This window comes from Candidatus Woesearchaeota archaeon (assembly GCA_018675335.1).
GTDB lineage: Archaea > Nanobdellota > Nanobdellia > Woesearchaeales > UBA11576 > JABJCP01.
On record JABGYH010000005.1, the window covers coordinates 57,672 to 115,342 of the forward strand.

A 57,671-nucleotide genomic window follows, 5' to 3' on the forward strand; every position below is an offset into this window, starting at 1 on the left:
CAACTTTTTTGTACCTAATATTGGTTCACTCATGGGTTCACTCATTAAAATCACCACCATTATTTGTTAAACATTTACTCAAATCAGCAACAGGAGTAGTAGTTAAATCATTTTCAGTCTCAGCATCATTTATGCTAGAATCAGCTCTTTTTTGTCGCGTGCCATAAATATCTACAGTTTCAGCACACAAGTATTTACTACAAATGAATACGTCTTTATAAAAATAATGATTCTCCACCACTTGTGTTTCATATCCATGTTCTTCTAAGAACGTTTGAACCCCACAATCATCAATTGTTTCCACCTGCATTTTATGATCTCCGAGTTCCAAACAAACATATTCTATTTGTCCAAGAACTTGAGTTCCAATTCCTTTTCCACGCACAGTACTTGATAAAAACAAATACATCGAAGAAACTCCCCCCAATCTATGCAGTTTCATAATTCCAACTGAATTTGTTTTTCCCCCACTAATTTGATTAATCGAATATGTTTCTCGATTACTTTGAATATGCAAATACACATCTTCCCAATCAACTCCAAATACTTTTTTAAGATGAGAAACGTATTCTTGTTCGACATCACAAAATTCACTCATAATCCCTGCACCACCCAAATCATCCAAATTACCCAAATTACCCAAATCACCTAACTCACCTATCTCATCCAAATCACAGTCCAACAAACCCTCTTCAATTAATTTTATTTCAATTGTCATATATTCTCACCCTAAAAATTTAATTTATTCTAGATTTTTCCCTGACTTTAATTTTTGATAATTGTTCATGGCAATATTCAAATCTTTACCAACAATTATTTGCCCATGATTTAACAAATTAACAACCACTCCCTCTCCCAAAAACTTTATTGCTTCAGTTGCAAGCTCCATTGTCCCACAAGGATACGCAACTTTTGTAGATGGAATATTTTGCATAGAAAGTAAATTTACATCATGAGTATGAATTATCGCACCCACATCAGGTCGTCCTAAATAAATCAAATAGTGCATTAAAGATTCTGATGATGGTTCTTTTTTTCCTTGATAAATTTCTAAGTTACAATTAACATCAACATCAGTTACATAAACTAAATCATTTTGTCCTAAATTTGTTTTATCTGCTTTTTTTGCAGTTATCAAAAATCCCCCCCCACAAGAAACACTAATATTTCCAAATGTTCCTCCATCCCATTTTGGCAATGCAGAATACATAGCAAGTTTACCCCCCACCCACCTAAATTTTTCTAAAAAACTCTTTAATTTCTGTTCATTCACATCAATTATTTTTTTGCTTGTTTTATAAATGCCAAATCGAGTTACATTTAGTCTATTTTCTAAATGATCTGCTAGCCCTTTTGCAATACTTAATTTATCGCCATACCAAGAATAACCTTGTTCAGGTGTAACAATTACTGCTCGGTGACTTTTGCAACTAACTTCTTCTAATAAATTTGCAACAACTAAATTTGAATGATTTTTTAATAATTCCAAATAAACTTTTTCTTTAAATTCTTCTTCACTCTTTCCAGTCTCTAATTTAAATGTTATTTGAAATGGTTTTTTATCCATTTGTTTTAATTCTTCACGCATCTTCCAAATAATTTTTTGTGTTGGAATAAACTTAACGTTTAAACCCGTGCCACTTCTAATTTTTTTATCAATAAATTCAGACGGAACATAATCAAGTACTGCAGCAGCATAAATTATTGCATCAAACTCTTCCTTCCTCACCAATGTTTTCATTTCTTCCAACATTTCAACAGGTGTTTCTACATTCAAAACTTTCAAATAACTTGGAGGCATGAATCTGCCAGGACCATAAACTAAAGTTACCTCTGCCCCCCTCAAATATAATTCATTAGCAATTTTTATTCCAAGTTCACCCGAAGATCGATTTTCAATATAACGCACTCTATCAATTTTTCCACGAGTAGGACCTGCATTAATCAAAAACTTTTTACCTTTTAAGTTAGATGAACTTTTCATTCGACAAAACTTAACTTTCATTTTTTCTACATTCATTTTTTCCTCCATAGCTATCACTAAGTAAAATATAATTTCAAAAACCAAAAAAAAACCTAAAAAAAACCAAAATTAAAAATCAATAATCCAAACATACTTTCCCCCTAACTCAAATATCTCACAAATGAATTATTGCAATCAACCAATATACAAGTTGGTTTTTTAACAAAATCCATTAATTCAAAACTCATAATAATTATTTCATCTCTTTTTTTTATTAAATGAGCAGCAGCACCATTCATACAAATTTGCCCACTTCCACGTGTTCCCGAAATTACATAAGTTTCAAGTCGAGAACCATTAGTATTATCTACAACTAAAACTTTTTCATATTCTAATAGTCCTGCAAGTTCCATTAACTGTTCATCAATTGTTATACTGCCAACATAACTCAAGTCAGCTTCCGTAACTATTGCTTTATGAATTTTTGATCTTAACATTTGTTTCATCATCAATCACCTCCTGTTCTTTTTAACAAACCTTTATTTTTTGATAAGCTCAACAGTGCTTCTAAACTTATTCTAGATATTTTTATTTTACTAGAATCATGATCACCAATTAATGAATTAACTTCACCCCAAACTAGATTATCAACCTCAGAACTTAATTGAGGAGTTTGAGAATAAGGCATTGGAGCAGCATACATGTCAACTCTGCATTCACGTTCGCCAAGAGTAGTAATTGAGGTAAATAGATATGTTAATTGAGATTGATCTATGCTAACACCTATCTCTTCTTCTACTTCTCGAACACCTGTTCGCTTAAGATCCCAATACTTTATTTCTTCAAAATCTTGTTTACCGCCTGGAAAAACATATTCGCCAGGATAATGTCTAAAGTTATCAGGCCGTTTTGTGAGTAATACTTCCAAGTTTGCATCCCGCTCAATATCAACATCAGAATTTAATGCTAATATGGGAGAATAATATTTAGAAGATTGCAAATGAGACGGCAATACTCTCCTATATAATATTACTTGTGCAGCCAAAATATATCCCGATTCAATGCCAACACTTTCACCATCTAAACTAACTCCATTTTTTTGTTGTTCATTCATGTTTATCACAAGAATAACTAGCCAACGCCAAAATTTAAAGATTATCCCTAAATCTTTAAAGAACCCTAAAGATTAGAAAAAAAATTTAAAAAAAACAAAAAGTTTAAATATAAATAAAAACATTCAATTAAATTATGAAGCTTCACGAACGTAAACTTCAAGAGATTTCTGGTTCTTTACTAGTTTCAATACCCAAAGCTTGGGCAAATCAATTCAAATTAAAAAAAGGAAGTAAAGTTGAGATTGGAGAAGCTGAGTTTTCACTCCAATTAGCACCAAAACTTGATAGAATCAAAACTAAAAGTCGAGAATTAATAGATTATGATGAACGTTTTGTTAGAAAATTTATGAGATTATACCTTAAAGGAACTGATGAAATTGTCATTGCTCATAAAAATTCTTTTTCAACACATGACAAAAAATCAATTCAAAAAAATCTTGAAGGTTTTATGAATGTCCAAATAATTGAAGAACATTCAGATAAAATTGTAATTCAAAATTTTGACATAACTGACTTAACAATAGAACAATGTCTCAAAAGAATGTATTTTCTCACGAAAAATATGATTGTTGGAGTAATAGAACAATCAGACGATATTCATTCTATTGATTCAAATTTGCATAAATTTTATTTTTTACTAGTCAGGTTAATTCGAAAAGATTTAGATGAAGGATTATACGCAGAAAAAAAAATGCACCTTATTCGCTATATGGATTATAGAATGGCGAGTGAAAAGATAGAACGTATCGGAGATTTATTAAAAGTTATTAATCACAAGAAAAAAGACAAAATACTCATTCAACAACTCAAATTTATCGAAAAAGAATATGAAGCTACATTTAATGCATTTGTGAAAGAAGATTTCAAAACAGCAATGGAGCTTTGGAAAAAACGAAATCAAATTAATAAAGATTTTAAGACACTTAGAACTGAAATTGCAGAAATTCACGAATTTATTGTACAAATATCAAAATTGATAAGATAATCCTAAAATCTAAAAAAAAATATTAATTCAAAAGAAAAGTATAAATATTAATCATAAAAAAATTAAAATCCACAAATAAACAAATTAAACTCATCAAATAAATTAAAATCAAAAAAGAGGATGAAAAGAAGTGTTAGAGCAATTTTTTAATTGGGCAAGCCAGTATTTTAGTTATACTGCAGGGCTATGGGCGATTTCTTTAATAGTTCCACTAATTATAATATACTTAATTAAACCAAGACCCAGAAAAAAGAAAATTCCAGCACTCATGTTTCTAATGAAAGAAAACAAAAAACTTAGTAAAAATTCATTATTTCAAAGACTTATTAAAAATCCAATTCTATTATTACAAATTTTAATAATACTAATTGCCGCAGCAGCAATTGCAAAACCATTTATTTTAGTTAGCGAATCAAGTTATGTTGAAAATACCATATTAGTTATTGATTCAAGTGCTAGTATGCAAGCAAAGTATTCTGGAGAATTTGGAGATTCGGATTCTAGATTTAAAAAAGCTATTGAATTAGCTCAAATTAACCTAGGTGAAAAAAACACAGTAATTATTGCAGCATCAACTCCTGAAATCGCATTAAAAAATGAAGAAAAAGAAACTACTAAAAGTTTTTTACAAAATCTAAAACCAAAAGATACACGTTCAGGATTATTTGATGCAATTTTATCTTCAACCAATTTTGCAAAAGAAGGAGATGTAGTAGTCGTTATTTCAGATTTTATTGAAACTGAATCCGATAAAGGAATAGATACTGCAAAAAAGATTTTAAAAAGTCGTGGCATTAAAACTCAATTTATTAGTTTAATTGACGAAACTTCAAAAATTATTAAAAATGTAGGAATAATTAGTGTTGAAGTAAGCGATAAATTTACTACAGTTCATATCAAAAACTTTAATGATGTTGAGGAAACTGTAGGCATTAGTGTTAATGGTAAATCAAATTCTAATATTTCAGCAAATCAATTAAATATTGATCCTAAAAGTCAAGAAATGTTTTCATTTTCTAATATGCCAGGAATTACCACAGTTAAGATTACGGTTCCAGGAGATGAATTTGAACTCGACAACACAGCATTTGTAAGCACTCCAACAACAAATAAAGTTGACTTATTATATATTAACAGCAAAAGATCAAAGTATTTAGGAACCGCGCTTGATGTGTTAGATAATATAAATCTTAAAGAAGCAGGTCCGCCTAAAATTTCTATAGGCTCAGAACCAATTATACTACTGGGAGAAATCACTCCAAATTTACTTCTTCCTCAAACATTTAGAAACATAGAGAAAAAAGTTAAGAATGGTGCAGCGTTAATTATTACAAGTCATGATGATATGTTCCAAATCGACTATAAGGGAATGTTACCTATTTTATTAAATGATGATGGATTTATGAACGATAGCACAGTATTTATCGATCAAGTAAATCCTTTAACTAAAGATATTAATTTTGGAAAAATTTCAAAACATTTTAATGTTAGTGCTCAAGAGGGAGTTAATGTGATTGCAAGCACAAATACTGGAGTTCCAATTCTAGCTTTCAAAAAACATGATGAAGGGACAGTAGTTTATTATGGAATTTTTGATGAAAATAGTGATTTTAAACGTGATATGTATTATCCTATTTTTTGGAAAAGACTTACTGATTTTTTAGTTAATAAAGTTAGCTTAAGAAATATTAATAAAAAAACAGGAGATTTATTGAGTTTTACTGAACCAACTTCAGTTTTAACTCCTACAGGAAATGTTAAAACAAATATTTTAAAGTTTACTAAACAAGGAGTTTATGAGTTAGAAGATAAAAAAATTGTTGCAAATCTTGCTAGTGTTAAAGAATCAAATATTAATTCAAATGGAGTTTTACAAAAAGCATTATCTGATCCAATTGAAAAAAAAGAGGAAATGGTTCCTGAAAATATTAGCAAATATGTAATTTATGGTTTGCTTGCATTTTTATTTTTAGAATTGCTTGCATTAAAAATTAGAGGAGACATTTAAGTATGACCTGCATTCAGACTCGAGAAAATTCAGACTCTAAATAAACACAAACAAATAAAATTTCAAAACAATCTTAAAAAATAGAGGAATTAACAAAAAAATGAATTACTCAACGTTATGGAATGATTTTTTAACTGAATTAAGTTCTGTTAATTGGTTAGATTTAAATTTCCAAAAACAAAATATGTTGTTCTTTTTAATTCCTTTAATTATAGTGTTAATCATATTTATTAAATTCAATTGGATTAAACTTGATCCTAGACTTAAAGAAAATAAAAAATATAGAATTCAAAGAGGACTTTATCGTTTTTTTGTTTTTTGTAGTAGATTAATTGTTTTTTCATTATTAATACTAGCATTAGCAGAACCTTTTGGAGAAGTTACTCGCGAGATTCCAGGAAATACTGAAGTACATATTTTAATTGATAATTCTTCTTCAATGGAATTATTTGATACAAGTTTTGTAACTGATCTTAAAAATAAAATTGAAGAACAACTTCCAGTTAATTCTAAAATAATTGCTAAAGGTGTTAATTCAAACATAGGAGATAACATTTTAACAAATCTTGAATCAGATAGAAATATTTTATTAATCAGCGACGGACAAGTCAGTTCAGGATTAAGTCTTGGCAGTGTTTCTTTAATGGCAACTAATCTTAATTCAACAATTAGTGCAATTAAACTTGAAGAATCCGAGTCAGATATTAGCATTAAATTAATTGGACCTAAAAAAACTATTGCAGATGTTGATAATACATATAAAATATTATTAAATCGTGTTGGCGAAAATATTAATAAAAAAACTAAAATTGCAGTTTATGTTGATGATGAAGAAATTTTAACAGAATCAACTACAGAAAATGAAATTACATTCAAAAGAAATTTTACTGAAGGAACACACACAATTCATGCAAAACTTAAAGGAATTAGTTTGAATCATTTTAAACAAAATGATAATTATTATAAAACTACTAGTGTAATTAAACGGCCTAAAGTTTTACTAATAACAAAAGAAGCAACTCCTCTTGAAACAATTTTAGGAGACTTATATGATTTAACAGTTATGCAAAACATTCCTTCAAAAGAAGTTCTTGATGAGTTTTATGCAACAGTTCTAAATGATTTACCAATTGAAACAATTAATCCAGAATTTAGTGCTCTTCAACAATATGTTATTGAAGGTAATGGACTTCTAGTAATTGGTGGTTATGATAGTTATGATAATGGCGGTTACAAAGATAGTTTATTTGAAACTTTACTTCCAATAAATATTGGTACTGCAACAAAACTTCCTGGAGGTGCAAATGTTGTTTTAGTTATTGATATTTCGGGAAGCACAGGTTATGGAATTGAAGGATCAGATGGTAAAGCAGTAGATATTGAAAAAGCTCTTGCAATTAGTGTTATTAATGATATTCATGAAAATAATAGAGTGGGAGCAGTTGCATTTAATGATCAAGCGTATAAAGTTAGTGATATTGAACCATTATTTGTTCATAAAGCTGAATTAAAAACGAAAATTGCTAGTTTAAAAGATGGCGGCCCAACAGTGTTACAATCTGGTTTGAGGGGAGCTTTTGAATTATTACATGGAAAATCTGGGTCTCGTAATGTTGTGTGGATTACGGATGGGCAAACAATGGATACTATTGATTTGTTAACTACTCAAGACATTATTGAAAGTATGAATGCGCAAGGTATTAGAGTATTTATTATTGGTGTTGGTGCTAATACTAATGAAGAATACCTTAGTAAAATGGGTAAACTTGCAGGTGGTTTTTATTTGAAAGCTACTGAATCAAACAAACTTAAGATTTTATTTGGTGAACCTGAAAAAGAAGATGTTGGTGAAGCATTTGGTTTATTTATTCTTGATCCTAGTCATTTCATTACTGATGATTTAATTCTTAATGCCGTAATGTATGGTTATAATCAAGTAGTTCCAAAAACTGCAGCAAACTTACTTGTAACAACTGATGGTGGTGAACCTGCACTTACTGTTTGGAGATATGGAATTGGTCGGGTTGGTGCATTAACTGTTTTTTCAGGAGGAAATAATCTAGGAGAGTTACTTAATGCGAAAAATAGTAGACTACTTACTCGAAATATGAATTGGTTAATTGGAGAGCCTGAAAGAAAAGAACCTTATTTTGTTGAAATTGTTGATAGTCGAGTTAACAAAAAATCAACGGTTATTGTTAAAAGTGAGAAATTTCCAAAAGCTGAAGGTCTTACATTTAATAAAATTGATGAAAATAAATACAAAGCAGAATTTGTTAGGACAAAAACTGGATTTGATACTCTTCTTAGTAAAGACTTCGGAGTAAATTATGATCCTGAATTTGAAAATATTGGCGTTTCACCAAATTTAAATACAGTTGTACACGCTACAGGTGGAAAAGTTTTTAAACCTGATCAAGTAGATAAAATAATAAAACATGTTAAGTCAGTATCAAAAAGAAGTATTACTGAACGTACATTATTAACATTACCATTTTTAGTTTTAGCATTACTTCTATTTTTATTAGAAGTTGTGTTAAGACGGATTTATGAAACTTGGATTTTAAGATAAAATATGCTCAAATAAGAATATAATAAAATAATATTACTAAAATTAAAAAAAACTCATATAAAAAAATTATTTATGAAAAAGAGGTTGGTTTGAATGGGATTCATGGAGAAAAACATTAATATTTTTTTACTCATTTTACTACTAGCAATGATTGTAGTACTCGGTGGAGCATCTGTTTATTATCAAGATATAATTAAAGAAACTACTTTAAAATTTAAAGAAAAAAATGCTGAATTTGATACTTGCACAACAAATCTCAATAATACAACCATCATTCTAAATAAAGCTAAAGAAAATCTTGATTTAACAAAACAGGATGTATCAACATATGGAGTATTATATGAAAATAAAACTGCAGAACTAACTGATACTAAAACAAATCTTGAATCGACAAAATCGAGTCTTGAAAATACTCAGTCAGAATTAAGTAATACTAAAGAGACACTTGATGAGTTTAAAGAAAAGTATGAAAAAGAAAAATCTCTTAGATTAGAGGTAGAAAGTGAAAATGCAGACTTAAGTGAAACTCTAAAAATTACCAAATCTGCAAAAGCTGCAGCAGATGCAACAATAGCTGATTTGAATGATCAAATTGATGCTTTAGATAATGAAGTAGCTCAATTAGAAGAAGAATGTGATGCATAAATAAAAAAGCATAACAAAATAATGGAATTAAACATAATCAAATAAATTAAAACTTAACAAAAAAAATGGATGAAGTAAGAAAGTTATTTAAGGAATTGTATTTTGAGATTTTTAAAATTGTTATTTTAAATTCTCTTTTGGATAGTCTTATTTTCTTTTTTATATTGCATCTTAATTTAAGTTTTTTTAATATTAGTTTTTATTATGCACTTATTGCAAGTCTTATTTTTTTCTCAATAAATATTCTTATTCGTATGAAAAAAGCTCAACTTAAGTATGTTGAAGACAAAAATCCGAGCATTAGAGAAATTTTGCGAACTGCAAGAGATAGTTTTGGCAGTGATAATTTTATGATTCGTGCTTGTTTTGAAGATTTAATTGAACGTATGAAAAAAGCTTCATCAGGAAATATGGTTAGCGGAGGAACAATTTTATTTAAATCTGCAATTATTACTGGTTTATGCTTTTTTATTGTTGTATTCGCACCTTACTCAGTTAATGTTGATGCCATAGTTAATGATTTTGAATTACCTGCGTTTTTAGGAGGGGGAAACGGCGGAAAAGGAGTTAGTGCATTTGATTTTTATGGAACTGAATTTAATAACTCAGGTGACATTTATGGTGATGAAAGTGTTGCTTTATTAGGTGATGATGAAATTGAGTTGATGATTAATCCAGAATTAAATGAACTAAATTTGGATCAAGTAAAACCTATTGAGGACAAAATCTTTCAACAAGGAAATTTCCCCGGTGAAGTTGTTGCAGTAAATGATGAACTCAGTGGTGAAAAAGTTCCTGAAGAAAGTAAAATTGCTATTGCTTATAATCTTAAAATTATGGAAGATGATAATTCAAAATAATATTAACCTCATAATCAAACTAATAATTAAACATACTAATCAAATAAAAAAACATGAAAACCAATTATTTAAAAAAAAAACATAAAACAAAATTAAAAAAAATACATATTTATGAGGTGAATTGTAATGGCTTCAAAAAGTTATATGGAATCTGTTAAAAAAATCCAAACAAAGTTTGAGAGCTTAAAAAAAGAGCTTGGAAAAGTAGTTGTAGGACAATCTGATGTTGTTGATGAAATTTTAGTGGCTATAATGTGTGGAGGAAATGCATTGCTAGAATCATATCCAGGTCTTGGTAAAACATTAACTATTAATACACTGTCACAACTTTTGGATATGAAGTTTAGTCGTATTCAAAGTACGCCTGACCTGATGCCCTCAGATATTACTGGAACTTATCTTATTGAAGAAGATAAAGGAAAGAAAAAATTTAAATTTCAACAAGGCCCACTATTTGCAAATATTGTTCTTGCAGATGAGATTAATCGTGCAACACCAAAAACTCAAGCGGCACTCCTTGAAGCCATGCAGGAAAAACAAGTAACAGTTGGTAATACTACATTCAAACTTGATGCTCCATTTTTTGTTTTAGCAACTCAAAACCCTATTGATCAAGAAGGAACGTATCCCTTACCCGAAGCGCAGGTTGACAGGTTTTTATTCAAAATTTTAGTAAATTATCCAACAAAAGAAGAAGAATTTGAAATTGTTGAACGTTTCACAAGTCATTCTGAACTTAGTGATGTAAAAAAAGTTTTGAGTAAAGAACAATTAATTACAATTCAAAAATTAGTAAAACAAATTCCAGTTGCAGATGATTTGAAAGAAAAGGTAGTAAAGTTAGTTAATTTTACTCGAACTGATAAAGAATTAATCGAGTATGGTGCATCACCTAGAGCATCACTAGGAATAGTTCTTGCAGCAAAAGCTCATGCATTAATGAATGGTCGAGCATATGTTAGCATGAAAGACATTGAAAAGGTCGCATATCCAGTTCTTAGACACAGAATAGTATTGAGTTTTAAATCAGAACGAGAAAGTAAAACTGCAGATAATGTAATTGGAGAACTTTTAAAAAAATTATAAAAAAATGATTGATTTAGAATTCATAAAAGATTTGAACCGATTTAGCATCATGCTAAAAAAACGTATCCATAGTAACTACTCAGGTGTTCGTCAAAGTAGAAGGTTTGGTTCAGGACTCGTTTTTTATGATTATCGACAATATGTACCCGGAGATGATTTTAGAGCTATTGATTGGAAAGTATATGCGAGAACTAATGATTTGTATATTAAACGTTTTGAAGAAGAAAGAAATATGAGTGTTCACGTAATAGTTGATGCGAGCGCAAGTATGGATTTTGGTGCTAAAATAAAAAAATTTGAATATGCTTCAATGGTAGCACTTGGATTTTGCCATATGGCTTTAAAAAATAATGAACGTTTTGAAATTTCTACATTTGCAGAAGACCTTAAAGTTTTCAAAGCACATAAAGGAATGAGCAAACTCATCAGTAGTTTTTATACATTACAAGATATTAAACCTGACGGTAAAAGTTTATTTGCAGAATCATTAAAAAAATATAAAGCAATTATTAAACATAAAGCATTTGTTGTTATTGTTTCAGATTTCTTATTTGATTTAAATCAACTTAAAGAAATATTACCCTTATTCAAAAAAAGTGATGTTCTTTGCGTACAAGTTTTAGATGAAGAAGAAATAAAACCATTGTTTAAAGGCGATGTGTTATTAGAAGATAGCGAGACTAAAGATCGTTTGAAAACATTTATTTCTAATAGATTTAAAGAAACATACAGTAAAGCATTAAGTGATCATTTAAGCGAAATTAGAAGTCTTTGTGGCGATTTAAATATTCGTTTTGCTACCGTTTCAACAGATACTCCAATTTTTGATGCGTTTTATGAAATGCTCGCAAAATAAATTCTCGAAAAATTTATATACTAAACCACCAATATTCAACCATATGGTTGAAGATATCACCAATACTAAAATTGGAATAATAGGTTTATTTAGAACAAATTACTTAAAACAAGTACACATACGAGGGATGGGACAAAAACTTAAAAAAAATCACACAACATTATTACCTCACTTAAAAGATTTAGTAAAAGACAAAATTCTCAATCACAAAACAATTGGAAAAAACAAATATTATTTTCTTAATCTTTATGAAATAAATACTCGTAATTGGTTAGTTTTAGCAGAAATTGCACAAACAACAAAACATTGTAAAAAATATTTTCAAATATATCAAATAAGTAATTGGTTTAGTGAATTAAAATTAAACAATCCTTTAATTCTTTTTGGCTCATATGCAGATGAAACATTTAACAAAGCAAGTGATATTGATATTTTAACAACTGATAAATTATCTAAAAAAAATTCAGAAAAAATGTTAGAATTTACGGATTTGTCCACTAAAGAAATAAATATTATGGATACAACTTTTGATAAGTTTAAAAAAGAACTTCATAATCGAGATCCTTTAATTACTGAGGTTGTAAAAAAACATGTTATTCTTCAAAATATTGAACCATTTGTGGATACCCTTTGGGATTATTTCAAAAAATACTCACAAGAAGATTGAAGAAAAAAAGATAATTTGGTGTTTGCGTCAACAAAAAGGAATTAAAATTGTAAAACCTAATAATTATTTGTCAAATATTTATTTAGAAAAATCAAATAACTCATTAAATGTAATGAATGCCGCATTAAAAATTAAAGAATATGATTGGGTTGCTACAACTGCTTATTATGCAAGATACTTTAGCATTATTCTTTATTTTGTAAAATAGGAGTAAAATCTGAAATTCATGATTGCACAATCAGTTTAACAAATTATTTATTTTTAAACAAGCGTAGTTCACTTGAGTTAATGAATGAATTTAAAGAATCTAAAAAATTAAGAATTAGTGCTCAATATTATAATGAAACAAAAAATTTGAACAAAATTAAAAAAATAGCAAGTACAACTCTAGATTTTATCGAAAAAATTAAACAAATTAATAGAAATATTAGTTCAGATGAAATAAAACAAATAAGACAGAAATTAAAAAAATAACTTAACTTTTTTTCTTAACTGATTTAATTCTTGCTCTCATTCTTGGTTTTTTATGTTTTGGAAAAACTAATTGTACTGTTTTAAATATTACAATTCTTGCAAACACAAGATAAGAAAAAACAAGTATCACACCTATAATAAAAAAGCCAGTAACACTTTGAACCAGAAGAGGTATTCTAAGTACTAATTCTATAACTAGCGCTAAAACACCTAAAAATATAATTGATGGAATTATCTGAGGGAATTTTTTTATTCCAATAATGAATGAATTAACAAAGTTTTTGAAAGATTTTCTTTTCAAAAAACAAAATGATATATTTCCAAAATACCAAATAATAATTAATCCTAAAACTAAAAAGTATTTCCATAATGGTGCAGGAAGTAATACTGCAGGACTAAGTTTTGAAAGTATGTATGATCTTAAACAAAAAAATGACCAACCAAATGTTAAAATTAAAAAAGGAAGGGACTGTAATGCAAAATTTTTCCAATACTGAAGTAATGTTAATTCATATTCAGGCTCAATTGGAGTAAGTTTATTATTCTTTGTTGCAGCCTTAATTGAAAATCTCCAAGCAAATACTTGAAATATAATAAAACATATCAAAAATGCTAGCATCATAATAAAAACATCTTTCATAATTGATCCAAATAATTCTACAAACTCAGGATTATTGGCAATTACAGATAATTTTGTTGCATCTTCAGGGGTTAATATATTAGTAAGCCCTCCTGTTTCAGTTCCGAGTAATTGAAATAAGCTTATGATTTTATTTAGTATAAACACTGCAATATAAGAATAAATCATAGCAAATATGAATACAAATAAGAAATCAAAAAGAATAGTTAAAAAGAAATATACTGGATTTTTAAGAATGGACATACCCGAATCTTGAATTATATTAACATAAAATTTCAACCGTTGTTCTAATATATTTCCACCCATTTTGTATATAACAAACAAATTTGTTTATTTAAAGATTATGGTGTCACAATATTATGATTTAAAAGGAGTTGTTTAAATGAGATGTTTAGTTTATTAGTTATTTATTGAGATCATACAGAACTCTTGGGAAATATACTCTGAATTTTCAGTTATCAAATCACAATGTTCACTAACTGAAGTTTTTATTGCAACTTTTTGATAACATTCATTTCTTGAATTAAAACCTGTTTCCCAAACAATATTTTCACAAAATTCAATATCATTTCGTTCTTCTGCAATATACATATAGCATGCGTCTTGAGAAAACGGACCTGACAATTCATAAATAAAATTACAATAAGAAGGATCTTGATAAACTCTCGCATACCATTGATAACAATAATCTTGAGAATATTCACCAGTTGGTACGGGAATTAAATCGCATAAACCAGGTATTTGTAATTCAATAGCAAGTTCTGATAAACAATGAGGATAAGAATAATCTCCATCTAAATCTGTTAAGGATTCACATAACTCAGCATCTTTCTTTACTTTTGCAACCATAAAAACACATTGATTAAAAGACCCTTCTCCTTCTTCTTTGCTTAAATGTTCACAAAGCTCTGCATTTTGTTCTTCAATTGCAGATTCAATTAAATTAACTGAATTTTGATCTAATTCTTCAGACTCATTAAGTGTTGTTTGAATAACTCCTTTTACAATTGGTGAATCTACGTCTGAAATATCTGGAACTACTTTAGTTGAAGATTGTTTTGAACCAACTAAAAAAATCACTAATCCTGCTAAAACAATAATTGTAATAATTATTGGAATTATTATTTTCAAATCTAAAAACTTATTTTTATCAAATCCAGAACTTAAAGAATCATCTGACTTGGAAGGTATATCAAATTCAAGTTCTTTTTTTGATTTAGTTTTTGTTGACATTTTTAATTTATTAACAATTTAAAGTAATTGTTGCGTAAGCAGGAGTTTTACCTGCAGTTACTTTCTTTGATTGAGCTGGACCATTAGTACACTCATTTTTAAAAACAGATGCAGTATACATTCCAGGTTTTAATTTTTTAAACGTTACAGATTTATTACTATTAGCACTTAACTGATTTACAGTTTTTGGTACTTCCTTATCAGCAGAATCTGTCAGAATTACTTTTACTCCCGAAGTAGCTTTTCCTTTATTTACGACTTTTACTTTAAGACTTCCAGTAGTCACTTCAACTTCTGCCGCAGGTGCTGCGCCTTTATTTTCACATTGAGCAGAATTTGTAGCATAAAAACAACTACTAATTCCTCTTTGAGCTAATTTACATACGTCATTATGACATTGAGTTTGTGAAAAAGTAACAGAGGATCCTCCTCCTGGAATTGTTACTCCAGCAGTATAACTATTGCAAGAGGTTACTTGATTACAAACAGCACAATGCTTGGATGAAACATAAAATTTACCAGAATTATCTTTACAATAATAACCATTTGAAACTTCCACTCCATTACCATTAATAGGTGCAAGACATTTTGGTTTATCAGCTAAAGATTCAGATAAAGGACAAGTAGAATAACACATTTTCTTATTCTTTATTGTTGTTTTAGTATTCGCAACAGGATCAACACAAGTGCATTTACCACCAGGAGATTCGCATTTAGTATTAGTATAAATTTCATCAGGAAGCCATTGAGCATGACTTGCAGTGGGAATGGTAAATGATATTTCACCTATATTACTTGCAGGACTCGGACCACTAATAATTTTGGTATTTGGATGTTTAATATTAAATGCTAAGTTACATTGACTTAAATCACCTTGATATGAATAAATTAATTGAGCAGTGTCTTTTGCTTTAATCCAATTATATCCATTAATGGCATAAGAGGTAAAACATTCTTTAGGCGCACTTTTTTTACACAGCCTTTTATCTGTTCCTCCAAATGTCCAAGAATTAGAAATACATGCAGGATTATTTGTAGGTCCACAAATCATTTTTGAAGTAATTTCTATTAATTTACAAGCAGGTTTAGTACAAACACCAACTTCAAGTCCGTTGATATATTTATTAGCATAACCTTTACTAAACGTATAATATTTTAATCCTGTTTCACCCACACCACAAGTTTCAGTAACATATGGTTTTGGACAAGAAGTATCAGAACCAGATGCACCATAAAGATTATTTATTTTATAAAAATCTACTTTTGGAATTGGTTTATTGGGTAAATTTTTTTCAGCATCATCAAATATGCTTTTTAATGCTGAAGGACATATAATTCTATTAACTTTTCCAACTCCTGCAGACTTTGATCCTCCAGATCCACTTCCCCCCGAACTTCCAACATAACAACCAGATTTTGCAGGTTTATATTGTTTTTCTAAAGAATGTTTTTCAGCTCCAACTTTTCCTGGACAACAATATAAATCACCAGGACATTTTCCTTTACAAGGTGTTTGGAAAACTCCTGCATCTTTAAGACAAGAATTCTCAGCTAAATCAATACATTGACCAGGAGTAGTAGTTGAACCCCCCACATCCCCGCAACCTTCATTAGCTTTAGAATCTTTAACTGCAAAATTATAAACATTGCCTTTACTTAATTTTAATTTAAGATATTTATAAGCCGATTTTGATTTACCTCCACTTCCACCCGTGTATGACGGCGCGCAAGAATCAGTAGGACTCAGTTTACATTTGCCATCAAAACAAAATTCAGAATCTTTTCCATAAGTAGCCAGGCTACAATCTTCTTTTTTTGCACAAGATGAACAACTTGAACTAAAACTAGTACAGTAATTATATTTAATAATTATATTTTTACCCGTAGGACCGTTGGGAAAATATTCGACAAATCCCGCATAAACCCCTCCACAATATGAATCAGACTCGCACTCAGAATCTTCAACACACCAATTTGAAGGTATGGGTGCTGCCCCTAAAGGACCAAAAAATTCTATTGCAGTAACCATAACTCCACTAAGCACAGCCAATAAAACAACTAATACAAATCCTAAAAATAAATGTTTTAGTTTCATACTGTGCCTCCTTCAATTTCCCAGCAGGGTGCAATTCCACCTGATGCAGCACAACTTTGTATTCCTTCTATTTTGGTACCTGGATCTATTGAATATCCCATTCTTGCCACAGGAATTAATAATTCAACATCTTCTGTTACTTGTCGGGTATCAACAGTCATACTAAATCCTTTTTGATAATTTCTTATAATAACTTGACCAGAAGGTATTGCCCCCCCATTAGCGCCAGTAATTTTCACCCCATAATCTTCAGGATTGTTTTGACTCAAATAAAGTTGACCTGTTTTCAAATAAGCAAGAGTTTTTAATAATTGAGCACCTTGTTTTTTTGCCATTCCACTCACATGAATTGTCCCTTTTGGTTCTTTATTAATAAAATATATTTTTATTTCCTTTGCAGTTGATATATAACAAGGTTCAATTCCTGAAGTTGGAGTTTTATTTTCGACACATCTATCCAAATCAGTTCCACCTAAGTTAATTTTTGCATTAGTCGGATCAAACAGTAATCCATAACCCGTATCTCCAAATTGTTTACCTAAGTTATACATTTTAACGTAGGTATACTTTGCCAGATTAGCTTGTGCTTTCATTTCTAACTCTAAATCAAATCCATCAGAATTTAATTTAAAATTACTAAATATAAATTGCAATGTTGTTTTATCAGTATCATCAACATTTCCTTTTTTACTAAAAATTTCAAGTCCATAATTTTTTTCATTAGTTTTCTTTGATTCTGAAATTAATACTGGACCTTTACCAATATTTGCTACAGTTCCATCGGCTCCGCCTACAAATAATTGTGTTACAAAATAAGATGCATCTCCAAAATTATCATTAGTAACTCTTATAGTAACATAATCTTCTTCAGGAATAAAACAATTATCATAACTTAAATCAGTTTTACATTCTTCTAACGCAACAAGTCCACTTTTTACTGATGCGGAAAGTCCTGAAAATTTCAAATTTTTAACTTTTATTTTAATTCCTGCATAAGGCGCTGTTGAATCAATTTTCATGTCTATTGCAAATCCATCGGGTTTTTTCACATAATTTTTAAGAGTTGCAATATCCATTAAATCAAGTTCTACACCATAATCTGCTTGGTTTGCTAAATTTACTTCAGCAGGTCCTGCACAAACATACCCTATAGTTTTTAATGTTCCACAAATTCCATTATTATTTGATTGATCACTCAATCCATGCATCATTAATGTTCCTGATTCGCTTAATTGAACTCCAATTATTACTCCACTATTTTTGATTTCAAAAATACAAGGAGTTCCTGATGAACATGATTCAGGTAATGGTTTTGCTTCATAACTTCCACCACCAACTGATACATTATAAAATAATTTTGAAATGCCAGTTAAGAATTTTAAATTTGCAGCACCTAAATTAATATACACAATTGGATTTTGATCAACAATTTTAAATGCTAATGTTTCAATTTTTTGACTGTCAATATTTGTATCATCATAAGGTCCAATTAATATTGAACTTCCTTCACCTAAATTATTCAACCATACACCATGTTTAGGTAATGATTCAGTATTATTTGAATAATAAGGGGTTGGAACTTGAATCAATTTAAAATTAGCTCCGTTAGGATCATAATCATTTCCAAAAGGTTTTTTACAAACTATTGGAATAGTAAATTCTTTTTTAATTTCTGCACCATTTGGATCTTTTGAAACTATTAGTGATGGTTGATAATATCCAGTACCTTCAATTTGTTGAGAGTCATAAACTTTCATACTTATTTTGAAAGGAATTGGGTCAGTAGTACATTCGGAAGATAACACAGTACTTGTTTGTTGTTCTTGTTCTGATTTTGGAGTATAACTAACAGTAAATGTTTTTTCTTTAATTTTTGATTCATCGCCTTTTTCTAAAATAGGTTTTATTACTTTCATTTCAAATTCTGCAGCATACTTAAAAGAAATATCCCCACATTTAACATCCCGTTCAGTTTTATCTAAAATACACTCTTTGTCAGTTTCAGTCGGATCAGGTGCAAAATTTTTACCACCTTTAGTAATTTCTACTGAACCTAAAGAATATAAAAATTTAAAATTCTTACCTTCTGGTTTAAACATAATTTTATACGCATAATTTGAATCACTACTTGCACAAACAACTGGAAGTTTATTAGGCATTAATGTCATCCAATTATTATGAAACATGTTTTTAACATTTTTGAATTTATCACCAAAAACACATTCTTGTTGTTCTGCAGCAGTCCCATATCCTGAACTAAAGAATTCTTTCTCAACTTTAAATGCAGGAACTCCTCCTAATTTGAATGTATCTCCATAAAATGTTATATCATGCACTTTGTTTGCATTCAATCTTATTTTTTCAGGTGCTTGTGAACCTGAAGGCCAAACAATTGAATTTGTTCGAGTATTATATACTTCATCAACTACTAAGTATTTTGTAAATTCACAATCTTCAACACAACTATCCATTTTTCCATCTGGAATTACTTGGCCGATTTGTGTTTTAAATAATGCTTCATCCCCCACATATACAGGATTTCCTTTTCCTCTTGCAGATTCTGGTTCAAGTAAAAATTTTATCATTCCAGTTTTTGATTTTCCAAAACTACAAGTAAATAAATTAACAACATCAAACCCACAATATGATGGTGTTCCACCCATTTCACTAATTTTTCTAGATTCTGATCCTTTGAGTGATGCAGGATTTGAATTAGTTGTTATTACACCTGAACTTACTTGACCAAGTGCAGAAGTTCCACCATTTGATCCTTGTGTTGGATTCCATTCAATTACTAATTTATCATATCTTACTGATTCTTGTATTTGAACTATTATTTCCTCATCACAAGAATCTCCTTGTTTAAGAGTTCCGGATTCAGGACAACTTCCACTAAAACCTGGTTTAACTAATTTTCTTCTATAAGATTCACTAACAGATCCGGAACAATCACACTTACCATCATTTGAATCTTCACAAAATTCATCATCCCCACTACATTCTAAATATAAACTATATTGTATATCAGATCCAGCACTTATAAAATAACTAAATCTATAATTAAATATTGCTCGACCATTAGCACCAACTCCATTAAATCTTCTTGTAGCTTGCACTAATAAAGCAGTACTATTAATTGGCATTGTTGTTGCTCCTTGCCACATAGTATCCCAATCAGTTGGCCATTCTCCTGTGAATGCAAAAATACATGCATCATGAATTAAATTTTGCGCAGTAAATTGTTGTGCAAAGAAATTATTATCACCATATCTTGATGATACTTCAGATGTCGCACTAGAACTTGCATCACCCATAGATGCAAATAATCCTCCAACTCCACCAATTCCTGATTCTCGCCCATGTCCACCCATAGTTTTTGTTAAACAACTAATTGCTTCATATAATAAATCACAAATATATTGACTTATAAGATTTTGACATACTCCCGCACTTCCATCTCCAGTTAAGAGAATTGTTTCAAAGCATTGTTTAAGCATCATCATCATATTTTTTAGATGTTTAATCCAACTAAGAATTGCCATAAAACATAATGAAACTAAACTTTGAAATAATGATGCTCGAGGATCAACCACATTTATGTCATCTACACTTCCAACATTTCCTACAACTTCTTCGTATAGTCTTTCAACTATTTTGTTTTGAGATCCCAAAGAAACTTTAGATATTGGAATAAGACCTTGATCTGCACCTGCAACTGTTGGAGTTACATCAGTTTTACTTGCGCCTTGATCAACACCCAGATTATTAATGAATGATGCAGTTTTATGATCTACAAAAACTTGGGGTGCAGGATTTTGCATATCTTGCCAAAATGCTAAATGTGCTTGATCTTCAGGTACTGCTTGTTCATTTTCAACATTACTTGGATCAATTCTATCAAATGCTTCCACAATATTTTGTCCAACAGGAATAAATTCTAAATTAGATGATAATTTTAATGTTTGATCTTTGGAAACTGTTCCATATAATGGATGAGTAGAATTTTGATCTACTAATTGAAGATACGAATCAGATACTCCATATCCTCTTTGAACACTAGTTAATTCTCCACTTGCAGAGTATTCAATCATATAATATACTTTCACATCAGGATTTACAATGCCTAAACTTTCCATATATGTTCTTTTATATCTTGCAAGATTTGGAGGCAAGAATGCTATAGTTGATGATTTTGTTTTTGGTTCACAAAGTCCAGTTGAACTTTCCACAATTTTACTTCCAATACTACATTCATCAGCATCATGATCAGTTAAACAATAACTTTGTTTAATTTCGTTTAAAAATATTGCACCCCATTCAAAATCATCCATGTATGTAAATGGACAACATGCTGCTTGGTACGGATGAGGTTCAGAACATGCTTCTTCAAGAGTTTTTCCACTTGGAAGAGTTCCTTTATCAAATCCTACTTTTGCACCTTTATCAGTGTCAGGACCATATTCATAAAGATAAAATAAATCTTTAATTGTTTGCCGGGTAGGTTTTGCAAATGAGCAATCAGATTCAACATCTTTAAACATTTTTGTTGCATCTTTAATATTTGCTTTATCGTCTTTACCTTGTATGAAATTTTCATAGGTTATGAATTTTTTATAATCATCTACTGATTGATCTTTTTTCTCAGTTGGATTTTCAGCTTCTGCCCGAACGTCTTTTACAGCTTGATGATTCTCAACACTCATAGGAACTTCATCAACTTCTTGTCCACCCTTATAATAAGTAGATCCATCTTCACTTATCGAATATCCAGTAGATCCAATGGGTTTACCAGATGAACTAAAAATTGATGTTTGAAATGAAGATTTTATTTTCATTCGTTGTTTAATATAATGTTGTAATGTTGGTACTGCAGGACAAAATATTCTATCACACACAAAATTAAATTTATTATCCCAACTTTTTTTGGTTTGAATTGCATCAGCACATTGATTACATGCATTTTCTGCACTAGAATCTTCTTTTGGTCCACCTTCACCAAATAATGGAGTACAACCACCAAATTTTGCTATATCTTCTATTGTTTGTCCTTTTCCTATAACTGATTTAACTATTCCACCAATAGAACTTTTTTCACTCATAACATTTGAAAATTTACAAGCATAAGATTTTCTAAAATTCATAAATAATTTTACAACAAATGCACCTAAACATAATGCAAATGTGATTTCTGTAATCATCTCAAGTGGTTTTTCTAAAAATTCAATTACTTTTATTGATGCATTTAAGAAACTCACTGATGCTTCTAAAAAACCAACTGGCAATATTGAAGGATCAACTCGCTCATCAATTAAAACATTATATTCAATACAAGTTTTTTGTATTGTAGGTTCAACATAAGTATTTGATTGTTCACCACCAATTCCGTATTGTTGTTGTGCAAGCATTGGTTGATTTCTTTGGAAATTAATTTCCATCATCATCTTAAATCTAAAACAACCAAATCCAGGTATACACTCATCTCGACGATGATCACTAATATTTTTCTCCATCTGATAAGTAGTATTACCATCAACTAATGGTTTTTTAAATGTAAGAAGTACTGAACCATACGACCAATTTTGCGGAGGATGATATGGTGGATTAACAATTGTTGCCCACTCATTTATGTTATCATATTTTTCATAATCAAGTTTATTTAATGTTGCAGGTTTTACAGTAATACTAGAAACACTTGCACCTTCTCCACCACCAATCCAAGTTAAATTATATTCAAATCCTGTTGCTGCAAGACCTTCAAGTATTTCCCTAGTATTAAGTGCAGCACTTGATTTTGCAGTTTGTATACTATAATAAAAGCCACTTCCACAACTAGTAAGAGTAATAGTTCCTTCTACAGGATCACTTTCTTGTCCTGATTCATCTATTGCTACAATTTTTACAACATTATCATATGCCCCGCCAGATCCTACTTGTCCATTAGTAACTGATGCCATCGAACTTAGTGCAGAATCAGAACTTGCAGTTTCTTTTTTTAATGTGATATCCGCGGAAAAAACTCCAGAACTATCAGTTGTTACTGTATAATCTGCAGATTCATTTTCTTTTGATGGATTAATCCAAATTTTTACGGTTGCATTAGAATCAACTTCTCCAGATAATGCAATGTCTGACGTGTATGATGGATTAAATCTTTCAATAAGTTCAACTGATGTTGGTGAAATTATTTTTGGAGGAGTTGTGTCATGAAATACTTTAAATTCTTCTTCAACAGTATTTCCTGCATCATCAACAAACTCAATTCGTAATGTATTTTGTCCTTCTACAAGTGGTGCGCTAACTGAAAATTTTCCTGAATTAGATATTTCTTGTTCATGTACTAAGTCAGTTGATATTTCTGTTCGAGGCATCTCAGTTACAAGTGATTTTATTTGAGTTCCATTTGTAGTAGTTGCAGTTTGTTTTAAAGATTTGTCACCTTCATTTCCAGCAGCATCAATAGCAGATATTTGATAATTATATTCTGCCCCTGAACTTACTTCAGAATCTGAATAACTATTAGTTCCTTTACTAACGGTTGCAATTGGTGCCAATCCTTCAGAATTATTAATATTATCTCGATAAATAATTATTTTTTCATAATCAGAATAATTATAATCCCATGAAAGTTTTACTGATTTATCATCAAAAGATTCTATAGAAAAATTATCAATAACATTTGGTGCTTCTTTATCTGTCGTGAGTAATCGATATACATAAACATTTACGGGAAGAGTATTTTCTGTTAAATTTCCAGATATAGTAAAACTTGGAGTTTGCGAAAATGTTGAATGATTATCAAATGTAATATCTGGAGCATAAAGATCAATTGATACAAATTCTGTTTGTTCAATTAAATTTACTTTATCTGTTGCTTCAACTTTTACTTCTGTTTGTTCCGCTTTTGGTGTAAGTCCTACTCCAGAAAATTTAAATTCTCCATTAGATCCAACTTTTACAAATCGTTTTAATTTGCCATCAACATAAACATTTACTTCAGCACCTGGTGCACTCTTACCAATTATGTCCATCTCATTTGAATTATGAAATAATTTTGTGTTAGGATCATTATCAAATACTTTATTTGTTACTTCCAAACTAAGTTCAATTTGTTGTTGTGTTGTAAATGAAGTATTTTGACTATTACAATTACCATAGGTATCACAACTAGTAATTTGCAAATCATATTGCATGTTCGGATTTAATTCAGCAAGTGTAAAATTATGTTCAAGTAAATAAACAGTATCTGTTTTTGTTTGCCAACTATTAGTTCCATTTTCGGCATATTTTAGTTCGAGTTTTGTTGCATTGTTTGTTTTCCAACTAACAAGAGTATTTACTCCAGTAACTTCGACAGTTACATCAGATAAAATTATTTCTTGAAAGAAACTATCAAGTGTTTTTGCTTCAAGTGTTGCTTTGGAACCTTCATTTCCTGATGTGTCAATTGAACTTACACTATAAGAATAAGCTGTTCCTTCTGTTAAATTTGTATCAACATAACTTTTTGCAAGAATTCCTTCAGCGATTAAATCTCCTGATTTGTAAACATTATATTTAGATATATCAGAATCAAGATCAGCATCAAATTCCCACATCAAAGCTATAGTAGTTTTAGTGATAGTATCAGTGCTAAATTCTATTGGTGCTTGTGGTGCAGTTGTATCAGGAGGAGGATTTGTTTTAAATTGATAATATTGCCCACTATTATCGTTAACTATTTTGTCTGTTTCACTTGCTGCTTGTATTAATATAAAGTAAGTTGTATCAGGCAGAAGTCCAGTTAAATTTATGTCATGATATAATTTTTTTACAGGATCATTAAATGCTTGATTTGGAGGGATTGCAGGACCATACATAAGTTCAGTTGTAGAATTATCACTTGTAGTCCATGCAATTCTTGCAGTATTGTGAGTTACTTGTACAGAACTTGGATTAAATGCAATACTTAGTGCACTAGTTGTTTGCATAGGTAGTAAAATCATTAACCAAATTATGATTAATGCGATTGAATTTACAATTAATTTAGAAGCTATCTGAATGTTTGTTACTTGATTCCCGTTTTTATTATTTAATTGTCGATTCATTTTTGATATTATAATTTTATTTCTTTATTTGAATATATACTTTTGTTAATGTATTAAATATTTAACCAAATACTGGCACTAAATTAGGATAGTTCTTTGTTTTGTTTGATAATACTTCCCACATTTCAATTAATTGTTCTGGCGATTTTGGATGAGGGAATTGTTCTACGACAGGGAATGTTACTTGAGTTGCATCTTTTACATCTGCAACACGAACTCCCCATTGTCCTTCCCAACCACCAATAATTTCGTCTTTATTTGAACTTGATCTAATTAAAAATATTGATAAGTCATAAACAACATCCGCATTAGGCAATTCAATAGATGGAACAATTGTTTTATTTGTTTCTTCACTAGTACAACCATCAAGAGTGCAAGTTGTTTTTTTATGAACTGGAGCAAATTTTTCAAATACTGAAAATTCAGGATCTGTTGATTGTAATTGTATTATTGCGTATTCATTTGGTGCCATGTTTGATCCACCACCATTTGATCCTAGTTTTATTGAAGTAGTAGAATGTTTTTTAACATCAAAAGATAAATTTACGAGCGGATACATATACATTTCAAGCTTATCAGTCATTATTTGTTGTCTTGATTCTAAATATCCTGGTTTATTTGCAACAACAATTCCTCGACTACATCCTTCTGGCAAATATCCTTTCCATTGATATTTTCCTCCTTGAGGTTTTGTTTTACCTAAGTCGCAATCCATAATAAAACATTCATAAGATAAATTTACTTTATTAACTTCATTAAAATATACTGCATCATTAACAGTCACTGCGACCTTTGTTTTACTATTCATATTGTCACAAATATCATCTAAATATAATTCTGGTTCTCTTACTTGAACTGGAAGCATACTTCGTTTAGGTTCATTATGATATATTTGAACAGGGAACGCAAATCTAAAAGTAAATCCTCTTTGATTAAATGCATTAGAATCTGATATTGAGATCATAACAGGATAAGTTACATCATAAACAAAATGATATGTTTGTAAACACATAAATTTTAGAAATTCTGATTTTAAACTTTGACTTCCACTTTTCATTATTCCATTTTGATTAGGAGTTGCAACAACTTTCATACCCCATGGTTGTTTGTATGTTGCACCAACAGTTAACTCTTTATAACTATTATCTGATACATTAAAAAATGCGTGAAAATACATAAACGCATCTGCAGGAGCTTTTCCTGGGAGAGCAATTCCTTTTTCAAAAATATCTTGTTGAGTTAATCCTTTGAATCCTTCGTATACTTTTTCATCTGCTTTGAATGGAGGATAATTTGTTTTTTGAAACCGTACTCCTGTAAGTAACACTGCAAGTTCATCTTGAAGTTGTTCTTTTATTTCAGGAAGAGTCCAAACAAGCCTATCACAATTAAAATTAATTCCAGTAAATGGTATTTCATCAGCAGGATGAAGCGCCATATAGTCTATTGTTAATTCTTCAAAGAAAGTGTCTTCATTTTCTGCATGCATAATTTGTGTTGCTAGTTCCCAAATTCTTTTGAGTTTTACAGGAATATCAACTTCAAATTTTTGGTAGTTAACATAATCAAATGATCCTGTTTCACGAACATCTAAATCCCAAAAAACTGTGATTGTCACATCACCTTCAGTAAGTAATGTTTGAACTATTGGAAGTCCTTTCTCAACAATTTCAAACTCATCTTTAAATCCTACAAAGTCATTTAAACAATTATAAATATTTGATTGAACAAAATTATTAATATCTTTTTGCATATCTCCAAGAGAGGGATATTGGGTTTTTGCTTCATAATACCAATATGGAACTTTCGGTGCTGAGTGAAGTCCAATTCCCGGAATTAAAGAAACAAAATGTGTTGGATTATAATAAATATCTTCTGGAAGTTCTATGTATCCCCCTTGACTTCCCATAACTGTAATTCCATCTGTTGCAGTTTTTACAACGCATGCTTTTACAAATTCTTCGACAGGTGTTGATTTATCAGGGTTTACTAAATCAATTGAAGGGATTCCACGCTCTTTAACATAAAATAATACTCCTGCTGAAAATAATAGAATTAGTCCGATGATTATGAATACTGTTACTTGGGCTTTTTTTGATAGAAAGACAGATGTTTCTCTGCGACCTCTTTTTTTCATTAAATAGTTCACCCTCTTTTAAAATTACTAATGCGTAATCAAATATTAAATTTTGTTAACATCATTTTGTAAACGTCATTGCTAGCTAACCACAAAATAACTAATAACAATAATAATAATTATTTTAAAATATTTCCCCATAAACAACTTATTTATATATTAAAAATATTTTTGATTTAAATACTTTACTATTTTTATTATAATAGAACTAGTTTTCTCGGCGAATTCATAAAAATTTAATTTGAATGTTTCAAATGTTTTTTCAAAACTGCAAAGTAGTATAAACGTAACCAATTAAAATATGCAACAAAAACAATTACAGATACGATTACAGAAACTGGCACTGGAAGTTGTAACGCAATTAAAAAGAAAAAATTCAAACAAACAAAAATAAGTAATGCAAAAAGTATTGGTTTGATAAACTTTTGAAAATCAAAAATAATTAATTTATAAAATTTTAAAAAACTTTTTTTCATTTGTTTATGTTTTGTTAAAAATAATAATAAACTAATAATTAAAAAATTAGAAACTAACAAATATGCTGTTTGAAAAATAAAAAATCCTATTTGCAAACTAGCTGAATGATCAAATTCAGGACCAACAAAACTAAAAAATAAATATTGCAATCCCAAATTTAAAAGAATAATTATTAAAATGCCGAATAAATTAAACAAACTAAATTTACTTAAAAGTTTCCATTCAAATTCTTGATCCAACATAGATTTATAAATTAAATATTTAATCGTAAAAAATGCCATAACTCCGACGAGAATTGCCAAAGTAGAATTAATAATTATCCTATAAAACCACGCTTGTGCAGATTGAGCAGATAATATTAATCTTTCAGTTTGATCAAATTTTCCTTCTTGTAATGGTTGCATTGCATCTTTTAACAATGGACCAAGTGATTTTATTGAAAGTACCCAAGATAATAAAATAATTAATAAAATAATATAAAGAGTACAATCTAACAAAAACGTATAAAAAAATTTTTTATTAAATTTAAATGAATTTAAAAAAATCTTAAAATCAGTTTGTTTCTTTATTCGCACATTATGTTTTTTTTTCATTTTCAAAAATCAGGAGATGGCGGTGCACTTGAACTGCTACTTGAACTACTAGAACTTGATGAAGTATAACCAGGCGCATCTTGACTGGATGCTTCTTCAAACTGAAGGTTTTTATGATCATCAGCAGCAATTATATCATTACAAATAGTAGTATCATCATCTTGCAACCAAACTTCTTGATTAACACAAGATCTAACCTTAACAGTTTCCCCATTTACATCTTTTGCATTTTCATTACTAAATACAATACATACAGTATCATACTCAGTAGAATAAGTATCATTTGAAATAAGAGAATTTGCCCCTCCAAAATCAGATGAATTTCCGGGCTCCACAGGATACCATTTTTTATAAACTTTTTTTGATAATAATCCTTTTCTTAATTCTATATTATAATCCATAGGACATTGTTGAGATACAACTCGTCCAGTAATTCTATAAGTATAATAAGTTCCTGATGAGGTTAAATTATATTTTGTTGAAACATTTTCAACACACTTAGTTTGAATAGTTCCAGTCAAACCTCTGCAAGGATCTATTTCATATCTTGTTCCTTGAACTGCAACAGAAGCACTACTTGATGAAGATCTTGATAGTCCAACTCCATCATTTGAAGGATCATCTCCAGCACTCAAACACCCAGTTGAAATCCATTGTTCAACATTAAGTGCATTTTTTATTGCAAGCATTGTTTCAACATCCCAAAGTCCTTCCTTACCGCCTAATGCCCATTTAGATATTGTTCTAGAAATTCCGGTTGCATGACTTCCACTTAAAAGATTAGTAACTGATGTCGGAGTCCAATAATAATAAACCGTTTCTCCTTTTTTATCATCATAACCTTCACCCATTTTACCTGCAAGAGTGCAAGATTTATCACCACATTTTGCAATATCATCCGCATGTTGACAATCTGCTCGTTTACAAATAAAAGTTTCTCCAGGTTTACATTCATTTGACTCACATATTGCTGCAGGTTGTAATTCAGTTCCGCCTGCTTCAGAATCACGCATTGTTGGTTTTCCCCCTGCCGCTATACTACACCCATCACCACAAGCAGCTTTAGCGTCAGAACATGAAAGATCACTTTGTTTACAATTATATTGATTTCCTTCTGAATCTAATACAAAATTACCCCCACAATTATAAACACAAGTTTGTCCTGGAAATTTATAACAAGTGCCAGTTCCAGATTCACAAGCTTGCACATTTCCCGCACCATCAGTTTTTATTTCCATAGGAGTACATTCTTTATCTGTTTTACATAACTTAGCCAATTCGTTCGGACTAGAAAAAGTATTAATCTTTGCTTGAGTTCTTCCTTTTTCTAAATCAGTTCCTATTTGAGCTAAAATACCTGCAGTTTTTGAACCCTCAGGAGCAGCACCTTGTTCTTTTAATGCTTTTTCAACTTCAGAACAAACTGCAGGATCAGCAGTAGTTTCACATGCTCGTGCTTTAGTCGCTAAATCTTGTAATCCTGCTGCTCGCTCTGCATCTTTTTGCGCAGTTAATGATGAATCAGCAGCTTGTTTTAACTCTGCACTCATCGCATCTTGTTGTGCTTTAGTTGGCAAAGTTGTTATTTTCATATTACCACTAATGCCTTCATGTTCATTATAATTAGGATGATTTGGATCAGAAGAACAACCTTCTCCTTTACAATAATCCCACTGTTTAGTTTTTTTATTAAAAAAAGGTTCGTGAACTGCACCATCAATACTTACAGGATTAGGCTTTTTATCATAATTAGATAAGTCACTCTTAGGAATAATTGTTGATGCAATAGTGCATTTACCAACAGGACATTTTGCAGGAGTACTAACACTTGTTGGACTAAATACACTTGAAGGTTTAGGTTCAACTCCAGAAGCAGTTGCTTTTGCCGCACTAATTGATTCATAATTTGTTGGATTTGATAAAAATGCAGTTGCTTTATCTAATGGAACTGCAACTCCTTTTTTATCATATAATAAACCATCATGACCTATTTGATATCCTTCACTAGAACCAGTAACGGGAGTTAAACTTGCACTTAATCTTGTATCACTAATTAATTTTGAATTTTTAGATCTGAAGTCATCAGCCTTAGCACCAGTCCACGCAACTCCACCTTTATACAAAGTACCATCCACGCCAACACTAACATCATCATAACCTGGAACTTGTTTTGCAGAACTAATGGATTTTGCAGTTAATTGCGCAGATTTTAAACTTGCAAAATCATTGCCCCAAACCAGCTCACTATCTGAATCATCAAGATTTCCAGCATAAACTCCCTTAGAAGTATAAAGATTACCTTCGGGATCAACATAAATCATATCCCCATCATATCGCACAGTTGACGGTTTTGCTAAACTAAATTCTTTTGCCATTTCGACATGCAACTCAAAAGAATCATCCGCATAGTCCCCTACCCCAACAGTTCCAATTCTTTTTCCGTCACCATCATATACTTGCCCATCAGATCCTATATTTACAACAACATCATCTGACTCCACTTTAATGGGCATTGGAGTAGTCACAACATCATCAGGTTTAGTTGTTGGTAACCCTGCTTGCGCATGTGCTGCTTGAACTTTTGATATATCTAATGGAGAACCTGCACTTTGAAGCGTAGCTAAAACTGCAGGAGTTAATGAATCAACAGTGCCAATAGCTCGACCTTCTTTGTAAACAGTTCCATCACTTCTAACTCTATATTCAGGATTTCCTTCAACTGGAGTTGCAGAAGAAGCATCCCTTAATTGATTTAAATCTATATCCCTCTCTGCAACCAAGCCATCAACATATTCCCTATCAACTGGTTGATTATGATAAAAAAATGTATCTTCATAAGCATCATATTCTAAATCATCCCCTAAATCAACTAAATTTGTATCCGCAGGAAGATCATCTCTTTTTTCTTCTAATCCCTCGACATGAGCTTTAAATTGGGCATAACCTAATTTAGATCTTGTTAATTCTGCTTGAGACCTTGCAGCAGTATAAGCCGCCCCACCATATAATCCAACTCCTGCAATCCCAATAATAGTTCCTTGATCATCATATAAATTTCCAAAAGAATCAACTTTATAACTAGACCCCGCAACAGGCGTTGCATCAGTAGGCATTATTGGATCGTCAACATCATCCTCACCACCTTTAAGTTGAGCTTCACCATCCTCTTCTTCAGGATCTGGGCTGTTTGGTTCCACAACAGTTGGTACAACATCAACAAACCCCCCACTCATAATATCACCAAAACCCGTATTCGTCACGCCACCCGCACCCTGATAATTAAATGTGCCTTCATCAGGATTAATATCCAAAACCTCAATCACATGACTTTTAGTAGCTTTTTTAGGAGTTTTATCACCCACTTGATAATACTGCCCCTTTTTAATATGCATAGTTTTGCCTGCTTCAAACTGATGCGCGCAATCTTTAGACCCAAGAACGCTGCCCCCAGGACAAGCACCAAATACACTACCAACTAGCACAACCATTACAAAAATCCAAATTAAAATTTTTAGTTTCATTCTACGAATAAGTCCATTGTTTTATTGATTGTTTGTTCGGATATAAAATCTTGAACAACTATTTTGAGTGTGTTATGCCCTTTTGGCATTAAATGAAATTTGTCTGAGTAATCAATATCAAATTCATAGTGATTAAAGTTTGAATTAAATACTCCTGTTATTCTTACAATTTCAAGGTCACTTAATTCATCAATTAACTGACCAGTTGGTGAATAAAACTCAACTCCGCAGACCATATTCATTAAATATCTTAGTCCTACTTGTTGTGTTTTAAATCCGGTAACGACTGTTTGTAATAATACGTCTTCTCCTTCTTTGAATGTTGTTCCTCGAGGAGTCATGAGTTCAAAATCTTCGACAAAGTTTGTTCCAACAAATGTTAGTTCTCCTTTAGTATAAAATACTTTTTGTACAACAGGTTTTTCTTGGACTGTTTCATTAACGACCTCTACTGGTTTTGGTTGTTGCAAAACCGGTTTTACTTCAACTGAATCAGTTCCTTGCATGAAATAAAATATTGATCCTCCTGCTAAAAAAATTACTACCAACACAATTAATATTACTGCGGGAAATTTGTGTGTTTCCGGCGGAGGAATTGGTTGTTGTGATTGAACAAGTTGTGGCTGTTGATACCCAGGACGTTGTTGAGGATATTGTTGAGTTTGTGGATATTGTCTTTGTTGTTGTGGATAAACCGGACGTTGTTGAGGATATTGTGAAACAGGTCTTGGTTGTTGTGGATATTGCGGTTGTCTTTGTGGATAATTTTGTGCAGGATTTTGAGGATAATTAGATCTAGGTTGTTGATTCCAATTTCCTTGATTTTGTTCTCCCACCATTTAATCATCTTTTAATGCTTGTTCACAAAGATCTTTTCCTAAAGCGTCCCATCTATCTCCAATTCCAACAAATGTATCTACTATTGATAATAATGTATTTGCATATTCGAGTCCAGAACATGCAGCACAAATACCTGATGTATCTCCCGCAGCACATTTTGCACTGCAAGCATAATCTATTATAAGTCCAATTCCATTAAATGGATTTAAAATTAAACTTTCTATTTGACCCATTAATTGATCGAGCATTTGTACATACGGAATTGTGTTTAGTGCTTGTCCCCACCAAAATGTACATGTTGCTGTTCTAAATTCTAAATCACATCCTGATACTGTTCCAACTCCATATGCAACGTCTTGTTTCATACAAATTATTTTTCGACACCTAATTTGTCTTAATTTTTCTAAATTGTAAAATATTCCAGGTAAGCATCCAGTCATTGCTGATGCGAACATACTTTTGTAGGGGTCAAATGTTGATGCATCGTAAAGAGTAAAATCTCTGTTTTCTTTTCCTGCAAGTCTTTCTCCCCATAATGGTCCAGAAGAAATTTGTACATTGAGTAAATCCACAACATATGTTCGCCAAGTTGCAAACGCTTTTTGTATTTTACACCAGGTTTCACAAGGAGTTTCATCTATACTTTTTTCATCAACCATTTTACAAGAAATAAATAATGCGCAGGCCATTATTACATCTTTTAGCATATTATTTTTTTCAACTTTTACTTTTTCTGTTTCTTTTGAGTTTTCTCCTGCAGCACTACAAAATGTTTGATATGTTGCACAAGCTGCACCTTCAACCATCCCTACTGCTGCTAAAACTCCCATAACAGTATTTAATGTATCAACCATATCGCATGCAAATCGTAAATAATCAGTTATTATTTTAATCCATTTTACTGCGTCCCACCAACCAGTTGTTACCCAATCAACATCATCTTGTATTTGCTTTTTTACATTTCCAAGATTGGATCCTATTGGATTGTTCATAGCTTTTATTTGAAAAGTTATGTTTTCTATTTCAGGAGCAGTTATTGCTCGATTGTTCACAATTGATACTATTGATGCTTGACAAGTAAAATTAAATCCTTCATATACTACTTCTCCCGTATCATTATCTCCTTCAATGAGTGATGGAGGAACGTGAGATGGATTAAATTCAGCTAAAAAAATATCAGTTATTCCATCTGAAATATCTGGATCATATCCCATTGGTAAAACTCTAAAATTACCATCTTCATCATACATTAAGTATTCTGATCCTTCTCCCTCACAAGAATTAGGATCAAATTCAAAAGTTGCCATCTTAACTGAAGAACCATAACGCGATGTTATTATTTTTTTATTAAAAGTTTGTGGTATTGATATACTCCAAGCAAACCGATCTAAATATTGGGGAGATACGCTGTCTTCATATGTTAATTCATCCATCATCCAATAATCAGGAGTTTCGTTATCTTCAACCCCTAAGACTACAACATCCAAATCTTCTTCTAAAACATGTTCTAATCCGTCTATGAATTTAACTCCTATTACAGTATCTAAAGGATCTACTGTTGCAGGTCTTTTCATTGTTGCATCTGATTCCCATTCACAACTAAACAGTCTCTGATTATTTTCAACACCCACTTCTTCACAATTTCCTTCAACTGAATGATGCGCCATATTTGTTTGGCCATCTTCCATTAAACTTGAAAAATTAGCATAAGCAATTACTGGAGTATGATCAGTTACATTAACAGTCAATAATACTTTATCTCCAGAAACAATTACTGAATGACCTTCATATCCAGGAAGAACTAAATCGGAATAACTTCCATAAAGTCCAATTCCTTCGATACTATGATTAATTATTTCCGATGAATCTTCATCAAATTTAAAAACTCGACTAACAGTTGTTGGAGTTTCTAAAAAATTTCCTGCATCGTCTCGTGAAGGATTAACAAAAGTTATAGTTATTGCATCCCCACTTTTAGCATTAGAATTTACTTGAATATTTTTCCAAGTACAAGTCCATCCAGATTCACAACTATGAGGAATTAATATATTTCCAGTTCCCCATTCTAATTCTTGTTGTCCAAATGTTGAAAAATCTGCGTATATATATTTATTATCTAGTCCACTTCCAGTTTCAGTAAAAACTGCACTAATATCATTTCCTGTTTTATTTATCCACGGAACTCCTTTTTCATCTTCATAAAAACCAATTATTTTTGCAAGTTGCGGAGGAGTATTATCAAATTCAATAGGATATGTTTTTGATTTATTCATTAAGTTCCCATTTATATCAGTTACAGAGAATTGAAGATTTAATCCTTTTTGTTCGGGGAGCATTTGAACAACTAATACTTGAGGAGTTCTACATTGATAAATTCCTTCTGTTGGTTGTATACAAATAAAATTAGTAAATTCTTTGTAAAATTGAGCATATGCTGGAGATGGATTAATTCCAGTTAAATCAGCAACCAATGTTCCGTTAAGTCCTTTATCTTCTGAAATATTAATAATTAGTGCAGCATTTTCAATGACTTGCCCATTTGAACTAGTTATAGTATTCCCATTTGAGTCAATAAAAATTAATTGTTCAACATTAGGGGGTGTTTTATCAAGTTCAATATCATGACAAATTGGTTTTGAAACAATCCCAATATTATCAGTAAGTTCCATACAAATATGTTTAGTTTCAGTCCCTTGTACTGCAATTGGTAAATTTATTTCTCCTATTTGTTTACATTTATCATCAAATGTGGTATTAATTGCAATAGTATTCCCATCAACATTAAATCTTAATTCTTTAACTCCACTACATTTTCCAGAACATGCAGGACCAACACAAGATTTATCTTCAATATCAAATGTTGCCCAAGTATGAGTTTCATTCATTTGAAAATCCCAAGTCCCACTTGGAGCTAATCTTTCCACTAAAACTTGTCCTCCTTTCGGCGGAGACATAGGCATATTTGCATCATTAAATAATTGAACTTTAAATGATAATACATTCATTGAGGGAGGAACACTAAATTCAGGATTATTAACATTACAACTCCACTTTCCTAATGTCGCATTTATTAATTCACATTCAAATTGCCATCCAGGTTCTTCAAGAATTTTTACTTGATTTGCTCCTAAATCATTATCTTCGGTTGATGAAATAGTAGAATTAACAATAACTGTTAGAGTATCTGTTGATTCAATAAATCCTTGGTCTTGATTTATTATTTGTTTTTGACCATATACATCAACATTAGTTATCATTGCAGCATTTACTTCAGATACATAAATAGGTAAAGTAATTATTAAAAATACCATAAATATTGCAATTTTTTGCAAATCTTTTTCACGAAAAATCATTAGTCCGACACCCATTCTGGTTTTAATTTATCACTTAATATTATTGTGTAATCATCCACCATTTGTAATGTATCTAAATATGGTCCAGCACCCATATCAGAAGCAAAATTATTTGGAGGTTGAAATGAAACAAAAATAAAATTTACTTGTTTATTATTCATTAATTGTTCTTTAGTAATTTCTAAATATCCAGTTTCATTAGTGTATTGTATACCACCTAATTGCCACTTATCAAATTCAGTTCTATTTAATTTAACTTTTTGATCTTCACCAAAAGGAACTGAAAAAGTTTTTGTTTTTTCATTTATGACCCAACCATCTGTTTTTAATAAATATCCTTTCACTTCATATTTTCCTGGTGCGAGTAATAATGATTGAGGTTTAGAATCTTCGGACGGATCATATTTTAAAAATGAAGTAAACTCCCCAAATTCATCATCAGCAATTCTATTAAATAGAGCATATGCTTGATCTTTTTTTACTAAAGGAATAACTTCTGAGTTAGTTCCTAAAAAATGTTTATCTGTAACTTTATCATAATCTAATAATAATTTTTTTACAGTTGAATTAATTTGAAATAAAGGTAATAATCCAAATGAATGATTGCTTGTTTGATTTCTTAATGCACCAAACTTTTGTACAACAGGTAAATGATCTTTTGCAATAATTCTTATTTCTCCAGAACCTACTGGAAATTTTGAAGTTATTGTTGATTTATTTTCTTCGTTTAATTCAGTAACACCAACAAAACAACTTTCAGTACCAACTTGAAATTCAATTTTTGCACCTGGCAAAGGAGTTTTATCTATTTCATCATATGTTTCAACAGTTATTAATCCTGTATTCCAAAAATCAGGATTGCATAATTCAGTTCCAACATACCCTCCATATTGCGCACTAAAATTTGAACCCATAATATCATTATTTCTTACATTAGATTCTAATGCAAAAACAAATTTGAATGTTTCTTTTCCTTTGAATGCTCGATCATCAGTTATAGTTGCAATAACTGGAAATGATACATCATAGTAAAAAACATAATCATTAACTACAAATAAATTTAATAACGGAATTAAATCTGCGGCAGGAAGCCCTATTTTTGACGGAGTCAATAATTCTTTATTATTAATATTTAAATAAATTGGCCACCAATCAAGATAAGCGAAACTTACAGTTAAATCTTTTAACCCTGGTGCTTGTGTTTCATTTACGCTGACTAATGTTTTATCAAGCATTCCAGTAGAAACTGGATCAATTCCTTCTTCATCAAATATGATTGATCTAAAATAATTTTTTGCACCAAAAACTTGTAACATTGCCATTCCTCCAGGAAGAATGAAATTTTCAATTCTTTTTTGAGTTTCAGATCTTGTCCAAAATAAAAATTTGGTATTATCAAAATCTACATCACCTATTGGTGGAAGACGGTTCATACTTAGTGGTTTTGAATACATACTAACTAAATTCATAGAATGTATTTCTAAAAATGATAAAGATAATTCTGAATCAGTAATCTCAGATGCTGCATCATAAATATCTTTTAATGCTAAATCTACTCGAGTAAAATATTCTTTAACATCTACTTGCACATCCCCTTTTGTTAATTGTATTGGATATTTTGTAAATATAGATACGTCTTTTGTAGTTACTTTCACATTAGGACTTATTTCGCCTAAGGGTACAACTAAAAATCCTTGTTTTTTGAATGTTCTAAATTTATTTAAACAATCAGGCAATTTTTTTACTATATATTTTTGTAATTGTGCTTCTATTGATTTTTCACTATCTTCAGTTTTATAAAGTGGTGGACGATTTGAAGCAAATAAACAATTATTTGTACAAGAATTATCAGATTTTAAATACCACCAATAAGGTATTAACCCCGAACCATTAAATATTTCTATAGCATCTGAATTAGTCGGTTCAAATCCAGTAATAAATGCAGTTCCTGAAAGTTCTATGTCAGTCGGATCAATGTATCCCCCATGCGCACCAAGTTTTTTTAGTCCATCAACTGCAGTTTCATGAATACAATTTTCAACAAATATTTTTACTGGTTGGATTTCTAAGGGCACTTCTTCGGCTTGAGATAAAAATCCCTCTCCCATATCATCAACAACTTTATCTTTTATGTAAAATATGAGTGCTGTTGTAAAAAGTAATATAATTCCAATTATCATAAACACAGTAATTTGTGCTTTTTTATGTTTCCTAATTTTAAACGTTGGACTATTTCGCATTTTTCGTATTTTTTTCTAAACTTTTTTTACAAGCAAATTTATAAAATTCTGATCCTACCTTTTCACAAACAGGCAATAGTTCTGCTTTTGATTCTCCAAGTTGAGTATTACGATATGTCGTAATTACGAGTAAACATATGTCTTTTGCCTCGCCTGTTTTTTGTTCACAAAAGTCAGGAGAAACACTTTCAACTTCTTTGAGTTCATTAATTGTGATATCAACCATTGCAGTTGATCTCTGATAAAAATTCGCACCAAGAGTAATTCCAATAAGTAAAGTTACAATCCAAAATGAAGTAACAACATAAACAAACACTTTATCTCTGTGTTGCACTTTTCGTTCTCTAAAATATTCTGCATAAAAGTATTTTTTCTCGTGGAGAATATACCAAATTATAACTCCATTAACAAGGAGTAATGTAAACAGGGAAAGATAAAGAAGTCCTTTGAAGACCATGTATTCTTTAGAATCAAGCAGCAATAATGATAATAATGAATTAACCAATGCAAAGCCAAACCAAGCAACAGACAAATCAAATGTGTATGCTTTTCTCATCCAAAATCCATAAATCATCAATACCAAAAGAATTACAAGTGCACTGTTAATCACAAGTGCTCTTACTCCTGAGACAACTGTTCCAAATAATATGCTTGTCGGAAAGGTTATTCCTTGCCAAAATGATAATAAGTAAAGTGAGAGAAGAAATATCAAATAACCAATTAATAATTTTATCCCTAATGGAATATGATATTTTCCTTTATGAATTGGAGAAGGTACAAAAAATTCATCTTTGAATTCTTCTTCTAAATGTTTTAATTTTTTTTCTTCTCTTTGTAAGAAGGAGGGTTTTTTTCTTTTTACCTTATGATGTTTAACGGGTTTAGAATGCGATTTAACTTTATCAGAAGTTTTAGATTTAGACAAAATTTTAGTTTTAGACAAAGATTTAGATTTAGAAGTTTTACTTAATTTTTTAGAAGATTTAGTTAAACGAGGTTTTGCAATTGATTTTTTAGAGTTAGAATTTGATTTTACAGGTTTTTTTGAAGAAACTTTAGCAAGGGAACTAGCTTTAGTCTTTTTACTATCAGTACGTCCCCTCTTTTTCATAATACTCCCTTTTTTTGTTGACAGTGAGTAAATAACCTGATTTTACTCTGATTTACATGGTTAGATCATTTATCATTTATAAATATTATTATAAATAGTAAAAAAACTATTATTAATACCATATTAACTACCTTTTAATAAAAAAAGAAAAAATGAAATAAAAAAATAAATAAATTATTTTTTAAAACAAATTTTACCTTATCGTTGCACCAGAACCAATTCCTTTAGCAACAACGTCTCCTGTTTCGGTTTCTAAAATTCCTTCTTCAGACACAATTTGACCATCAGAATCAGTTGTTAAATTAATTTTTGCAAATTCTTTAATATCTAAATCTTTAACTGGTTTAGATTCAACTCCTTTAACAAAAACTCTTTCGCCAAGTTCTGCATCAACTGCTTGAACAAGTACAACTTTTTCTTTGGTTTCTGCTGCAAGAATCATTCCTTGACTTAGTTCTCCTCTAAGTTTTGCAGGTTTTAAATTACTAACTATAACTATTTTTTTGCCACAAATTTCATCTTTAGACAAATGTCCTTTAAGTCCTGCAACTAGTTGTCGTTCTTCTGATCCTAAATCTAATTTCAGAATATATAATTTTTCTGCACCAGGATGATCATTTACACTAATAACTTTTCCAACTCTTAAATCAACTGCCACAAATAAATCATATTGTTTTCGTTCATTAGTTGCGTCTTTTATTTGTTGATCTCCAGAAAATTTGGTTTGAAGTTCTAATATAAAATCATCTTCAAGTTTACTAAACATGGCTTTTGGTTCACCAATTTCATGCCCACAATTTTCAATAAAAAATTCAAGTGGCCAACTTTCTTTACTTAAATCCATATTTAATTGAACTCCAATTTCTTTTGAAGTGAAAGGTAAAAACGGCTGAACAATAACACCTAATAATTTAACTAAATTAGTGCAAATCGCGAGAGTAGTTGACGCTTTTGATATGTCTGTTTTTATTGCAGCCCAAGGTTCCTGAGTTTGAAAGTATTGATTTCCTAGTCGGGAAATATGCATTATAGTTCTTAGTGCATCTTTCAACTTTACAGCTTCTAAATGTTGATTTAATTCCATTAAATTTTTATTTATTTCAAAAATAAATTCTTTATCAATTATTTCTAACTTAACTTCAGGAATTTTTCCTTCAAAACTTTTTTTAGTAAATGTTAATGCTCGATTTACAAAATTACCTAAATTAGCCAACAATTCATTATTATTTTTTTCTTGAAAATCTTTCCAAGTAAATTGAGTATCTGAATTTTCTGGTCGATTAATTAAAAGATAATATCTCCAAACATCAGGTTTAATTCCAGTACTTATTGCATCATCTCCAAAAACTCCCTGTTTGTAACTCTTTGAAAACTTTCCAGATTCATAATTCAAGTATTCTGTTGATGCTAAGTGATACACTAAATTCCACGAATCATTAGTTCCCATAAGAGTTGCAGGAAATATTATTGAATGAAATGCAACATTATCTTTTGCCATGAATTGATATAATTTTATATCCGGATTTGACCACCATTCTTTCCAGTCAGGTCGAACACTTTGAGTAATTGAAATATATCCAATTGGAGCATCAAACCAAACATAAAATACTTTATCAGTATATCCATCTAAAGGAATAGGCACACCCCATTTTAAGTCTCTTGAAATACATCGCTCTTTTAGTCCTTCTTTTAACCAAGCTTTTGTTATTCGTCTTGCATTAACTGGCCAATCACCTAAATCCATCTGCATATCAGCCCATTCATTGAGTTGTTTTTGCATTTTAGGTAAATCTAAAAATAAATGTTTTGATACTCTCAGAGTAGGTTCTGCCCCACAAGTTTTACATTTCGGATCAATTAATTCAACTGCATTTAATAATTTCCCACAGCTGTCGCATTGATCGCCTCTTGCCTTATCAGAATTACAATGAGGACATTCACCTTCTACAAATCTATCAGATAAAAACTTATCACAGTTTTCACAAAATAATTGTTCTACATCATTTTTTGAAATAAGTCCATTTGCATATAATTTTTTAAACAAGGATTGAGTCATATCTTTGTGGTTCTCAGCAGACGTTCTTCCAAATGCATCAAAACTACATCCAAACCACTCATAAACTTGTTTGTGTATTGCATAATATTTGTCACAAATTTGTTTAGGAGTTAGTCCTTCTTCAATTGCTTTTGTTTCTGTTGCAGTTCCATGTTCGTCAGTTCCACAAATATATAATGTGTCCCAGTCTTTTAATCGACAAAATCTTGCAAACACATCTGCACTTAAAACACATCCAATTATATTTCCTAAATGAGGCACATTATTTACATAAGGTAACGCGCTTGTAATTAGTACTTTTTTTCGTTCTTTATTCACTTTTCCAACCATAGTTCCCATCATTTTTTCTTCATTATTATCTAACTCAGCAGTTTCCTGAGCTGAATTATCACTTAACTCTGCTTTATTCACTTTTGCAGGCATTGAATTTTCCATTTCAGCTTGCGCTAAATCTAAACTTTCAACTTCTCCTGATTCAAGTTGTTCTGCAGCATTAAATTCTGTTTCTGTTGTTACTTTTTGTTGTGTCTCTGTTGCTTTTTCTTCTGTTGTTTGTTTTGGTTGGTTTTCTTCTACCATTTTAAAATTAAGAAATGGACTCTATATTTATAAAAGTTATTGTAATATGAACAAAACCTTAATTCATATAAGAATAAAATATTCCTTGAAATACCACCAAATATCTAAAAAAAAAGATAAAACATAGAGTTTCACGCAATTTTAGATAATGCAATTATTAAATCATATTACCCAATTATTTGTTTTGTGTTAAAGCACAAAAAAATTAAAAAAAATAATTACGGGCGATAAAAATGACTGCATGGTTAGCACTTGATTTGATGGATGAATCAGATATGGAAGATGCAAAACAAAGATTAGAATCAGCACAACAAACAGGAATTGATACCCTTGTTTGGAATATTGGTGGAACGCAAACAAATAACTTTCCAGAACAGAATAGAGGGGTGATTGATTTTTTAACTGGATCAAAAAAAGGATATAAATCTAGTAAAGAATCTAAACAACAATACATTTCTCGAATGATTAAAAAAGGAGAATGTACTAAAACAAGAAATTCTGAAGTTTATTTAACGTTAGGCGAAATAGTTCTTGAATTAAAAGTAACAAATTCTAACACGTTTCAAGCTCAACAAAATATGAGTTTTTACAATGTTGATCAGGACAGTTTTTTAGGAGGCATAATTGTAGATTTACAAGATGTAAAAGGGGAAGTTACCGTTAGAACTCACGTAGTAAATTTAGAGTATGTTCGTTGGCACACAACAGATAAAAAAGCTTATGAGCCTACAGCCAGAATTGAAAAACCTGATAGGATAAAATATAGACCCTATTAAAAATAAAAAATCACATTAATAAAAAAAGAACAAAATCTAAACTAAATTATTTTATTTAATTTTTTTATTCACTACATCCACAATCATCACAAGTAGATATTAAATCTAAAATTTCTTTTCCTGAAATTTGTTCTGAACCAAATCCTTTAACATATTTATCACCAACAAAAGTTAAAGGTAAAAAATCAAAATTAATCCCGTGCTTAGTTTTATATGTTTCAAGTAGTTCAACATTATCTTTCTCAGTAACAACATATTCTTTTAACACCATATCAGAATATTTATTTGCTTTTAATTTTATTAAAAAATCATGAACCATATGATTACTTTTACCATAATTATTTCTAAATGATACAACGCACAAACATCCTTCATCTATTTCTCCGTCACAATCATCATCAATTTTATTACTACAACTTTCCAATACTGGCGTAATTTCACCCTCGCAATTACTCCAAAGTCCAGATGCACAATATTGAGTACCAGTTGAGCATGCACCAACAGATAAGTTCCCACATTCCCTAGTTAATTCTTCGTCAATTTCACCATCTAAATCATCGTCACGATCATTGCATTCTTCAGGCACAGATTTTATTCCCTTTAATTTTGCAATATCCGCAGCAGTTAAACTAGATTCAGTTTCTTCAGAGTCTTCTTCAAGATCAATAGAATCCACATCTGCTTGAGTTTCCATTTGCTCAACTGCATTTTGATTGCAACCAAATAAGCTAATTAAAGAAATAAGTAAAATCATGAAAGTTAAAATAAATAATATGCGTTTAAACCCTCTTTTATAAGACATAAAAAAGATTAAATGTGTTTTTATTTATATTTTTATCCCTGATTACAACATTTTTTACTGCAATTAAAATAGTTTAAAACACATAGGTATTCAAGCACACTCATCCAATATATCAAACAGCAATAGAAATAAAAAAAATTAAAATAAATTTTTTAATTAGTTTTGACTTGCTAAAAACTTATCGAGTAAACTCAAATATTGAGTTTTTGGCATGGCTCCAATGTAATAATTGCACCCAAAAACAAATGTCGGAGTATAAACATAATCAAGCCCATAGGAATAAACTTTTTGTCGATTCTTAGAAACTGAAACATCTAAAATTTCTGGTTCAACTCCTTTTTCAGCACAAGCTTGAATAAAATCAGGAAGTGTTGCCTCACAATGACTGCAATACTTTGATTCTATCATCAGCACTTTATCTTGAAGCCCTCGGACTTGGCATTGTTCTATTGTTAAAAAACCTGCATCTTGTATTTTTATTAAATCTCCAGAAGGTTTACCACCACACCCAATTAAAAATATTAAAGATACTATCATTAACGACATTAAAATTATTTTTATTGATTTCATACATGCAATAAAATTAAATCTAATATTTATGCTTTACCTTTTAAAAAATTAACAATAAGTCAAAAATTCTCAATCTTAAAACATTTAATCAATATCTTTTTTTTCAATATAGAAAATAATTGTTCCAATAAGCATTGATTAAAACTTATCATAACAAGAAATAAAAAAATAAAGAAATTAAAAAAAAAGAAAATTAAATTACTCATACTTTCGTACAATTTCATAACCCATTTCAACTAATGCGCCTAAAATTGGTTCTGCAACTTCTCGTCCAAAGAAAACTCCACCAACTCCAAAACCAGTTCCTTTCAAACTAGCAGGGTTTACATCTCCTGGAATTTGATTAAATACTCTACAAGTTAACTTTCCAGTTTCTAAATCAATAATATATGGTCTCGCATATCCTTTTCCTTCTTCTGCCAACGCACTATGACTACCTAATCTTCGAACTAATAAATCACCTGCCTCATCATGAGTATTTTGCGGCAAATCATTTCGAACAAAAACTGCAGTAAATGCATTTTCAGCAGCTAAAATTTACTCATTATATCATCGCCAACTTCAGCCTCAACAGGCAAAGGTTTTCCGAAATATACTTCAACACGTTTTCCTAAATCCATAATGTATTCATCCTCGTTAATTTGTCATTAAATAATAATTACCAAATATATTTTTAATAATTTAAGCATTTGCACGAAAAATTCATTCAAAATAAGAAAATAAACAAATCTTCCAAAAAAAATTAAAATAAATCCTTTAATGTCATCACAAATAAGAAGTAACAGATTAACTTATTTATTAATGATTTATATACATTATAGAACTAAATATAATACTAAACTAAAATTTAAGAACTAAAATATTTCTCAGTTTCACCTAAAGCATCAGAAAAACGCAATTTTTTTCTATGTACTGCACCTAAAATCATTTCTGCCAAATCAATATTTGAATCTTTTACACAAAGTCGACCATCAACAACACTTACAGTCTGTTCAAATCGAGGGTGTGCTCGCATCATTTGATATAAATAAAAATGTTTTCTTCTACGAAGAGTATCTGATGTAAGAGATTCAGGTCCAACATACATATTAAACATTACTTCTAAATCATAATAAGTATGCTCATTATTTTTTCGAGCAACTTCTAACTTATCAGATAATTGGCCAGAATAATTAACCTTAGATTCCAATTTATCTTCAACTAGATTATTTCCAAAGCTCAACCAAGCAATAACATCCACTGCAACATAAAAATCAAGTTCAGATTTTTGAAAATGAACTAACTTCCCAGATTTAATTTGTTGATACGTATCGCAAGAAATTTGCTCAGCATATCTTCTTGATAATGCAGGACTTACTCCTTGATTATACAAAGCAACTACTAAATCTCGATTAGGACCTTGATTTGACAATTCAACAATTTCCAAAAACCGTCTAACTTTTTTAGGAACTCGTGTGCCTTCCAACAAACTCAAATAATCAGCAGTCCTACTCGAACTAAAACCTAATTTTTGAGATAATACTTTTATTGCATCTGCCTGCGCAATTTCACCTGATTGATACATTCTAATTAAATTTAAAAACTGATTATGATTTACTCTTCGATCTGATTTTCGACGTTTAGCAATAAGATTCAAACCTGTTTTTTTTTCAGGATCTAAACACCACCCAGAACGTAAAATCTTTTGCAAATCTGAATAATCTCCAATATCCACATATTCTGAATGAACCTGAGGAATTAATCCTAAATCAAATAACAAAACTCCAAAATCATTTCGCAACGAAGGATTACCTTTAAAATTTATTCCAATTCTTCCTTTAGGATTTTTTCTACTTCCTTCAAATGCAAATCCCCCTCGTTTCAAAAAAAAGTATTGAAAATATGTGCTTTTTTTTTCAAGAGAATCTAACAAATGCCAAGGAATTACTTGATTATTAATTGTGTGTTCATTAAAATAATCTAAAAAAGGACTTGAACTAAATTCAATTTTGACTCCTCCCCTCAAATCACTGAATTCAGGAACTGTAGAAAAAACATCAAAAAATGGAATTACAAAATAACGCGCAACACCCTTACTACCAAATTCAAATCTAAACTTTTTTTCTTTAACAGATCTGCGAACTGCAGAAGAAATAGCCATTAATTTTACAATTGATTCGCAATCCTTCAACGGATCGAATTGTGTTCTAGAATAAAGTCTTGGTTTAGCTAACAAAAAAGGTTTTCTACCGCAATTCACCCAATTATGAACAATAAATCTATTAGACCCAACAAGACTTGCTAATTGTCCACAACTTAACTGATCATCATTTTCTAACAACGTAAAAACTTGATTATACATATCAACTTCAGAATATGTTTCAGCCATAATATCATCAATAGTTCCCAATTCGAATAAATTTAAAGATGAAAGTAAATCTAGTTTGTATTCAATTATTTCTCGAATTTCTTGTTTCGTTAATTTTTCAAGTCCCACCAAGCTAAAAATAATGGAGCAGCATTTAAAAAAACTTATCTTCAATACAATCATAATTTATAAACAACAAAACTCAACCAAAAAATATGCTAATAACAAAAGATTTTGAAATTATTGATCTCGCACTTTGGATGCCCAATCAAGGATTTTTAATAATCGCAGATTTACATATGGGTTTTGAAGAAGCGCTAACAAAACAGGGGATATTAATTCCAAAATTTCATTTTAAAGATTTGATTTTAAGACTTAAAAAAATTATCCAAACAATAAAAAAAAGAAAATCCAAAAACAACATAAACAAAATTATAATTAATGGAGATCTTAAGCACAACTTTGGAATTATTGGAGAAGATGAATGGCGAGATGTTTTAAAGTTAATCGATTTCTTAAAAAAAGAATGTGAAGAATTAATTTTAATTAAAGGAAATCACGATACAACCTTACAACATATTTCAAGAAAAAGACACTTAACAACTAAACCTTATTTTTTATTCAACAACACATTAATTATTCATGGAGATAAACCAATTAAATTATTAATCAAACAATTAGTTAAAGAAAACAATACTAAAATTACTACAACAATTATTGGTCACGAACATACTGCAATCTCACTATCAACTCCTACTCGAACAGAAAAATTCAAATGTTTCCTATACGGAAAATATCAACTGACCTTGCTAAAAAAAATCGATCTAATCACTCTCCCAAGTTTTAATTTAGTAACAGAAGGAACTGATGTAATCAAAGAAAAACTTCTTAGTCCAATTCTAAAAACTGTCAATCTCAAAAACTTTAACGTATATATTATAGGAGATCAAGTTTATAACTTTGGAAAAATTAAGAATTTAATAAAAAAATAAAAATTTACTCACCTTCAAATTCGCAAAGTGAAAAAACCATATAACCAGAATCAATAAGTTTTTTTCTCCCACCCACTTCAGGCAAGTCAACAATAAATGCAAGTTCGACAACAGTTGCACCTAATTTTTCGACAAGTTTTGCAGCAGCAAGTGATGTTCCTCCCGTTGCCAACAAATCATCAACAATCAAAATATTTTGACCTGAACTTAATGCATCTTCATGAATTTCTATTGTATCGGTCCCATACTCAAGCGAGTATTCTTGAGAAATTGTTTTTGACGGCAGTTTACCTTTTTTTCTAATTGGAATAAAACCTAAGCCCATTTGATGCGCTAATGCACCACCTAAAATAAATCCTCTTGCTTCAATTCCACAAATCAAATCAATTTTAACTCCAATGTAACGTTGAACAAGATCATCAATTAATTGTCTCATCCCATTAGGATCTTTTAATAAAGTTGTAATATCTCTAAACATTATTCCCTGTTTAGGATAATTATGTATTGTTCTTATTTTAGATTTAATCATGTAACTCACCTTTTTGGTCTAATTTATTAGTTTTACTTATAGTTTTTAAAAGAAGATCTGTAACCCTTGATGCATTATCTTTAAAAATTTTTAATACTGATTCCCAAGTTACTGCTTCTTCATCTTCTTTCCAACAATCATAATCAGTTGACATTGCGACAGCAGAATAAGGAAGTTTAAGTTCGTTTGCAAGAATACATTCAGGCGCAATAGACATATTTATTACATCAGCACCCCACAATCTAAACATGTGACTTTCGGCTTTTGTTGAAAATCTAGGTCCTTCTATGGTAACAACAGTTCCAGTTTTATGACACCTAAAATCTAATTCAGAACAAGATTCAATTAACAAAGTTCGTAACGAATTATCAAACGGAGTTGCCATAGGAGGATGTGCCATTTCTTTTTCAAAAGAATCATAAAAAGTAATTTTTCTATGTTTCGTGAAATCAATAAACTGATCCAGTACAACGAAATCTCCTCTGCCAATTTTTTCACGCAAACTTCCAACAGCAGTCGTAGCTAAAATATGAGTGCATCCAAGTTCTTTTAACGCCCAAATATTTGCACGATAATTAACTTGCGTTGGAGAATACTGATGATTAATTCCATGTCTTGCTAAAATTAATACAGTTACTCCATTAATTTCTCCTTTTTTAATTATAGCTGTTGGTTTTCCATAAGGAGTATCAATATCAATTTCTTCAATAGAATTCAAAATATTAGGATTATCAAGTCCAGAACCACCTATTAAACCAATTTTTATCAAAAAAAACACCCTAAAACTTTAATTACAAATTTAAATTAAAAATTAATAAAAAAATAAATATTTACAATTTACTTTTTTTAACTTTATCAGAAATAATTACGCTATTTCCACTAGGATCTTCAATAACGAGTGTTGCGCTATCTTGTCCCCATTTAATTCGACCTAATTTTTTAATAACATTTTTTGCTTTTTTCTTAATGGTATTATCATCTTCTGATTCTTTCAAAAGTTCTACTTGTTTTTGAATCCTATTAATTATTCCTTCAACATTAGTAATAAATCCTTGTGCTGCAGGTCCAGGTTCAATTGAGCCAATTCTTTGTAATTTTATTACTGCTTCAGAACTTCTTACAACTCTAATTTTCATATCTTCTTCAGAGTCAATTACCAAAGTATATTTTGCAGGCTCTCGTTTTTCTTTACATTCCAAATCTGCTTTATGAAATTTACAATTACTACAAGTCATTGAAAACACATAAACATTCCCAAAGAAAGGAATTTCTAATTCTTCTTCACGCAAAACTAGGTTTTTTGTATTACATATAGGACAAAGTTCACCACCTACAACTTCGGGAGGTTCAACCGGTTTTAAGTCTAATTTTTTTTCATCTTCACTCATATCAATTGTAGAATTAGTTTTGGTTTAAATATTTTACTAAAAAAAAATTTAAAGAAAAAAATTTAAAAAAATTAATAATCGTCATCCATTTCCATGTTTTTAACAGGAGGAGTTTTTTCTCGATAAATGCTAGCAAAACTTGGAGTAACCGCGATCCAATCATCACTAAATCCAGCAATATCTCCTTCCACTGCTTCGCATGTTTTCTTAAGTTTATTTACTGCTCGCTTTAATTCTACCAAATCTTTATCTTTTAATGGTCTAATATTTACGAGTGCTATAGTATATCCTTCTCTTAATGCATCGAGTACTCCTTTAACATCACTAAATTCTTCAATTACGAATGGTCTAATTATAATTTTAGAATGTTTTTCAGTACCTGAATCAGGCGTGATTTCAACATAATCATCTCCATGTGTTGTTGGTTCAAAGTCATCAGAACTTGCTGAGAGCTTCCCTTTTAATTTGTCTAAAAAACCCATCTTTTTTACCCTCCCTACTCTTTTTACAGTATAATTAGTAAGATTAAACTAACAGAAATACATTTTATCTTTATATTTAAAAGTTTCGTTTTTCTCTTTTTTTGTATCACTCGATGTTACTAACACTAAAAGCGCCAAACAAGCGAAATTAGAAAAGAACAAGGCTTAAAAAAACTAAAATGAGCCCATAATGGGAAAACAACCCGAATTTGATTTATAAATAAACTATGATTCGAAACCTTTTTATAGGACGGCAAGTTTTATTTAAAAAATAGAAGAGATTTTAGTATTTATAATTATAATAAATACTATTAATTTAACTATAAAATACACTAATATAGAGGAATTAAAATGGTACAAAGAATTGGTGGAGCAAGAAGAAAAACAAGAAATAAATTCAAAAAACCGGTTAGAAGTAGAGGTAAAATTAGCATTTCCAAATTTTTCCAAGAACTTGTTGCGGGAGATACAGTCCAATTACTTGCAGAGCCAGCTTATCAAAAAGGAATGTATTTTAGAAGATTCCATGGTAAAGCAGGTGTTGTTAAAAGCAAACGTGGCAAGTGTTATGAAATTGCAATCAAAGATTTCAACAAAGCAAAGATGTTAATCGTTCATCCAGTACATTTGAAAAAAATAGCTTAAGGTTAATAAAAAAATGAATCCAAAAATTTTAGACGAAAATCCTATTTCCATGAGCGAAGTAAAAGAAACTCTGAAAATGATTAAAGAAAGAGATTCTGAACTTAACTTTAGAGCGCAACATACTGAAGAATTCCTTAACATGTTTGTTGAATATACAGAAAAGCAAACTGCTGAATTATTCAAAAAAATTAAAGAGCTTGAAGTTCCTAGATTAAAACCAGAACACATAGTTAAACTGGTTGATGTCTTATCTAAAACTGATGAAGAAGTTAAAACTGTGTTACAAGGCTATCCTGTAAGTATTGCTAAAGAGAATTTGAAAAAAATTGCAGATACAATTGCAACTTTTGTAAAAGAAAATCCTCCTAGGAAAAAACCAGTGCCTAAACCAGAAGAAACAAAAACTGTTGAAGACGAAAAAGATTCAGAAGTTGCAGAAACAAAAGAAGAACCTGAAACTACAGAAGAAAAAACTGAAGACAAAGAAGAAACTACAAAAGAAGACGCAGAAACAAAACCAGTTGAAGAAGATAAAGTAGTAGAAGAAGCAGAAACAAAAGAAGAACCTGAAGCTAAAAAAGAAGAAAAAGCTAAAGAATAAATCATTTTTATCTTAATGGAAAAATAATAAAATGGAAATTAGACGAGAACGTGAAGAAGAAATAGTAATTTTGGACTTTTTACCTAATGGGTATGCGTTTGATTCAAGACCATCTCATCGTAAAACTCCAATCGGCCAGGGTATTGGCAAAAAACATTTTACTTTACTAGAACTAGTTCCAAAAAAAGACGTTTTTTTACAACCAAATCAAGAAGTATACATTGGAGAAGGTAAACGTGAAGAAATTCACCACATTACTGGAAAAATTCCTTATAGTAAATTAACTTCTACTGCAAGATCTACTGTAGAATACATTGTTCAAGATTTAATAAAAGATAAAGAAGCGGATTTTGTTGAGTTTTTTAATACAGCAAGACCATTAACTACTAGAATGCACCAACTTGAACTTTTACCTGGACTTGGTAAAAAACATATGTGGGCAATTTTAGAAGAAAGAAAAGGAGATCCATTCAAAAGTTTTGAAGATCTTAAAAGTCGAGTTAAATTAATTCCTGATCCTGAAAAAGTTGTTCTTAAAAGAGTTCTATTAGAACTTGAAGATAAAGAAAAACATAAATTATTTGTAGATTAATTTTTATAGTTTTTATTATTAAAAAGAGGGTGAATTATGAAAGTAATTATTTCTGGTGCAGGTCAAATAGGTAAAACTATTGCAAGCGTTCTTACTGCTGAAAAATATGATGTAGTGATTGTTGAAATTGTTGAAGATACAGCAAAAGAAATTGCTAATAATTCTACAGCATTAGTTATTCATGGTGATGCTAGTGATATGAGCATTCTAAAACAAGCGGGCATTGAAACTTGTGACGCAATTATTGCAGCAACGGGTGATGATAAAACAAATGTTATGATTTGTGAGATTGCAAAAGAATCAGAAGTAGCAAAAATTATTGCACGAGTTAATACTGCCGGCAATGAAGAATTATTTAATAAAATGGAAGTTTCTGCAGTCTCTTCAGTTTCAAGCGTAGTTTCTGCAATTAAACGTAACTTAACAGACCTACGTGAAGAAAAAACTATTCTAACTCTTGGTAAAGGAGATGTTCAAGTAATAACTATTACAGTTGGAAATAATAGCAAAGCAATTGATATGACTCCTGCAGTTATTAAATCAGCAATTATTGGTGCAATTTATCGTAATAGTGATTTAATCATTCCAAAACCTGACACTCAAATTAAAGAAGGGGATTTATTGATTATCACACTTAAATCTAAAGACTTACCAAAAATTAAAAAATTATTATTGGGAGACTCCTAAACTAAATTTAAATTAAAAACAAAAAAAATTAAAAAATGAGGTTAATTTTAAAATATCTTGGATTTTTTCTTTTATTGACATCTCTTCTTAGAATTATTCCGTTAATTAGTGCAATATTTTTTAAAGAAAATTTATTGTGGCATTTTATTTCAATTCTTGCATTCGCATTACCAGGAGTTTTATTATTACAAATTAAACTTCAAAAAGATAAAAATAATACGTTCGGAATTACTGAAGCATTTGCATTAACTGCGCTTTCTTTTATTTTAATTTCAATTCTTAGTGCAACCACCTTTTTACCGCACACAAATTATAATTTTAATGACGCTTTATTTGAATCAGTCTCAGGATTTACTACAACTGGTTTAAGTATTTTTGATAATGTTGAATTATTACCCAAAAGTGTTTTGCTTTGGAGAGCTCAAACTCAATGGATTGGAGGTCTTGGAATTGTTATTTTATTTTTGTTTATGTTTGATTTTTTAAGAAGTGATAAATCAAATTCATCGAGCACTAATATGAAAATTAGTTCTATTTCAAATTTATTTCACGCAAATGCTTCAATTCACAAATCAGATGTTAGTCAACGTGAATCAATTACAAAAACAATTCAAATTTATTTAATGTTTACATTTGGAGGATTTTTACTTTTATGGGCTACAGGCCTTAGCATTTTTGAAGCATTATCAATAGCATTCACTGCAATTTCTACAGGAGGATTTTCGGTTACTAATTCATTTTATCAAAATCCATTTCAACTAGGAATAATTAGTTTACTAATGATTCTTGGTGCAACATCATATGTATTTCATCAAAAAATTTTCAAAAAGAAATTTAAAGAAGCTTTTGAAAAAACGCAATTTAGATTTTTCTTTTTAATTTTATTTTGTTTTTGTGCAATTGCATTTATGTTTTTAAGAGATGTAAAAATTGTTATTTTTCAAATCATTTCTTCACTTACGACAACTGGATTTTCAATAACTCCTCACGTTGAATGGATTTTATATCCTCAAATGCTTATTTTTCTAGTTATGATTTGTATGGTTATTGGAGGTGCCACAGGTTCCACTGCAGGAGGAATTAAAACTTATCGTATTTGGTTGTTACTCAAATCTATTCCTTGGAAAATTAAAAAATTAACCTCTCCTCCTAATGCGATAATCCCATTAAAAATTAAAGGTGAAGCAATCGATGAAGAAAGTGCTTTATGGACTTATGTTTTTTTCTTTGCATATATTTTATTTTTAAGTTTTGGAATTTTAATGTTTATGGTTATGGGTTTTGATTTTTTTAATTCTAGTTTTCAAGTTTTTTCAGCTCTTGGAACTGTAGGATTACAATCTATGTCACTTGCCACAATTCCTTGGGTTGGAAAATATATTTTAATGATTCTTATGCTTCTTGGAAGACTAGAAATATTCCCATTATTAATTTTAGTGTATAAAATATTTAAAAAATAAAAAAATAATTTTAATAAAGTTATATTATTTCTTAAATTCTCAAATAATTCTCATTTAAATTTTTTAACATATAATTTACTATATGAACATAATTATCTACTGCACCATCAATAAATGCATTAAAATCTTCTGCAGCTTCACCTTCAACAGTATCACTTACTGCCCTAATTATTACTGCAGGAACGTTATTTGCATTACAAACTTGTAAAACTGCAGAATCTTCCATATTGTATAAATTCGGTCTACGAAAAACACCATCAATCACTCCTGCCAATTCTCCACCCAATTCATTTAATTAATATTTACTTTCAGCATCCAAAAATTGAGATCCAGTAGCTGAATATGCATCAAAAGTATCTTCAGAAGCTTCAATTGCTAAATCAATCAATTTTTTATCTGATCTAAAAACTCGTTCATGAGTGAATGGAATTTCTCCTCTTTGATAACTTTTATCCCAAGATTGCACATCCATTTCACAATCAATTGCTGCATCTACAATCCCTAATTCTCCAATTTCCAACCCTAATTCCAACGCACCTCCAACTCCTGAAAAAATAATTGCATCAGGTTTGAATTCACTAATTACTCTTTGAGTATTCATTGCAGCAGCAGTCTTTCCAACTCCTGTGTATCCCACATAAACTTCATGACCATGTTTGTGCATATGCCCATATGCTTTTACCTCAGGTTCCATCGCTCCAAGTATTGCTATTTTCATTTTAACATCTCCTTAAAATTTATTTTTAATTAATCTATGTCCAACATACTAAATCGCGCATCCAAAGATTCGCTCAAATCAATCTCTTCAAAAAAACCACTCAAAATATCCTCAATATTAACTAATTCCACTCCTTCATCTACGTCACAATCAACACCCCAATCAGAACTACCATAGTCAACATCATCAGCTAAATCTAACATACTAAACCTATAATCTGTTTCAACTTCTCGTCCCTCAAATTCTAAATTAGATGCTTCAGGTTGATCATTTGAAACTGCAATGTTAGAATCAAAAGTTCCAGAATAAAATTCTATTCTATACTTTTCTAAGACATTTCGTTTACTCCCATGAACATAACCTAAAAAAATCGGTTTAAATCCCACAACAGATTTATGTCTTCCACCCCAAACTAATTTAACACGTGCATCAACATACCCCCCAGCAATTAACGGATCTGCTTGCCAAATTTGCATTTCTGCATCAAACAATTTTGTTAAACCTTTTGTTGAATAAATTCGTTTCATACCAATCAACAGAACAAGATATAAATTAAACTCTCCCAAAAAAATCTTTGTAAAATAGAAACATATTTAAATAATACTTCCAACATACAATAAATGGACAAAATTAATCAGAAAATCATCCAAGAATTAGATAAAAATCCAAAAGTACCACTAACAAAATTATCTAAAAAACTTAGAATTTCTCAACAAGTTGCAGATTATAGAATCAAACGAATGATTGAATCTGGACAAATAAAAAAATTTGGAACAATCATCAATCTAAATTCATTAAAACAAGAACACTACCGAATTTTTTTTACTTTTAGTAATAAATATTCTAACAAAGAAATATTTTCTTATTTAAAAAAACAAAAAGGAATTTACTGGACTGCAAGAGTTGGAGGAAGATATGATTTACTTATTGTCTTATTTGTTTTTAATTTTCAAATTCACGACTCATTTATCGATGCATTAAATACTAAATTTCCAGGACTAATTAAAGAATATTCATCAAATTACGGAACTGACTATTTTCTTTACAAACATAAATATTTTAACAAAGATGACGTAATTATTCACTACAGCTGCAATGATCAAAGAATAGATGTAGACAAATTAGATTTAGAAATAATTAAAGAAATCAAAGATAATTGTAGGATGTCTTCAGTAGAATTAGGAAAAAAATATGCAGTTAGTTACAAAACAATTCTTAACCGCATTAAATCATTAGAACAAAAAAAAATAATTTTAGGATATAGACTTTTTCTTGAATCTCCCAAACTTAAATCATTCACAGTTTTATTTTCATTTCAAAACTACTCTCGTTCAGAAGAGAAATCATTAATCAATTATATCGCTCAAATTCCAACCATAACCCAAGCAATCAAATTATATGGCCAATGGGGGTTAAACTTACAAATTAAAGCAAATAATAATGAAGAATTACAAAATATCCTTATTGATTTAAAAAATAAATTTAGTATTTTAAATTCTCATGAAATCATTCCAATATTTGAAGATATAGAAATAAACTTGTGCCCTATTTAGGCAGTTGTTCAATAATTTCTCGAACACATTTTTCTATGGGTTGACTCACATCAACTAAATTCCCATAATCAAACTCTGTTGATTTTGTATAAACTACACTCGCAGCACCAACTCCTAATGTTTTTTCTCGATTTTTATCGCGAGTTATACAAAGATTTAGTGTTGCTTTTAATGTAAATACTTGCCCACCAAATTTTAGTTTCTTTTGTAAATCTTCAATTTGTGATTTCCAATAAAAATTACCGTCAAAAATAACATTCATTCCTTTTTCTAAAAAAGGTTTTGCTAATTTAACTAAAATATCATTTGCCTTAATAAAACTCTTTTGAGAAATATATCCTTCTTCACGATCATTTTCTAAATCATGTGTTGATAAAATTTCATCTACTGAGAAATATTTTGCTCCAATTCTTGCGCATATTTCCTTTGCAATAGTTGTTTTTCCACAACCCAACGGACCTCTAATGATAACATAATAAGCCATAATAAAGAATAAATCAAATCAACTATTTAATGATTATGAAATTAGAAAAAAAATAGAAAAAAATTGTAAAAAATTTATCGCGGAACTAATGCTCTAACTTGAGCGGCAACATGTTCATATTCTGCTCCAGGACCAACTCCAATAAGGTTTAATCCAAGAACTGATTCTAAACGAGTAATTGTTCCTCTAGCTTTTTGATATTTAACATCAGATTCATCCCCAATTTCAAGACCTAATCTTCCAGTAGAAGGACCAGCACTTCGAGTAGCACCTAAATCTCCACCAAATGATTTCATATGACCGCCACCTAAATCACTTCCACCAAGCGACTGCAAAGATAACATAGGAGTTCTAACTGCTTCTTTTCGAAAACCATAAACAGTCACTCCAAGTCCAGGTACAACTCCTGATGCTTCATATTTTGCAACTTGATCTTCAGATAAAATATCTCCTAATTTAAGATATCTTTCTCCACCTTCTGAGTCTTCCATCATAATGGGAGCTTCTGAAAATGAACTTATAATTCCTCTTTCAACTCCAAAACCATTAACTAATAATGATGCAACACCTGAATGAACTCCCGAATAAGTAAATCCAACAAATACTTGATCGCCCATTTGTTCAACTTTAGGAACTAATGCAATTCCATAAACTCTTTTTGCACCTTCAAAATTATGTTCTGGCTTTACAGTTTCAGATAATTTTTTTGAAGTTTCATAACGTTCTGCTTTTCCTTTTTTACCAATTGTTCCAGTTACCATCAGATCAATTCCTTCTGCAACTTGAATAATTGGAACTTGAAAAAATCCAGTTTCTGGATTTCCAACTGTTAATGTTAGTTTAGATGATCCTGTC

The 57,671-nt window shown here is 30.2% G+C and carries 48 protein-coding genes (2 of these 48 cut by a window edge); 18 read left to right on the forward strand and 30 right to left on the reverse strand.

The genetic code is table 11. The annotated features are described in order from the left end of the window. The 5 genes from coaD to HN587_03635 form a co-directional block, all read right to left on the reverse strand. Positions 1 to 45, reverse strand: the beginning of a protein-coding gene (gene coaD, locus HN587_03615) for a pantetheine-phosphate adenylyltransferase (GenBank protein MBT7902927.1). 1,131 nt of this gene lie to the left of the window's left edge; the window shows 45 of its 1,176 coding nt (coding positions 1–45); the start codon lies at positions 43 to 45; its stop codon lies off the left edge, out of view. Then, on the reverse strand, positions 38 to 718 hold the full coding sequence (locus HN587_03620) for a hypothetical protein (GenBank protein MBT7902928.1): 681 nt from the start codon (positions 716 to 718) through the stop codon (positions 38 to 40). The genes coaD and HN587_03620 overlap by 8 nt, the downstream gene beginning before the upstream one ends. A gap of 24 nt (positions 719 to 742) precedes the next feature. Further along, entirely contained in the window at positions 743 to 2,020 is a 1,278-nt protein-coding gene (locus HN587_03625) for a hypothetical protein (GenBank protein MBT7902929.1), read from the reverse strand. Positions 2,021 to 2,124: 104 nt separating this feature from the next. After that, positions 2,125 to 2,469, reverse strand: a complete 345-nt coding sequence (locus HN587_03630; GenBank protein ID MBT7902930.1) for an aspartate 1-decarboxylase — start codon at positions 2,467 to 2,469, stop codon at positions 2,125 to 2,127. A 2-nt stretch (positions 2,470 to 2,471) separates the two neighbouring features. After that, positions 2,472 to 3,077, reverse strand: a complete 606-nt coding sequence (locus HN587_03635; protein ID MBT7902931.1) for an NUDIX domain-containing protein — start codon at positions 3,075 to 3,077, stop codon at positions 2,472 to 2,474. A gap of 134 nt (positions 3,078 to 3,211) precedes the next feature. Between HN587_03635 and HN587_03640 the strand changes: the two genes are divergently transcribed. From HN587_03640 to HN587_03685, 10 genes are all read left to right on the forward strand, one after another. Beyond that, positions 3,212 to 4,063: a phosphate uptake regulator PhoU gene (locus tag HN587_03640; protein MBT7902932.1), complete on the forward strand. Its 852-nt coding sequence runs from the start codon at positions 3,212 to 3,214 to the stop codon at positions 4,061 to 4,063. 130 nt (positions 4,064 to 4,193) lie between these two features. Continuing rightward, positions 4,194 to 6,071 (forward strand): hypothetical protein, encoded by a 1,878-nt coding sequence (locus HN587_03645; protein MBT7902933.1) that lies wholly within the window; start codon positions 4,194 to 4,196, stop codon positions 6,069 to 6,071. Positions 6,072 to 6,171: 100 nt separating this feature from the next. Further along, on the forward strand, positions 6,172 to 8,643 hold the full coding sequence (locus tag HN587_03650; GenBank protein MBT7902934.1) for a VWA domain-containing protein: 2,472 nt from the start codon (positions 6,172 to 6,174) through the stop codon (positions 8,641 to 8,643). A gap of 93 nt (positions 8,644 to 8,736) precedes the next feature. Next, positions 8,737 to 9,288 carry a hypothetical protein gene (locus tag HN587_03655; protein ID MBT7902935.1) on the forward strand — a complete coding sequence of 184 codons (552 nt, stop codon included), beginning with the start codon at positions 8,737 to 8,739 and terminating at the stop codon, positions 9,286 to 9,288. Positions 9,289 to 9,353: 65 nt separating this feature from the next. Next, a complete protein-coding gene (locus tag HN587_03660) occupies positions 9,354 to 10,148 on the forward strand; it encodes a hypothetical protein (protein MBT7902936.1) in 795 nt (264 codons plus the stop codon). A gap of 126 nt (positions 10,149 to 10,274) precedes the next feature. Beyond that, the gene (locus HN587_03665; protein ID MBT7902937.1) at positions 10,275 to 11,234 is read left to right on the forward strand and encodes a MoxR family ATPase; all 960 of its coding nucleotides are present in this window, start codon (positions 10,275 to 10,277) and stop codon (positions 11,232 to 11,234) included. Positions 11,235 to 11,238: 4 nt separating this feature from the next. Continuing rightward, positions 11,239 to 12,090, forward strand: a complete 852-nt coding sequence (locus HN587_03670; protein ID MBT7902938.1) for a DUF58 domain-containing protein — start codon at positions 11,239 to 11,241, stop codon at positions 12,088 to 12,090. A 43-nt stretch (positions 12,091 to 12,133) separates the two neighbouring features. Continuing rightward, entirely contained in the window at positions 12,134 to 12,757 is a 624-nt protein-coding gene (locus HN587_03675; protein ID MBT7902939.1) for a nucleotidyltransferase domain-containing protein, read from the forward strand. Between the two features lie 22 nt (positions 12,758 to 12,779). Beyond that, complete coding sequence (locus HN587_03680) at positions 12,780 to 12,965, forward strand: hypothetical protein (GenBank protein ID MBT7902940.1); 186 nt, start codon at positions 12,780 to 12,782, stop codon at positions 12,963 to 12,965. An 80-nt stretch (positions 12,966 to 13,045) separates the two neighbouring features. Then, positions 13,046 to 13,231, forward strand: a complete 186-nt coding sequence (locus HN587_03685) for a hypothetical protein (protein MBT7902941.1) — start codon at positions 13,046 to 13,048, stop codon at positions 13,229 to 13,231. A gap of 1 nt (position 13,232) precedes the next feature. Here the strand turns inward: HN587_03685 and HN587_03690 are convergent, their stop codons facing one another. The 12 genes from HN587_03690 to metG all read right to left on the reverse strand — a co-directional run bounded on the left by HN587_03690 (position 13,233) and on the right by metG (position 42,190). After that, entirely contained in the window at positions 13,233 to 14,177 is a 945-nt protein-coding gene (locus HN587_03690; GenBank protein ID MBT7902942.1) for a hypothetical protein, read from the reverse strand. A 93-nt stretch (positions 14,178 to 14,270) separates the two neighbouring features. Continuing rightward, complete coding sequence (locus tag HN587_03695; GenBank protein MBT7902943.1) at positions 14,271 to 15,104, reverse strand: hypothetical protein; 834 nt, start codon at positions 15,102 to 15,104, stop codon at positions 14,271 to 14,273. 10 nt (positions 15,105 to 15,114) lie between these two features. Continuing rightward, the gene (locus HN587_03700) at positions 15,115 to 17,199 is read right to left on the reverse strand and encodes a hypothetical protein (protein MBT7902944.1); all 2,085 of its coding nucleotides are present in this window, start codon (positions 17,197 to 17,199) and stop codon (positions 15,115 to 15,117) included. After that, positions 17,196 to 25,283: a hypothetical protein gene (locus HN587_03705; protein MBT7902945.1), complete on the reverse strand. Its 8,088-nt coding sequence runs from the start codon at positions 25,281 to 25,283 to the stop codon at positions 17,196 to 17,198. The genes HN587_03700 and HN587_03705 overlap by 4 nt, the downstream gene beginning before the upstream one ends. A gap of 61 nt (positions 25,284 to 25,344) precedes the next feature. Continuing rightward, positions 25,345 to 27,420: a hypothetical protein gene (locus HN587_03710; protein ID MBT7902946.1), complete on the reverse strand. Its 2,076-nt coding sequence runs from the start codon at positions 27,418 to 27,420 to the stop codon at positions 25,345 to 25,347. A gap of 236 nt (positions 27,421 to 27,656) precedes the next feature. Next, a complete protein-coding gene (locus HN587_03715) occupies positions 27,657 to 28,394 on the reverse strand; it encodes a hypothetical protein (GenBank protein ID MBT7902947.1) in 738 nt (245 codons plus the stop codon). 98 nt (positions 28,395 to 28,492) lie between these two features. Further along, a complete protein-coding gene (locus tag HN587_03720; protein MBT7902948.1) occupies positions 28,493 to 32,011 on the reverse strand; it encodes a hypothetical protein in 3,519 nt (1,172 codons plus the stop codon). Beyond that, the gene (locus tag HN587_03725; GenBank protein MBT7902949.1) at positions 32,008 to 32,850 is read right to left on the reverse strand and encodes a hypothetical protein; all 843 of its coding nucleotides are present in this window, start codon (positions 32,848 to 32,850) and stop codon (positions 32,008 to 32,010) included. Before HN587_03725 ends, HN587_03720 begins: the two co-directional genes overlap by 4 nt. After that, the gene (locus HN587_03730; GenBank protein ID MBT7902950.1) at positions 32,851 to 36,204 is read right to left on the reverse strand and encodes a hypothetical protein; all 3,354 of its coding nucleotides are present in this window, start codon (positions 36,202 to 36,204) and stop codon (positions 32,851 to 32,853) included. Beyond that, positions 36,204 to 38,444: a hypothetical protein gene (locus tag HN587_03735; protein MBT7902951.1), complete on the reverse strand. Its 2,241-nt coding sequence runs from the start codon at positions 38,442 to 38,444 to the stop codon at positions 36,204 to 36,206. The genes HN587_03730 and HN587_03735 overlap by 1 nt, the downstream gene beginning before the upstream one ends. Continuing rightward, positions 38,434 to 39,555, reverse strand: a complete 1,122-nt coding sequence (locus HN587_03740; GenBank protein MBT7902952.1) for a hypothetical protein — start codon at positions 39,553 to 39,555, stop codon at positions 38,434 to 38,436. The genes HN587_03735 and HN587_03740 overlap by 11 nt, the downstream gene beginning before the upstream one ends. A 193-nt stretch (positions 39,556 to 39,748) precedes the next feature. Beyond that, on the reverse strand, positions 39,749 to 42,190 hold the full coding sequence (metG, locus tag HN587_03745; protein ID MBT7902953.1) for a methionine--tRNA ligase: 2,442 nt from the start codon (positions 42,188 to 42,190) through the stop codon (positions 39,749 to 39,751). Between the two features lie 233 nt (positions 42,191 to 42,423). On the opposite strand from metG, the gene HN587_03750 reads away from it, so the two are divergent. After that, the gene (locus tag HN587_03750) at positions 42,424 to 42,966 is read left to right on the forward strand and encodes a hypothetical protein (protein MBT7902954.1); all 543 of its coding nucleotides are present in this window, start codon (positions 42,424 to 42,426) and stop codon (positions 42,964 to 42,966) included. Positions 42,967 to 43,030: 64 nt separating this feature from the next. Here the strand turns inward: HN587_03750 and HN587_03755 are convergent, their stop codons facing one another. The 4 genes from HN587_03755 to HN587_03770 form a co-directional block, all read right to left on the reverse strand. Beyond that, positions 43,031 to 43,768 (reverse strand): hypothetical protein, encoded by a 738-nt coding sequence (locus tag HN587_03755; GenBank protein MBT7902955.1) that lies wholly within the window; start codon positions 43,766 to 43,768, stop codon positions 43,031 to 43,033. 156 nt (positions 43,769 to 43,924) lie between these two features. Beyond that, positions 43,925 to 44,338 (reverse strand): thioredoxin family protein, encoded by a 414-nt coding sequence (locus HN587_03760; GenBank protein MBT7902956.1) that lies wholly within the window; start codon positions 44,336 to 44,338, stop codon positions 43,925 to 43,927. A gap of 198 nt (positions 44,339 to 44,536) precedes the next feature. Next, complete coding sequence (locus HN587_03765; protein ID MBT7902957.1) at positions 44,537 to 44,827, reverse strand: hypothetical protein; 291 nt, start codon at positions 44,825 to 44,827, stop codon at positions 44,537 to 44,539. A 358-nt stretch (positions 44,828 to 45,185) separates the two neighbouring features. Then, entirely contained in the window at positions 45,186 to 46,817 is a 1,632-nt protein-coding gene (locus HN587_03770) for a hypothetical protein (GenBank protein MBT7902958.1), read from the reverse strand. Between the two features lie 83 nt (positions 46,818 to 46,900). Between HN587_03770 and HN587_03775 the strand changes: the two genes are divergently transcribed. Beyond that, on the forward strand, positions 46,901 to 47,677 hold the full coding sequence (locus tag HN587_03775; GenBank protein ID MBT7902959.1) for a metallophosphoesterase: 777 nt from the start codon (positions 46,901 to 46,903) through the stop codon (positions 47,675 to 47,677). A 4-nt stretch (positions 47,678 to 47,681) separates the two neighbouring features. On the opposite strand, the gene HN587_03780 is transcribed toward HN587_03775, so the two are convergent. From HN587_03780 to sepF, 4 genes are all read right to left on the reverse strand, one after another. Further along, a complete protein-coding gene (locus HN587_03780; protein MBT7902960.1) occupies positions 47,682 to 48,206 on the reverse strand; it encodes an adenine phosphoribosyltransferase in 525 nt (174 codons plus the stop codon). Continuing rightward, positions 48,199 to 48,972, reverse strand: coding sequence for an S-methyl-5'-thioadenosine phosphorylase (gene mtnP, locus HN587_03785; GenBank protein MBT7902961.1), 774 nt, complete (start codon positions 48,970 to 48,972; stop codon positions 48,199 to 48,201). Before mtnP ends, HN587_03780 begins: the two co-directional genes overlap by 8 nt. Positions 48,973 to 49,036: 64 nt before the next feature. After that, entirely contained in the window at positions 49,037 to 49,594 is a 558-nt protein-coding gene (locus HN587_03790) for a ZPR1 zinc finger domain-containing protein (protein ID MBT7902962.1), read from the reverse strand. A 71-nt stretch (positions 49,595 to 49,665) separates the two neighbouring features. Continuing rightward, positions 49,666 to 50,076, reverse strand: coding sequence for a cell division protein SepF (gene sepF / locus HN587_03795; GenBank protein ID MBT7902963.1), 411 nt, complete (start codon positions 50,074 to 50,076; stop codon positions 49,666 to 49,668). Positions 50,077 to 50,427: 351 nt separating this feature from the next. On the opposite strand from sepF, the gene HN587_03800 reads away from it, so the two are divergent. The 5 genes from HN587_03800 to HN587_03820 are packed head-to-tail and all read left to right on the forward strand — an operon-like array spanning position 50,428 to position 54,061. Continuing rightward, a complete protein-coding gene (locus tag HN587_03800; GenBank protein MBT7902964.1) occupies positions 50,428 to 50,721 on the forward strand; it encodes a 50S ribosomal protein L21e in 294 nt (97 codons plus the stop codon). A 13-nt stretch (positions 50,722 to 50,734) separates the two neighbouring features. Continuing rightward, positions 50,735 to 51,322 (forward strand): hypothetical protein, encoded by a 588-nt coding sequence (locus HN587_03805; protein MBT7902965.1) that lies wholly within the window; start codon positions 50,735 to 50,737, stop codon positions 51,320 to 51,322. A 31-nt stretch (positions 51,323 to 51,353) separates the two neighbouring features. After that, on the forward strand, positions 51,354 to 51,914 hold the full coding sequence (locus HN587_03810) for a DUF655 domain-containing protein (GenBank protein ID MBT7902966.1): 561 nt from the start codon (positions 51,354 to 51,356) through the stop codon (positions 51,912 to 51,914). A gap of 36 nt (positions 51,915 to 51,950) precedes the next feature. Continuing rightward, complete coding sequence (locus HN587_03815) at positions 51,951 to 52,601, forward strand: TrkA family potassium uptake protein (protein ID MBT7902967.1); 651 nt, start codon at positions 51,951 to 51,953, stop codon at positions 52,599 to 52,601. Between the two features lie 35 nt (positions 52,602 to 52,636). After that, complete coding sequence (locus tag HN587_03820) at positions 52,637 to 54,061, forward strand: TrkH family potassium uptake protein (GenBank protein ID MBT7902968.1); 1,425 nt, start codon at positions 52,637 to 52,639, stop codon at positions 54,059 to 54,061. A gap of 31 nt (positions 54,062 to 54,092) precedes the next feature. On the opposite strand, the gene HN587_03825 is transcribed toward HN587_03820, so the two are convergent. Genes HN587_03825 through HN587_03835 form a run of 3 tightly spaced genes read right to left on the reverse strand, consistent with a single transcriptional unit; the run spans position 54,093 to position 55,306 of the window. Beyond that, entirely contained in the window at positions 54,093 to 54,335 is a 243-nt protein-coding gene (locus HN587_03825; GenBank protein ID MBT7902969.1) for a hypothetical protein, read from the reverse strand. 21 nt (positions 54,336 to 54,356) lie between these two features. Continuing rightward, positions 54,357 to 54,779, reverse strand: coding sequence for a hypothetical protein (locus HN587_03830; GenBank protein ID MBT7902970.1), 423 nt, complete (start codon positions 54,777 to 54,779; stop codon positions 54,357 to 54,359). A 29-nt stretch (positions 54,780 to 54,808) separates the two neighbouring features. Then, a complete protein-coding gene (locus HN587_03835; GenBank protein ID MBT7902971.1) occupies positions 54,809 to 55,306 on the reverse strand; it encodes a hypothetical protein in 498 nt (165 codons plus the stop codon). Positions 55,307 to 55,399: 93 nt separating this feature from the next. Here HN587_03835 and HN587_03840 point away from each other — a divergent pair, with 93 nt between their 5' ends. Next, positions 55,400 to 56,332 carry an Lrp/AsnC family transcriptional regulator gene (locus tag HN587_03840; GenBank protein MBT7902972.1) on the forward strand — a complete coding sequence of 311 codons (933 nt, stop codon included), beginning with the start codon at positions 55,400 to 55,402 and terminating at the stop codon, positions 56,330 to 56,332. Here HN587_03840 and HN587_03845 read toward each other — a convergent pair. Together HN587_03845 and HN587_03850 are read right to left on the reverse strand one after the other, a co-directional pair. Next, positions 56,325 to 56,816: an AAA family ATPase gene (locus HN587_03845; GenBank protein MBT7902973.1), complete on the reverse strand. Its 492-nt coding sequence runs from the start codon at positions 56,814 to 56,816 to the stop codon at positions 56,325 to 56,327. The genes HN587_03840 and HN587_03845 overlap by 8 nt on opposite strands. 74 nt (positions 56,817 to 56,890) lie before the next feature. Continuing rightward, a protein-coding gene (locus HN587_03850) for a hypothetical protein (GenBank protein MBT7902974.1) crosses the window boundary here: on the reverse strand, positions 56,891 to 57,671 show its 3' portion. 224 nt of this gene lie beyond the right edge of the window; the window shows 781 of its 1,005 coding nt (coding positions 225–1,005); its start codon lies beyond the right edge, outside the window — the gene reads right to left on this strand; the stop codon is at positions 56,891 to 56,893.

Coding starts and splice junctions, on each gene's coding strand:
- HN587_03620 (MBT7902928.1), bottom strand. CDS start 718: ATGACAATTGAAATAAAATTAATTGAAGAGGGTTTGTTGGACTGTGAT.
- HN587_03625 (MBT7902929.1), bottom strand. CDS start 2,020: ATGAATGTAGAAAAAATGAAAGTTAAGTTTTGTCGAATGAAAAGTTCA.
- HN587_03630 (MBT7902930.1), bottom strand. CDS start 2,469: ATGAAACAAATGTTAAGATCAAAAATTCATAAAGCAATAGTTACGGAA.
- HN587_03635 (MBT7902931.1), bottom strand. CDS start 3,077: ATGAATGAACAACAAAAAAATGGAGTTAGTTTAGATGGTGAAAGTGTT.
- HN587_03640 (MBT7902932.1), top strand. CDS start 3,212: ATGAAGCTTCACGAACGTAAACTTCAAGAGATTTCTGGTTCTTTACTA.
- HN587_03650 (MBT7902934.1), top strand. CDS start 6,172: ATGAATTACTCAACGTTATGGAATGATTTTTTAACTGAATTAAGTTCT.
- HN587_03655 (MBT7902935.1), top strand. CDS start 8,737: ATGGGATTCATGGAGAAAAACATTAATATTTTTTTACTCATTTTACTA.
- HN587_03660 (MBT7902936.1), top strand. CDS start 9,354: ATGGATGAAGTAAGAAAGTTATTTAAGGAATTGTATTTTGAGATTTTT.
- HN587_03665 (MBT7902937.1), top strand. CDS start 10,275: ATGGCTTCAAAAAGTTATATGGAATCTGTTAAAAAAATCCAAACAAAG.
- HN587_03670 (MBT7902938.1), top strand. CDS start 11,239: ATGATTGATTTAGAATTCATAAAAGATTTGAACCGATTTAGCATCATG.
- HN587_03675 (MBT7902939.1), top strand. CDS start 12,134: ATGGTTGAAGATATCACCAATACTAAAATTGGAATAATAGGTTTATTT.
- HN587_03685 (MBT7902941.1), top strand. CDS start 13,046: ATGAATGAATTTAAAGAATCTAAAAAATTAAGAATTAGTGCTCAATAT.
- HN587_03690 (MBT7902942.1), bottom strand. CDS start 14,177: ATGGGTGGAAATATATTAGAACAACGGTTGAAATTTTATGTTAATATA.
- HN587_03695 (MBT7902943.1), bottom strand. CDS start 15,104: ATGTCAACAAAAACTAAATCAAAAAAAGAACTTGAATTTGATATACCT.
- HN587_03700 (MBT7902944.1), bottom strand. CDS start 17,199: ATGAAACTAAAACATTTATTTTTAGGATTTGTATTAGTTGTTTTATTG.
- HN587_03705 (MBT7902945.1), bottom strand. CDS start 25,283: ATGAATCGACAATTAAATAATAAAAACGGGAATCAAGTAACAAACATT.
- HN587_03710 (MBT7902946.1), bottom strand. CDS start 27,420: ATGAAAAAAAGAGGTCGCAGAGAAACATCTGTCTTTCTATCAAAAAAA.
- HN587_03720 (MBT7902948.1), bottom strand. CDS start 32,011: ATGAAACTAAAAATTTTAATTTGGATTTTTGTAATGGTTGTGCTAGTT.
- HN587_03725 (MBT7902949.1), bottom strand. CDS start 32,850: ATGGTGGGAGAACAAAATCAAGGAAATTGGAATCAACAACCTAGATCT.
- HN587_03730 (MBT7902950.1), bottom strand. CDS start 36,204: ATGATTTTTCGTGAAAAAGATTTGCAAAAAATTGCAATATTTATGGTA.
- HN587_03735 (MBT7902951.1), bottom strand. CDS start 38,444: ATGCGAAATAGTCCAACGTTTAAAATTAGGAAACATAAAAAAGCACAA.
- HN587_03740 (MBT7902952.1), bottom strand. CDS start 39,555: ATGAAAAAGAGGGGACGTACTGATAGTAAAAAGACTAAAGCTAGTTCC.
- metG (MBT7902953.1), bottom strand. CDS start 42,190: ATGGTAGAAGAAAACCAACCAAAACAAACAACAGAAGAAAAAGCAACA.
- HN587_03750 (MBT7902954.1), top strand. CDS start 42,424: ATGACTGCATGGTTAGCACTTGATTTGATGGATGAATCAGATATGGAA.
- HN587_03755 (MBT7902955.1), bottom strand. CDS start 43,768: ATGTCTTATAAAAGAGGGTTTAAACGCATATTATTTATTTTAACTTTC.
- HN587_03760 (MBT7902956.1), bottom strand. CDS start 44,338: ATGAAATCAATAAAAATAATTTTAATGTCGTTAATGATAGTATCTTTA.
- HN587_03775 (MBT7902959.1), top strand. CDS start 46,901: ATGCTAATAACAAAAGATTTTGAAATTATTGATCTCGCACTTTGGATG.
- HN587_03780 (MBT7902960.1), bottom strand. CDS start 48,206: ATGATTAAATCTAAAATAAGAACAATACATAATTATCCTAAACAGGGA.
- HN587_03790 (MBT7902962.1), bottom strand. CDS start 49,594: ATGAGTGAAGATGAAAAAAAATTAGACTTAAAACCGGTTGAACCTCCC.
- sepF (MBT7902963.1), bottom strand. CDS start 50,076: ATGGGTTTTTTAGACAAATTAAAAGGGAAGCTCTCAGCAAGTTCTGAT.
- HN587_03800 (MBT7902964.1), top strand. CDS start 50,428: ATGGTACAAAGAATTGGTGGAGCAAGAAGAAAAACAAGAAATAAATTC.
- HN587_03805 (MBT7902965.1), top strand. CDS start 50,735: ATGAATCCAAAAATTTTAGACGAAAATCCTATTTCCATGAGCGAAGTA.
- HN587_03810 (MBT7902966.1), top strand. CDS start 51,354: ATGGAAATTAGACGAGAACGTGAAGAAGAAATAGTAATTTTGGACTTT.
- HN587_03815 (MBT7902967.1), top strand. CDS start 51,951: ATGAAAGTAATTATTTCTGGTGCAGGTCAAATAGGTAAAACTATTGCA.
- HN587_03820 (MBT7902968.1), top strand. CDS start 52,637: ATGAGGTTAATTTTAAAATATCTTGGATTTTTTCTTTTATTGACATCT.
- HN587_03830 (MBT7902970.1), bottom strand. CDS start 54,779: ATGAAAATAGCAATACTTGGAGCGATGGAACCTGAGGTAAAAGCATAT.
- HN587_03835 (MBT7902971.1), bottom strand. CDS start 55,306: ATGAAACGAATTTATTCAACAAAAGGTTTAACAAAATTGTTTGATGCA.
- HN587_03840 (MBT7902972.1), top strand. CDS start 55,400: ATGGACAAAATTAATCAGAAAATCATCCAAGAATTAGATAAAAATCCA.
- HN587_03845 (MBT7902973.1), bottom strand. CDS start 56,816: ATGGCTTATTATGTTATCATTAGAGGTCCGTTGGGTTGTGGAAAAACA.